At 64.4% G+C, this 53175-nt stretch carries 48 protein-coding genes and 5 pseudogenes; 26 read left to right on the top strand and 27 right to left on the bottom strand.

All coding sequences use genetic code 11. The features are described 5' to 3' along the window. Together F6X42_RS31385 and F6X42_RS31380 are read left to right on the top strand one after the other, a co-directional pair. Positions 1 to 306, top strand: a 306-nt coding sequence (locus F6X42_RS31385; RefSeq protein ID WP_187637914.1) for a tyrosine-type recombinase/integrase, incomplete at its 5' end; no start/stop codon positions are given. A gap of 23 nt (positions 307 to 329) precedes the next feature. Next, positions 330 to 509: pseudogene (locus F6X42_RS31380) on the top strand (transposase zinc-binding domain-containing protein); the annotation flags it as partial. 81 nt (positions 510 to 590) lie between these two features. On the opposite strand, the gene F6X42_RS31375 reads toward F6X42_RS31380, so the two are convergent. Genes F6X42_RS31375 through F6X42_RS31360 form a run of 4 tightly spaced genes read right to left on the bottom strand, consistent with a single transcriptional unit; the run spans position 591 to position 3720 of the window. After that, positions 591 to 1625, bottom strand: coding sequence for a tyrosine-type recombinase/integrase (locus tag F6X42_RS31375; protein WP_246530307.1), 1035 nt, complete (start codon positions 1623 to 1625; stop codon positions 591 to 593). Then, the gene (locus tag F6X42_RS31370) at positions 1576 to 2484 is read right to left on the bottom strand and encodes a tyrosine-type recombinase/integrase (RefSeq protein WP_187637913.1); all 909 of its coding nucleotides are present in this window, start codon (positions 2482 to 2484) and stop codon (positions 1576 to 1578) included. The genes F6X42_RS31375 and F6X42_RS31370 overlap by 50 nt, the downstream gene beginning before the upstream one ends. Beyond that, the gene (locus F6X42_RS31365) at positions 2481 to 3530 is read right to left on the bottom strand and encodes a site-specific integrase (protein WP_187637912.1); all 1050 of its coding nucleotides are present in this window, start codon (positions 3528 to 3530) and stop codon (positions 2481 to 2483) included. The genes F6X42_RS31370 and F6X42_RS31365 overlap by 4 nt, the downstream gene beginning before the upstream one ends. After that, a complete protein-coding gene (locus F6X42_RS31360) occupies positions 3463 to 3720 on the bottom strand; it encodes a hypothetical protein (RefSeq protein ID WP_187637911.1) in 258 nt (85 codons plus the stop codon). The genes F6X42_RS31365 and F6X42_RS31360 overlap by 68 nt, the downstream gene beginning before the upstream one ends. A 182-nt stretch (positions 3721 to 3902) precedes the next feature. On the opposite strand from F6X42_RS31360, the pseudogene F6X42_RS31355 reads away from it, so the two are divergent. Beyond that, positions 3903 to 4910: pseudogene (locus F6X42_RS31355) on the top strand (IS91 family transposase); the annotation flags it as partial. Positions 4911 to 5652: 742 nt separating this feature from the next. On the opposite strand, the gene sodB reads toward F6X42_RS31355, so the two are convergent. Beyond that, positions 5653 to 6231 carry a superoxide dismutase [Fe] gene (gene sodB / locus F6X42_RS31350; protein WP_187637910.1) on the bottom strand — a complete coding sequence of 193 codons (579 nt, stop codon included), beginning with the start codon at positions 6229 to 6231 and terminating at the stop codon, positions 5653 to 5655. Positions 6232 to 6446: 215 nt separating this feature from the next. Beyond that, positions 6447 to 7826, bottom strand: a complete 1380-nt coding sequence (gene xseA, locus F6X42_RS31345) for an exodeoxyribonuclease VII large subunit (protein ID WP_187637909.1) — start codon at positions 7824 to 7826, stop codon at positions 6447 to 6449. Between the two features lie 549 nt (positions 7827 to 8375). On the opposite strand from xseA, the gene lpxK reads away from it, so the two are divergent. The 5 genes from lpxK (at position 8376) to F6X42_RS31320 (ending at position 12462) form a co-directional block, all read left to right on the top strand. Further along, a complete protein-coding gene (lpxK, locus tag F6X42_RS31340) occupies positions 8376 to 9392 on the top strand; it encodes a tetraacyldisaccharide 4'-kinase (RefSeq protein WP_187637908.1) in 1017 nt (338 codons plus the stop codon). Further along, the gene (locus F6X42_RS31335; protein ID WP_007180583.1) at positions 9373 to 9576 is read left to right on the top strand and encodes a Trm112 family protein; all 204 of its coding nucleotides are present in this window, start codon (positions 9373 to 9375) and stop codon (positions 9574 to 9576) included. The genes lpxK and F6X42_RS31335 overlap by 20 nt, the downstream gene beginning before the upstream one ends. Positions 9577 to 9776: 200 nt before the next feature. After that, a complete protein-coding gene (gene kdsB, locus F6X42_RS31330; protein WP_187637907.1) occupies positions 9777 to 10571 on the top strand; it encodes a 3-deoxy-manno-octulosonate cytidylyltransferase in 795 nt (264 codons plus the stop codon). Between the two features lie 211 nt (positions 10572 to 10782). Continuing rightward, positions 10783 to 11448 carry an adenylate kinase gene (gene adk / locus F6X42_RS31325; RefSeq protein ID WP_187637906.1) on the top strand — a complete coding sequence of 222 codons (666 nt, stop codon included), beginning with the start codon at positions 10783 to 10785 and terminating at the stop codon, positions 11446 to 11448. A 255-nt stretch (positions 11449 to 11703) separates the two neighbouring features. Further along, positions 11704 to 12462, top strand: a complete 759-nt coding sequence (locus tag F6X42_RS31320; protein ID WP_187637905.1) for a 3-hydroxyacyl-CoA dehydrogenase — start codon at positions 11704 to 11706, stop codon at positions 12460 to 12462. Positions 12463 to 12587: 125 nt separating this feature from the next. Here F6X42_RS31320 and F6X42_RS31315 read toward each other — a convergent pair whose 3' ends face one another. Then, positions 12588 to 13430 (bottom strand): SirB1 family protein, encoded by an 843-nt coding sequence (locus F6X42_RS31315; RefSeq protein ID WP_187637915.1) that lies wholly within the window; start codon positions 13428 to 13430, stop codon positions 12588 to 12590. A 5-nt stretch (positions 13431 to 13435) separates the two neighbouring features. Then, the gene (gene murJ, locus F6X42_RS31310; protein ID WP_187637904.1) at positions 13436 to 14986 is read right to left on the bottom strand and encodes a murein biosynthesis integral membrane protein MurJ; all 1551 of its coding nucleotides are present in this window, start codon (positions 14984 to 14986) and stop codon (positions 13436 to 13438) included. A 510-nt stretch (positions 14987 to 15496) separates the two neighbouring features. Between murJ and rpsT the strand changes: the two genes are divergently transcribed. Then, positions 15497 to 15775, top strand: coding sequence for a 30S ribosomal protein S20 (gene rpsT / locus F6X42_RS31305; RefSeq protein ID WP_187637903.1), 279 nt, complete (start codon positions 15497 to 15499; stop codon positions 15773 to 15775). 153 nt (positions 15776 to 15928) lie between these two features. Here rpsT and F6X42_RS31300 read toward each other — a convergent pair whose 3' ends face one another. Next, the gene (locus F6X42_RS31300; protein WP_187637902.1) at positions 15929 to 16276 is read right to left on the bottom strand and encodes a DUF3579 domain-containing protein; all 348 of its coding nucleotides are present in this window, start codon (positions 16274 to 16276) and stop codon (positions 15929 to 15931) included. 518 nt (positions 16277 to 16794) lie between these two features. Here F6X42_RS31300 and argF point away from each other — a divergent pair. Beyond that, the gene (gene argF / locus F6X42_RS31295) at positions 16795 to 17724 is read left to right on the top strand and encodes an ornithine carbamoyltransferase (RefSeq protein WP_187637901.1); all 930 of its coding nucleotides are present in this window, start codon (positions 16795 to 16797) and stop codon (positions 17722 to 17724) included. Positions 17725 to 17859: 135 nt separating this feature from the next. On the opposite strand, the gene murB is transcribed toward argF, so the two are convergent. After that, on the bottom strand, positions 17860 to 18942 hold the full coding sequence (gene murB / locus F6X42_RS31290; protein WP_187637900.1) for a UDP-N-acetylmuramate dehydrogenase: 1083 nt from the start codon (positions 18940 to 18942) through the stop codon (positions 17860 to 17862). Positions 18943 to 19183: 241 nt separating this feature from the next. Between murB and F6X42_RS31285 the strand changes: the two genes are divergently transcribed. Beyond that, entirely contained in the window at positions 19184 to 19669 is a 486-nt protein-coding gene (locus F6X42_RS31285; RefSeq protein ID WP_187637899.1) for a YajQ family cyclic di-GMP-binding protein, read from the top strand. An 86-nt stretch (positions 19670 to 19755) separates the two neighbouring features. Here F6X42_RS31285 and plsY read toward each other — a convergent pair whose 3' ends face one another. Together plsY and ybaK are read right to left on the bottom strand one after the other, a co-directional pair. After that, complete coding sequence (gene plsY, locus F6X42_RS31280) at positions 19756 to 20391, bottom strand: glycerol-3-phosphate 1-O-acyltransferase PlsY (protein WP_187637898.1); 636 nt, start codon at positions 20389 to 20391, stop codon at positions 19756 to 19758. 142 nt (positions 20392 to 20533) lie between these two features. Continuing rightward, a complete protein-coding gene (gene ybaK / locus F6X42_RS31275) occupies positions 20534 to 21025 on the bottom strand; it encodes a Cys-tRNA(Pro) deacylase (protein ID WP_187637897.1) in 492 nt (163 codons plus the stop codon). 152 nt (positions 21026 to 21177) lie between these two features. Here ybaK and F6X42_RS31270 point away from each other — a divergent pair, with 152 nt between their 5' ends. Then, positions 21178 to 22740: a class I adenylate-forming enzyme family protein gene (locus F6X42_RS31270; protein WP_187637896.1), complete on the top strand. Its 1563-nt coding sequence runs from the start codon at positions 21178 to 21180 to the stop codon at positions 22738 to 22740. A gap of 35 nt (positions 22741 to 22775) precedes the next feature. On the opposite strand, the gene xerD is transcribed toward F6X42_RS31270, so the two are convergent. The 3 genes from xerD to queG are packed head-to-tail and all read right to left on the bottom strand — an operon-like array spanning position 22776 to position 25514. Then, complete coding sequence (xerD, locus tag F6X42_RS31265; protein ID WP_187637895.1) at positions 22776 to 23732, bottom strand: site-specific tyrosine recombinase XerD; 957 nt, start codon at positions 23730 to 23732, stop codon at positions 22776 to 22778. Then, entirely contained in the window at positions 23729 to 24199 is a 471-nt protein-coding gene (locus tag F6X42_RS31260) for a methylated-DNA--[protein]-cysteine S-methyltransferase (RefSeq protein ID WP_187637894.1), read from the bottom strand. Before F6X42_RS31260 ends, xerD begins: the two co-directional genes overlap by 4 nt. A gap of 52 nt (positions 24200 to 24251) precedes the next feature. Continuing rightward, positions 24252 to 25514 (bottom strand): tRNA epoxyqueuosine(34) reductase QueG, encoded by a 1263-nt coding sequence (gene queG, locus F6X42_RS31255; protein ID WP_187637893.1) that lies wholly within the window; start codon positions 25512 to 25514, stop codon positions 24252 to 24254. 17 nt (positions 25515 to 25531) lie between these two features. On the opposite strand from queG, the gene tsaE reads away from it, so the two are divergent. Further along, entirely contained in the window at positions 25532 to 26128 is a 597-nt protein-coding gene (gene tsaE / locus F6X42_RS31250) for a tRNA (adenosine(37)-N6)-threonylcarbamoyltransferase complex ATPase subunit type 1 TsaE (protein WP_187637892.1), read from the top strand. Further along, complete coding sequence (locus F6X42_RS31245) at positions 26122 to 27708, top strand: N-acetylmuramoyl-L-alanine amidase (RefSeq protein WP_246530306.1); 1587 nt, start codon at positions 26122 to 26124, stop codon at positions 27706 to 27708. The genes tsaE and F6X42_RS31245 overlap by 7 nt, the downstream gene beginning before the upstream one ends. Before the next feature lie 10 nt (positions 27709 to 27718). Here the strand turns inward: F6X42_RS31245 and F6X42_RS31240 are convergent, their stop codons facing one another. Then, a complete protein-coding gene (locus F6X42_RS31240) occupies positions 27719 to 28600 on the bottom strand; it encodes an EamA family transporter (RefSeq protein WP_187637890.1) in 882 nt (293 codons plus the stop codon). Positions 28601 to 28765: 165 nt separating this feature from the next. Here F6X42_RS31240 and F6X42_RS31235 point away from each other — a divergent pair, with 165 nt between their 5' ends. Continuing rightward, entirely contained in the window at positions 28766 to 29641 is an 876-nt protein-coding gene (locus tag F6X42_RS31235) for a pirin family protein (RefSeq protein WP_187637889.1), read from the top strand. Between the two features lie 89 nt (positions 29642 to 29730). Beyond that, complete coding sequence (gene trxA, locus F6X42_RS31230; protein ID WP_187637888.1) at positions 29731 to 30579, top strand: thioredoxin; 849 nt, start codon at positions 29731 to 29733, stop codon at positions 30577 to 30579. Positions 30580 to 30659: 80 nt separating this feature from the next. Here the strand turns inward: trxA and tcdA are convergent, their stop codons facing one another. After that, a complete protein-coding gene (gene tcdA / locus F6X42_RS31225) occupies positions 30660 to 31517 on the bottom strand; it encodes a tRNA cyclic N6-threonylcarbamoyladenosine(37) synthase TcdA (protein ID WP_187637887.1) in 858 nt (285 codons plus the stop codon). 248 nt (positions 31518 to 31765) lie between these two features. On the opposite strand from tcdA, the gene pdxH reads away from it, so the two are divergent. Together pdxH and F6X42_RS31215 are read left to right on the top strand one after the other, a co-directional pair. Next, entirely contained in the window at positions 31766 to 32407 is a 642-nt protein-coding gene (gene pdxH, locus F6X42_RS31220; protein WP_187637886.1) for a pyridoxamine 5'-phosphate oxidase, read from the top strand. 138 nt (positions 32408 to 32545) lie between these two features. Beyond that, complete coding sequence (locus F6X42_RS31215; RefSeq protein ID WP_187637885.1) at positions 32546 to 33760, top strand: class I SAM-dependent methyltransferase; 1215 nt, start codon at positions 32546 to 32548, stop codon at positions 33758 to 33760. Positions 33761 to 34110: 350 nt separating this feature from the next. On the opposite strand, the gene msrA is transcribed toward F6X42_RS31215, so the two are convergent. Beyond that, positions 34111 to 34650, bottom strand: a complete 540-nt coding sequence (msrA, locus tag F6X42_RS31210) for a peptide-methionine (S)-S-oxide reductase MsrA (RefSeq protein WP_187637884.1) — start codon at positions 34648 to 34650, stop codon at positions 34111 to 34113. A 480-nt stretch (positions 34651 to 35130) separates the two neighbouring features. On the opposite strand from msrA, the gene F6X42_RS31205 reads away from it, so the two are divergent. Then, complete coding sequence (locus tag F6X42_RS31205; protein ID WP_187637883.1) at positions 35131 to 35640, top strand: flavin reductase family protein; 510 nt, start codon at positions 35131 to 35133, stop codon at positions 35638 to 35640. A gap of 88 nt (positions 35641 to 35728) precedes the next feature. Here the strand turns inward: F6X42_RS31205 and F6X42_RS31200 are convergent, their stop codons facing one another. Next, positions 35729 to 36244: an Lrp/AsnC family transcriptional regulator gene (locus tag F6X42_RS31200; protein WP_187637882.1), complete on the bottom strand. Its 516-nt coding sequence runs from the start codon at positions 36242 to 36244 to the stop codon at positions 35729 to 35731. 130 nt (positions 36245 to 36374) lie between these two features. On the opposite strand from F6X42_RS31200, the gene kynB reads away from it, so the two are divergent. The 3 genes from kynB to kynA are packed head-to-tail and all read left to right on the top strand — an operon-like array spanning position 36375 to position 39275. Further along, positions 36375 to 37013, top strand: coding sequence for an arylformamidase (gene kynB / locus F6X42_RS31195; RefSeq protein WP_187637881.1), 639 nt, complete (start codon positions 36375 to 36377; stop codon positions 37011 to 37013). A 53-nt stretch (positions 37014 to 37066) separates the two neighbouring features. Beyond that, positions 37067 to 38317, top strand: a complete 1251-nt coding sequence (gene kynU / locus F6X42_RS31190; RefSeq protein WP_187637880.1) for a kynureninase — start codon at positions 37067 to 37069, stop codon at positions 38315 to 38317. 10 nt (positions 38318 to 38327) lie between these two features. Continuing rightward, complete coding sequence (gene kynA / locus F6X42_RS31185) at positions 38328 to 39275, top strand: tryptophan 2,3-dioxygenase (RefSeq protein WP_187637879.1); 948 nt, start codon at positions 38328 to 38330, stop codon at positions 39273 to 39275. A gap of 16 nt (positions 39276 to 39291) precedes the next feature. On the opposite strand, the gene F6X42_RS31180 is transcribed toward kynA, so the two are convergent. From F6X42_RS31180 to F6X42_RS31150, 7 genes and pseudogenes are all read right to left on the bottom strand, one after another. Further along, a complete protein-coding gene (locus F6X42_RS31180; protein WP_187637878.1) occupies positions 39292 to 40029 on the bottom strand; it encodes an SDR family oxidoreductase in 738 nt (245 codons plus the stop codon). Continuing rightward, complete coding sequence (locus tag F6X42_RS31175; protein WP_187637877.1) at positions 40026 to 41570, bottom strand: FGGY-family carbohydrate kinase; 1545 nt, start codon at positions 41568 to 41570, stop codon at positions 40026 to 40028. The genes F6X42_RS31180 and F6X42_RS31175 overlap by 4 nt, the downstream gene beginning before the upstream one ends. A gap of 31 nt (positions 41571 to 41601) precedes the next feature. Beyond that, positions 41602 to 42690 carry an alcohol dehydrogenase catalytic domain-containing protein gene (locus F6X42_RS31170; RefSeq protein ID WP_187637876.1) on the bottom strand — a complete coding sequence of 363 codons (1089 nt, stop codon included), beginning with the start codon at positions 42688 to 42690 and terminating at the stop codon, positions 41602 to 41604. A gap of 40 nt (positions 42691 to 42730) precedes the next feature. After that, the gene (locus F6X42_RS31165; protein WP_187637875.1) at positions 42731 to 43738 is read right to left on the bottom strand and encodes an ABC transporter permease; all 1008 of its coding nucleotides are present in this window, start codon (positions 43736 to 43738) and stop codon (positions 42731 to 42733) included. Further along, positions 43725 to 45440, bottom strand: a complete 1716-nt coding sequence (locus F6X42_RS31160) for a sugar ABC transporter ATP-binding protein (RefSeq protein WP_512699645.1) — start codon at positions 45438 to 45440, stop codon at positions 43725 to 43727. Before F6X42_RS31160 ends, F6X42_RS31165 begins: the two co-directional genes overlap by 14 nt. A gap of 14 nt (positions 45441 to 45454) precedes the next feature. Further along, positions 45455 to 46090: pseudogene (locus F6X42_RS31155) on the bottom strand (substrate-binding domain-containing protein); the annotation flags it as partial. Positions 46091 to 46371: 281 nt separating this feature from the next. After that, on the bottom strand, positions 46372 to 47349 hold the full coding sequence (locus tag F6X42_RS31150) for an AraC family transcriptional regulator (RefSeq protein ID WP_187637872.1): 978 nt from the start codon (positions 47347 to 47349) through the stop codon (positions 46372 to 46374). A gap of 377 nt (positions 47350 to 47726) precedes the next feature. On the opposite strand from F6X42_RS31150, the gene dalD reads away from it, so the two are divergent. The 3 genes from dalD to F6X42_RS31135 all read left to right on the top strand — a co-directional run bounded on the left by dalD (position 47727) and on the right by F6X42_RS31135 (position 51734). Further along, positions 47727 to 49148, top strand: coding sequence for a D-arabinitol 4-dehydrogenase (gene dalD, locus F6X42_RS31145; protein ID WP_187637871.1), 1422 nt, complete (start codon positions 47727 to 47729; stop codon positions 49146 to 49148). A 67-nt stretch (positions 49149 to 49215) separates the two neighbouring features. Further along, a complete protein-coding gene (gene xylB / locus F6X42_RS31140) occupies positions 49216 to 50697 on the top strand; it encodes a xylulokinase (protein WP_187637870.1) in 1482 nt (493 codons plus the stop codon). Positions 50698 to 50786: 89 nt separating this feature from the next. Continuing rightward, positions 50787 to 51734 carry a sugar-binding transcriptional regulator gene (locus F6X42_RS31135; RefSeq protein ID WP_187637869.1) on the top strand — a complete coding sequence of 316 codons (948 nt, stop codon included), beginning with the start codon at positions 50787 to 50789 and terminating at the stop codon, positions 51732 to 51734. A 196-nt stretch (positions 51735 to 51930) separates the two neighbouring features. Here F6X42_RS31135 and F6X42_RS31130 read toward each other — a convergent pair. After that, positions 51931 to 52360 (bottom strand): annotated as a pseudogene (locus tag F6X42_RS31130) (IS5/IS1182 family transposase); the annotation flags it as partial. 150 nt (positions 52361 to 52510) lie between these two features. On the opposite strand from F6X42_RS31130, the pseudogene F6X42_RS31125 reads away from it, so the two are divergent. Further along, positions 52511 to 53175: pseudogene (locus F6X42_RS31125) on the top strand (glycoside hydrolase family 19 protein); the annotation flags it as partial.

Genomic DNA, 53175 nt, shown 5'->3' with positions numbered 1-53175 from the left:
CAGGGCTGCATGCTCGATGGCGGGTGGCTCTTTCCGGGCCTCGATCCGATCGACCCGCTCAGCACGCGGCAACTGACCCGCGCCATCCATGCGGCCGCCGAGACCGCAAACATCGACAAGCGCGTATCCATGCACACGCTGAGGCATTCCTTTGCCACGCACCTGCTGGAACAGAAGGAGGATATCCGCGTGATCCAGGTGCTCCTTGGGCACAGGCAGATCGAGACCACCACGCTCTATACCCAGGTTGCCACTGACCTCCTGCGCAAGGTGGTCAGTCCGCTGGACCGCCTGCCCGCCGGCTAGCCCGGCCGCACGCGGAGCACCCCGTGCTGGAGGTCGCGGATATCTTCCGCGCCTGCGGGCCGGCGTGGCGGCGCACGGTAGCGCTGAGCCTGGGGCAGTTGAAGGTCATGTCGGCCATCGAACAGTGCCGCAGTGCGGCACTGGGGGGGCATGTGCTGCGCTGCGCCGGCTGCGACCGGATCGAGGTTGCCTACAACTCCTGCCTTATGGGAAGTTCTGTCTAACGGGGAGAGGATGCCCCGGAGCTAGCGCGAAGCGGACTCCCCACCCCCATTGACTCTCCATTAAAGCTTGGCCCTGAGCATGGCGATTACCTTATCGGATGGCCGAAACGAACCCCTGCGCAGATGCGGTGGGACGATCGCGTTGAGGGCTTCGAGCTTCTCAGTTGGATCAGCGCGAGTGTAGATTTCAGTGGTCGCCAGATCGCTATGCCCGAGCCATAAGGACACTTTCCGAATATCCTGAGTGCTTCGTAGTACTATCATTGCGCAGGTGTGCCTCAACACGTGTGGTGATACCTGCTTCTTCGATAGCGAGGGACACGTATGACGAGCTGTCTCAGCGTGGCATTTAAGGATATACGCGAAACCCCAGCGACTCATTGCTTCACCGCGAGCATTGACGAACAATTCCGGTACTGCAACGGTTCCCCGTACCACCATCCAGGCACGCAATGCATTAGCGGTCGTTTTCCACAGGGGCAACGCGCGCTCGCGCCGACCCTTGCCGTGAACACGGATGCTCATCGACGGGAACACAACATCGGCGGCTTGCAAACCCGTCAGTTCCGATACACGCAGTCCAGCGCAGATGGCCAGATGCAGCATCGCCCGGTCCCGGATCCCCTCGCGCGTTGACGGATCGGGCGCATCGAGCAGGGCCCGAACCTTTTCCTCGCCCAGATACGGCACTAACCGGGAATCAGTTTTCTTGTAGGGAATGCCCAGGATTCGTCGCGCCTGTTCGAGGATCGCGGGCTCGCGATACTCAAGGAAGTGGAAGAATGACCTGATTGCAGCCAGCCGGACATTGCGAGTCCCAGGCGAGTTCTGGCGCGTATCTTCCAGATACTCCAGGAAGTCGCTGATCAGTCTCGCATCGAGCTGCTCCAGCGCTAGCGACGACGGCGTCATCCTGAGTCGCCCGGCGGCGAACTCGAACAGGAGCTGAAAGGTGCAAGCATAGGAGTCGCAGGTGTGTTGGCTGGCGCCTCTCTCATGAGCAAGGTTTGACGAAGAAATGCCACAATGTGCGGTGCGATCGGGATCATTTCTGTTCTCCAGTGAGAAACCCCTCTGCGGCGACAGCAATGTCATGCAGAAGCTCGGGAGTAGCCTCCAGATACCAATAGGTGGCGTTGATGTTGACGTGACCCATGTAGGTCGCAAGGGCCAACATGTGCCGCCCAACGCGGTCCCGGCCTTCCGGGCTCACCTCCAGTGCCCTGACGGCGAACGTGTGCCTGAGCTCATGCAGGCGGGGACGGTGGCCGTTGTGGGTGGTGCCGATGCCGGCAATCTTCAACAGCTTCTGGAACATCCAGTAAGCGACCGTATATCTGAGTGGTCGACCATCGTCATCAACGAACACATGGTCGTCACCCGGACGGGCCTGCAGCCGCAGGGTCAAGTACCCCTGCAAACCCTCCGCCGCCGTCTCGTGAAGTGGAACCAGACGGGTCTTCTGGAATTTGCTCTTTCGAATGAGTAATCCTTCGGGGGTAATGTCGGCACGCCGCAGGTTCAGGGCCTCAGAGATCCGCATGCCCGTGGCTGATAGCAGGGCGATTAATGTCGCATACATTTGTGGTTGCAACATATCGCGAGGACCCGATTGCAAGGCTGCGTTGACCAGGCGCTTGATGTCGGCGCGCGAGTAGATGAACGGGACACGGCGTGTCTTTCGGTAGCCAAAGTACCGGGCGGGCGGCAGCTCATGGTTTTGATCTTCGGTACGCAGATACCGGGCGAACCGACACACGGTCTTTAGCCTCGCGTCACGCTGGGCCACCGACGCAGCCTCGGCGGCCCAGTCGATTGCAGTTTGCGCGCGCACGTGCGTTTCACCGCGCTTGCCGGCAAAGCACGCGAAGCTGTGCAACAGATAGTCTGCGTTCAATAGTTTGAAGCCGGCCGCACGCCGCGCGGCAAGATAGGACTCCACGGCCGGCATCATTTCGTCACCTCCGGCCATGGCTGCGCGACTTGCCTGAGCAGCGCGACGTCGACCTTGGCGTAATAGGCCGTGGTGTCGATGCCGCGATGCCTCAGGACCTGGCCAATCTGGTCGAGGGGAAGCCCATGACGTAACATCTCGGTCGCCGCTGTGTGGCGCAGCAGATGGGCGCCTTTGGCGGGCGAACTCACCCCGGCACGTTTTAGTGCGCGCTTCACTACCGACGATATGCAATCGCCTGAGATAAACGGCTTGAAGGGGGCGATGTTTCGAACAAAGACGTGGTCGCTGCAGGCAACTCGAGGTCGCGACTCGATGTACCGCAGAAGTGCTTCACCGGCATCCTGCGGCAGCGGTAGACGAACTTCATAGCGCCCCTTTCCCGAGACGCGCAGTGTCCCGGTTTCCCATTCGATATCGCTCATGCGAAGGTTCGCCAGGTCACCAGCGCGGACCCCGAGTCGTACCAGCAACAGGACAATCGCGCGATCGCGAAGGCGCCCGTGTAAATTGCCATCGCATGCGGCAATCAGACGGTCAACTTCGTCAGCGCTCAGACACCGTGGCAGTGTCGCCAGGCGCCAGTGCGCCAACGCCGGAACCGCTTGATCGAGTCCGGCTCGACATAAACCCTGAACACCGAGATAACGGAGGAAGGCCCGCGCGCTGGTGACCAGCTTTTCTGCGGTACCGATGCCACAGTTGCAGGCACTGTTCAACAGGAACGTGCGCATGTGCTTTGCGTCCCACTGGGTCGCATTGCTACCAAGCACCTCCACCATCACTGCGGCATCACGACAGTAGAGCCGAATGGTCGACGCTTTCGCGCCTCGGTGCGTGTGCAACCATCGCCGGAAACCGCTCACGATTGCCGGCTCTCGAATCTCGGCAATCGAGGGCTTGTTGTCCTGGCAGACGCCGATCTCAATCAGGTATTCGCGAAAGCGCTTGGCACCGAAATACAGATGGTGGTTGGCTTTACCTCCTTTTGCTTCCGGAGGTAGGCAGATGACGATAGAAGATTTCTGGAGTCTGTGGATCCGCATCGGCCAGGGTGCCGCCGTGCGCCAGCATGAAGCGGCCCAGATGGTCGGCGGCTCGCAGATAACGTACGGCGCTGGCCGCGGAGTATCCGTCCCGTTCGAGCGCATCAGCAAAGTCATCAATGAAGGCTCCGCTGGGCCCCGAGCGCAGGCGTTCCAGGGTTTTGGGTGCTACCAGGTAGGTGTCTAGCATCACGTCCTCCTATGAGGGTTGCCGGGGAAGGCCAGACGACCATAGCAAAGAAGAACCGAGATTTTATGGGGAGTTGACCGGCGACCAACCAGACACCAAAACCGACGCGGCCAGCCGCATTCGTGTCGAATCTGATCTGCAACTCCCCGTTAGACAGAACTTCCCATAAGGCAGGTAACGGAGTGCACTCCGTTACCTGCCGCAACCGTCATTGCCCGAAGTGCCAGGGCAGTGCTGCGCATCGCTGGCTCCAGGCACGCCAGGCCGATCTGCTTCCGGTCGGGTACTACCATGTCGTCTTCACGCTGCCCGCGCCCATCAGTGCCATCGCCTGGTACAACAAGGCCGTCATCTACGGGCTGCTGTTCGATATCGCCGCCGAAACGCTATGCACCATTGCCGCTGATCCGAAGCACCTCGGCGCCCAGATCGGCGCGACGCTCGTGCTGCACACCTGGGGCTCGGCACTCACGCATCATCCGCACGTACACGGTATCGTCCCCGGCGGTGGGCTGTCGCCCGATGGTCAGCGGTGGATCGCATGCCGGCCCGGCTTCTTCCTGCCGGTACGTGTGCTCTCGCGCCTGTTCCGCAGGCGCTTCCTCGAAGCGCTCACGGACGCGCACCGGCATGGCCACCTGCAGTTCTTCGGCCAGTACGCTGAACTTGCCGACCCAGCTGTCTTTGACGTGTGGCTTGCGCCGCTGCGTGCCTGCGAATGGGTCGTCTACGCAAAGCGTCCCTTTGCAGGACCCGAAGCAGTGCTCGCGTACCTGTCGCGCTATACGCACCGCGTCGCGATCTCCAGCCAGCGCCTGCTTGCATTCGATGAACGCGGCGTGACCTTCCGCTGGAAGGACTACCGTGCGAAGGGGCACACCCGCTACAAGACCATGACCCTCGAAGCCGGCGAGTTCATGCGCCGCTTCATGCTTCATGTGTTGCCCGGCGGGTTCCATCGCATCCGTCACTACGGGCTGCTCGCCAACCCGGTGCGCCGCACCAGTCTCGCGAAGGTCCGCGAACTGCTGCACGTCGCGGCGGAGGTCAACACATCACCCGAAGAGACTCTCGTTGAAACTCGGCCGGCCTTCATCTGCCGGCACTGCGGCGCGCCGATGATCGTCATCGATATCCTTGCGCGCACTGCACCGATTCGCGCACCACCCACGCGCCGGGGCGAGATATGAGCGCCACTGTTCCAGGACGAACAACCCGACCCTCGGCTTTGCGGCAACGCGGCCCACGAGCAGACCTTTGCGTCTGTCGCTTCGCACAGGCCCTTGCACGTCCGTTCCGCCATCACGACGGCGCCACTGCACCGCTTCGGCACAGCATCAGCCCTCAGCCAGCATCCCGCCTGACCACGCATCCCGCAACACCGCTCGCCATCCCGGGCAATCAATCGCCATAGCCCCGAAGACTCCCATTGCATCAGAGCACTCCGCGGTTTCCTCCCTTCAGGTTTATTCAACGCCTGCCTGCACGCGCCGGCGCGCACCCCGAGTCCACGGACATGGGCAGGCATCGAACAAACCTCAAGAACGAACAAACCTCAAGAACGAACAAACCTCAAGAACGAACAAACCTCAAGAACTGCGGCCGGCTGGCTGCCGTGACGCCGATTGGACGCGGCGGATCCTATACGCCGGCGACGGCGTCGGTCTTTACACTCTGAGCGCAAGCGGGTTGTGCTTGAGCCAGCTATTCAAATTGTCGTCGGCCTGCCTGATATTGGGGCGGATGGTGTTGCTACAACATTTATGGACCGGGCACCGAGCGTCAACGGATGGTTTTGCCCAGAAAGCAGAAAGCCCTCATGTCAGAGGGCTTTCATTTTTACTACCGTTTCCAAACTTTATTGCGGCACCTGGTTCGGATTTTCCAATCTTTATTGCACTTTCCAAACTATATTGTCACGCTACAGCAATCTCAAGCGAAGTTCTTCGCTGCGAAGTCCCAGTTGACGATGTTCCAGTACGCTTCGACGAACTTCGGGCGCGCATTGCGATAGTCGATGTAGTAAGCGTGCTCCCACACGTCGATCGTCAGCAGTGCCTTGGCGTCGGTGGTGAGCGGCGTGGCGGCGTTGCTCGTCGACACGAGATCGAGCGAACCATCAGCCTTCTTCACGAGCCATGCCCAGCCAGAGCCGAACGTGCCGACAGCGGTCTTTGCAAACTCTTCCTTGAACTTGTCGAACGAACCCCACTTCGCATTGATCGCGTCAGCCAGCGCGCCGGTCGGTGCGCCGCCACCTTGCGGCGACAGGCTGTTCCAGAAGAACGTGTGATTCCACACCTGAGCCGAATTGTTGAAGATACCGCCCGACGACTTCTTGACGATCTCTTCCAGCGACAGTTTCTCGAATTCCGTGCCCTTGATCAGATTGTTCAGGTTGGTCACATAGGTCTGATGGTGCTTGCCGTAGTGAAACTCGAGCGTCTCTTCCGACATGTGCGGAGCGAGCGCGTTTTTCGCGAACGGCAGCGGCGGGAGCGTATGTTCCATGGTGCTTTCCTTCTCTGTATCTGTTGTGGGGAGTCTGCGGATGACGCTATCGAGCACTCGATTGTAGGCGAGTTGGAATAACCCCGCAAACCAACGGCCTTTGCGTCCGGCATGGCGAATTTGCCGTGAGCAAGGCCCTCGTGAAAGGCGCGCATTGCGCGTGCCCGGGTCGTCGGAACAGAGAAAACGCGCGCCACCCGCCCGTCGGCGAAACGTTAGAAACCGTCGGTCAGACGCGCTTGCACGTCGGCGAGCGCGACATCGGCCGAGCCTTCGGCGAGATGCATCGTCAAACGACGTCCGGGTTTAAGCGACGAAGGCGTGCGAATCGCGCGACCGCTTTGCGCATCGAGCACGGCTGCATAACCGCGCTCGAGTGTGCGCTGCGGACTCAGCACTTCGAGTCGCGCGCTGAGCAAGTCGATGCGCGCGACCTGACGTTCATGCTGGCGCGATAGCGCCGCATTCAGACGCTGCGCCAGCGCATTGACGCGGGTGCGCTCGGCCGCGAGATCCGGACGCCAGCGTTGCCAGCGCATCTGCAGCAGCGAAAATCGCGCACGAGCGTCGCGCACCGGCCGCGCGCCCGCCGACGCGAGCCGCACGCGCAACTGCTGCAGATGAGTGCGCTGCCGCGCGAGCCGCTCGGCCGGCGAAACGAGCCGGCGCGCCAGCCAGTCGAGCTGCTGTGCGCGCCGCTCCATCATGCGGCCGAACGCGCGCGCGAGTGTCGCGTGCCGATGATCGAGTTCGCGCAGCAGTATGACGCGCTGCGGGCTCACGAGCTCGGCGGCACCGGTCGGCGTGGGCGCGCGTACGTCGGCGGCGAAATCGGCAATCGTAAAATCGGTCTCGTGACCGACGCCGCTCACCACGGGAATGACGCTTTCCGCAATCGCGCGCGCGAGCACTTCTTCGTTAAACGCCCACAGGTCTTCGATCGAGCCGCCACCGCGACACACGATCAGCACGTCGACCTCGCGACGCGCGCCGGCCGCATCGACCATCGCCGCGAGCTTCGCGCCGACGCCCGCGCCCTGCACCGGCGCCGGATACACGATCACCGGAATGTGCGGCGCGCGGCGCGACAGCGTCGTCAGCACGTCGCGCAATGCGGCGGCCTGCAACGACGTGACGATGCCGATCGCGCGCGGATGCGTCGGCAGCGCGCGCTTGCGCTCCGCGGCGAACAGCCCCTCGGCCTCGAGTTGCGCCTTCAACCGTAGAAACGCTTCGTACAGACGCCCCTGCCCAGTGCGGCGCACCGCTTCGATATTCAGCTGCAGTTCGCCGCGCGGTTCGTACATCGTGACGAGGGCTCGCACCTCGATGCGATCGCCTTCGCGTGGCATGAATTCGGCATACTGCGCGCGACCGCGGAACATCACGCAGCGCATCTGCGCCTGCGCGTCTTTGATCGAGAAATACCAGTGGCCGCTCGCGGCGCGGGTGAAGTTCGACACTTCACCCGCGACCCAAACGAGCGGAAACGAGCGTTCGAGCATCGTGCCTATCGCGCGATTGAGCGCGGAGACGGGAACGACGACCTCACCGCCTGGTGGGGCCGCCGAAGCAAAAGGATTTTCTGGAGTCATGCGAGGAATAAATAGCGCTGGCCGGACAGACGATAGACCGAGCGACGAGCGCCGTCCAGCCGGAATCGCAGGATTGTTAAAAGTGTCCACATGGCGGGACTCGCCTGACGAATTCCGCCAGAACGGCTGCCAACGTCAATAATTTCCTTGGCAGACCCTTGATTTATATGAAATTTACATTTCAATGGCGAGCGAGCACCGCGATCCAAAGCAAATGGAACGGCCCTTCCGGGCAATCGGATGGCAGGTTCTCCACAAAGTTATCCACAGACTGTGGGCAAGCGCACATAGGGTGGACCCGCGTGCGTCAGGCCCCACGCGACTTGCCGGGCGGGACGCCCGCGCGCTAGAGTGGCGGGTTCGACGGCATGCCGATCGCGCAGCGCAGCGGACAGCTTGCCGGCCGGAGGCCGTCATGCGCGAGCCCTATCGTCGCGCCAGGTGCACCTCATTTTTTCGACCGTATTCGCATTCGATTGCCCGGAGAACCGCGTTGATGTTGACCCTGCGTAGTGCGTACGGCGCGCAGTCCGTGCCCGCAACCCGCCCATGAGCGAACTCAGCGACCGACTCGAAGCGCGCCTCACGCGCGAATGGCAGCAACGTGGACCGCTCGCCTGGGCGCTGACGCCGCTCGCCGGCGTGTTCGGCGCAATCGCGGCCGCGCGCCGCGCCGCGTTTTCTCTCGGCTGGCTCAAGTCGGTGCGCGTTGGCGTGCCGGTGGTGGTCGTCGGCAACGTGACGGTCGGCGGCACCGGCAAGACGCCGACCGTCATCGCGCTCGTCGAAGCTTTGCGCGCCGCGGGCTTCACGCCTGGCATCGTGTCGCGCGGCTACGGCGCGCGCGTGAGCACGCCGATCCAGGTCACGCCCGGTTCGTCGGCACGCGTCGGCGGGGACGAGCCCTTGTTGATCGCGCGCCGCACCGGCGCACCCGTGTGGGTCTGTCCCGATCGCGTCGTCGCCGCCCAGGCGCTGTGCGCCGCGCACCGCGATGTCGACGTGATCGTCAGCGACGACGGCCTGCAGCACTATCGGCTCGCGCGCGACGTTGAACTCGTCGTGTTCGATCACCGGCTCGGCGGCAACGGTTTCCTGCTGCCGGCCGGGCCGCTGCGCGAGCCGCTGTCGCGCCGCCGCGACGCGACGCTGATCAACGATCCGTACGCGCGCACGCTGCCCGGGTGGCCCAACACGTTCGCACTGCAGCTCGCGCCCGCCGACGCGTGGCATCTCGACAATCCCGCGCTGCGCCGTCCGCTCGCGCAATTCGCCGGTCAGCGCGTGCTGGCCGCCGCCGGCATCGGCGCTCCGGAGCGCTTTTTCGCGACGTTGCGCGCGGCGGGCCTCGCGCCCACGACACGCGCGCTGCCCGATCACTACGCGTTCGAGCGCAATCCTTTCACCGACATCGACGCCGACGCGATCCTGATTACGGAAAAGGATGCGGTAAAATTCGGGGCCTGGCACGATGCGCGCATCTGGGTAGTCCCGGTCGAAGCCGCGCTCGATCATCGCCTCACTGCATTAGTTGTGGAGAAAGTCCGTGGACGCTCGCCTGCTTGAAATCCTCGTCTGCCCGATCTGCAAGGGCCCGCTCAGCTACGACCGCGCCGCGCAGGAACTGATCTGCAACGCGGACAAGCTCGCCTACCCGATCCGCGATGGCATTCCGGTGATGCTCGTCGACGAAGCGCGGCAGACCGTCGAAGGCACGCCGGTCGATCTGAATCCCGGCTCGGTCGCCTGACCCGCAGCGCCGCTGCAGTGCGAGGCGTCGCGTCGTCTCGCTCACGCGAGGGCCAAGGCAAGCTTCAATGCCAGTGTCCGCCCCGCATCTGCTCCGCAATCGATCCGCAGCCGTTTTCCCGCTCCGGCTTATGTCCGACCTGCGTGCCCGTCGAGCGCGCAGCTTCTTCCTGCGGTTGATCGCCGCCCGTCCTTGATCCGATGACCCACACCGCCCTTCATCCGTTTATTGCCGTCGTGCCGGCCCGCCTGGCGTCGACGCGTCTGCCCAACAAGCCGCTCGCGGACATCGGCGGCAAGCCGATGGTCGTGCGCGTCGCGGAGCGCGCGCGCGAATCGGGCGCGCAGCAGGTGCTGGTCGCGTCGGACGCGCAGGAAGTGCTCGACGCGGCGCACGATCACGGCTTCGAAGCGGTGCTCACGCGCGCCGATCATCCGTCGGGCACCGACCGTCTCGCGGAAGTGGCGACCCGCTTCGGCTGGAGCGACGACACGATCGTCGTTAACGTGCAGGGCGACGAGCCGCTGATCGACCCGGCGCTCGTGCGCGGCGTCGCCGCGCATCTGGCGACGGCGAGCGACTGCGCTATCGCGACGGCCGCGCATCCGATCACCGATCCCGCCGAAATTTTCAATCCGAACGTCGTCAAGGTCGTGCCCGACGCGCGAGGCGTCGCGCTGTATTTCTCGCGCGCGCCGATCCCGTGGGCGCGCGACGCGTGGCAAGCGCACTGGCCCAACGTCGCGTCGATGCCCACGCCGCCCGCGCCTGCCATCGTTTACCGGCACATCGGCTTGTACGCGTATCGCGCGAAATTCCTACGCACGTACCCGAGTCTCGCGATCTCGCCGATCGAGCAGGTCGAAGCGCTCGAACAGCTGCGCGCGATGTGGCATGGCGAGCGCATCGCGGTACTCGTCACGCATGACGTGCCGTTACCCGGCGTCGATACACCCGCCGATCTCGCGCGCGTACGGGCTTTATTCGGGTCTTGAGCGCGGGAAGCCGTGGCATAATCGAACGGTTATGCGCGCCTCCCAGCGCAGGCGATACGCGGGTTGTCCCGGTCGCGCCGTTCGGGTCTTGCAGCGCCGTCGCATTCGACGTGCAGCGCGAGGTAGCCAACGGTAGCCGATGCGGAACCTGCGAGAATCGCCGGGAAGCATGTCGCGTCAACCAAGAATTCACATAGATCTGGAGATATTCATGCGTTTGATCCTGTTGGGTGCACCGGGTGCCGGCAAAGGCACTCAGGCCAACTTCATCAAGGAAAAGTTCGGCATCCCGCAAATTTCCACCGGCGACATGCTGCGCGCGGCCGTCAAGGCTGGCACGCCGCTCGGCCTCGAAGCAAAGCGCTTCATGGACGCCGGTGAGCTCGTCACCGACGAACTGATCATCAACCTCGTGAAGGAACGTCTGCAGCAGCCGGACTGTGCGAACGGCTATCTGTTCGACGGCTTCCCGCGCACGATCCCGCAAGCCGAAGCAATGAAGCAGGCCGGCGTCGCGATCGACTACGTGCTCGAAATCGACGTGCCGTTCGACGAGATCATCGTGCGCATGAGCGGCCGCCGCTCGCACCCCGCGTCGGGCCGCACGTATCACGTGACGTTCAATCCGCCGAAGGTCGAGGGCATCGACGACGTCACCGGCGAGCCGCTGATTCAGCGCGACGACGACAAAGAAGAAACGGTCAAGAAGCGTCTGTCAGTGTACGAATCGCAAACCAAGCCGCTGATCGACTACTACAACGGCTGGGCGAAAAACGGCGATACGTCGAGCTCCGTGAAGGCCCCGCAATATCGCCGCATTTCGGGCCTTGGCAGCGTCGACGAAATTCGCGCCCGCGCGTTCGACGCGCTGAAGTAAGCCGGATCGGTCTGGAGCTGTGGCACTGTTTGCGTTTGACGAAAGACCCGCCCACATCGGCGGGTTTTTTATTGGGGGCGAGAAAGTCTCAGGCGGCAAGCGGTGCGGATCGTTCCGGATGGTTACTTAGCTTTCCATAGCGCTGGCATGCCGCCGCCCGCGTCGCTTTCCGCATCGCACGACGACCGCTAAGATCGATCGTCGAATCATGCTTCGATCGGGCCAGCACTGAACAACCGTAGCAAAGGAGAAGACATGGAGATTCGTGACAATGTGTTCCTGATCACCGGCGGTGCATCGGGCCTCGGCGCCGCCACCGCGCGCCTGCTCGTCGAGAACGGTGGCAAGGTCGTGCTCGCCGATCTGAATCTTGACACCGGAGAGGCGCTCGCGAAGGAACTCGGCGGCGTATTCGTCAAGTGCGACGTGAGCCGCGAACAGGACGCGCAACAGGCCGTCGAAGCCGCGACGAAGCTCGGCACGCTGCGCGGTCTCGTCAACTGCGCGGGCGTCGCGCCGGCCGTGAAGACCGTCGGCAAGGATGGCCCCCATTCGCTCGATCTGTTCACGCGCACGATCTCGATCAACCTGATCGGCACGTTCAACATGATCCGGCTCGCCGCGGTGCAGATGGCGAAGAACGAGCCGAACGCCAACGGCGAGCGAGGCGTGATCATTAACACGGCATCGGTCGCCGCGTTCGACGGCCAGATCGGCCAGGCGGCCTACTCCGCGTCGAAGGGCGGCGTGGTCGCCATGACGCTGCCGATCGCGCGCGACCTGTCGCGCAACGCGATCCGCGTGATGACGATCGCCCCCGGCATCTTCGAAACGCCGATGCTGCTCGGCATGCCGCAGGAAGTGCAGGATGCGCTCGGCGCGATGGTGCCGTTCCCACCGCGCCTCGGCAAACCGGCCGAATACGCGATGCTTGCCAAGCAGATCTTCGACAATCCGATGCTGAACGGCGAGGTGATCCGACTCGACGGCGCGATCCGTATGCAGCCGAAGTGACGATCGCGTAGCGATCGATCTGCTCGCCGATGCGCGGCCAGGCCCCGCATCCGGTGAAAAAAACGCCTGTGCATGTGTGACATGTGCAGGCGTTTGCGCTTTATGCAGCGTGGAAATGCGCGTCGCTACTCGCCGCCATCGTGCCGCGTGCGCTGCCGCAATTCATGCAGCTGCGACTCGACCACGGTGGCATCTTCCGCATCGGGGCGATCGCCAAGATAGCTTTCGAGATCCTCGAGCGCTGGCCGCAGATAATCGAGCCGCGCATACGCGAAGCCGCGATCGCGCACTTCCTCGATGTTGTCCGGCAGTAAAATGACGAGCCGTTGCTGCACCGCGAGCAGACGCTGCCAGCGCTCGGTCTGCAGATAGATCGCCTTCAGGTTGCGCAACATCCGCGCGACGATCTCGCGACGCGTAGCCGGTTGCAACAGGATTCGCAGCGCGCGCCCGACCGAATCCCCAGCCGACGCGACGTACGGCTCGAGCATCTCGACCATTTGGGCTTCGGACAGCGAATGACCGGTGGTCGGATCGAGCATCACGTCACCATCGGGCGTTGTCACGCGCAGCAGGAAGTGGCCTGGAAACGACACCCCGCGCACCGGCACGCCGAATTGCTCGGCCATCTCCAGATAGAGCACCGCGAGCGAAATCGGAATACCACGGCGACGTTTGAGTACGACGTGCAGATGACTGTTGTCGGGGTCGTAGTAATCGTTCAGATTGCTCGCGAAACCGAGTTCGCGGAAAAAGAACCGATTAAGGATACCGACCTTCTGACGGATGTCGGCATCGTCGGGCATGCGACGCCGTAGCCGCAGCACCAGTTCGTCGATCTCGGCGAGCACCGACTGCAGATCGAGGTCGGGATAGGCATCCTGCGCGATCGAGAGCGCCGTCTCGGTCAGCGGCAGACTCTCGTCTTCGGCGACGAGCGTACTGAAATAATCGAGAACCCGCGACATGGTGATCACTTCACTCGCCTTTTGAAATACGCGTGCTTGAAGCCCATCAGCAAAAGCATACCGAAATATAGCGCGGCGAACAGCACGAGGCACGCACCCAGCAACACGATGCGGCTGACCGGCTGGTTACGCATGCCAATCCAGTCGAAGCTGATCGCGAACCAGCGCATCACGCCGGCGAGCACGAGGCATGCGCCGAGCAACTGCACGAAAAACTTGAGCCAGCCATGCGACGGCATATAGATGCCGCGTTTGCGCAGACCAATGAATAGCAGCAACGCGTTGACGCAAGCGCCGAGCCCGACGCTCAGCGTGAGACCCGCATGCGCGAACACCGGCACGAACGCGTAGTTGCTGAGCTGAGTGACGACCAGCACGCCGATGCCGATCTTCACCGGTGTCTTGATATCCTGCTTCGCGTAGAAGCCCGGCGCGAGAATCTTGATCAGGATCAGGCCGACCAGGCCTACGCCGTAGGCGGCCAGCGCGCGGCTCACCATCACGACCGCGTTGCCGTCGAACTTGCCGTAGTTGAACAGCACGGCCGTCAACGGCTGCGCGAAAAAGAACAGCGCGATCGCGCTCGGCGCGGCGAGCAGAAACGTGACGCGCAGCCCCCAGTCGAGCAGCGACGAGTACTCGTGGGAATCGGCATCGACGTGCGCCTTCGATAGGCTCGGCAGCAGGATCGTGCCGAGCGCGACGCCGAGCAGCGCGGTCGGAAACTCCATCAGCCGGTCGGCGTAGTTGATCCACGAGACCGCGCCAAGGCCGATGTGCGACGCGATGTTGGTGTTGATGATCAGGCTGATCTGCGCGACCGACACCGCGAACATCGCCGGCACCATCTTCGCGAGCACGCGCTTTACGCCGCGATGCGCGAGCGCGCGCAGCGGGTTCAGGCCGATGCGCGGCACCATGTCGATCTTCTTGAGGCCCGGCAACTGGACGACGAATTGCAGTACGCCGCCGACGATCACTGCCCAGGCGAGCGCATAGACCGGCGTTTGCAGGCGCGGCGCGAGGAATACCGCGGAGACGATGAACGCGACGTTAAGCAGCACCGGCGCGAACGCGGGCAGCGAAAAGTTCTTGTACGTATTCAGCACGCCCGACGCCAGCGACGTCAGCGAGATGAAAATGATGTACGGGAACATGATGCGCGTCATCGCAACCGCGAGCTGGTACGCGTGCCCCTCATGCGCGAGACCCGACGCGACGACGAACACGACGCCCGACGCGCCGATCACGCCTATCACTGACAGCACGGCAAGCGCCCACGCGAGCACGGTCGAGGTCGCGTCGACGAGCGCCTTGGTGGCGTCGTGGCCTTGCTGGTTCTTGAACTCGGCGAGGATCGGAACGAAGGCCTGCGAGAACGCGCCTTCGGCGGAAATGCGGCGCAGCAGGTTCGGAATGCGAAAGGCGACGTAAAAAGCGTCGGTGTATTGACTGGCGCCGAACGCACGGGCGATCAACGTTTCACGGGCCAGTCCGGTCACGCGCGACAGCAGCGTGAAGCCGCTGACCGTCAGCAGGGCTCGGAATAGATTCATGGGGCGCTTATTATACGGGTCCCGCCAATGCGGGCGACGAGCCGGAACGCGATTCGGACCGATTTGCCACGCGGACGTTCGCCGCCATCGACTGGGAAGCGCAATTATTTGTGCTTTTTACGGTATTCCGGGCGCCACCGGCAGCTTCGATCGGCGCCCTCGTACGAGCGGACCAGCGCATAAGCGCCAACATGACGCTGGACCGCTCACTGTGGCGCCCTCGCGCGTTTTCCGTTGCCACGTGCCTGATTTCGTTGCTATAATCGTCGGTTTCGAAGCTTGCTCAATTTTCAAACGGTCTTCGGAAGGGATTGTCAGGTTGGCGCAGCGCCGCCTGTCAATGCAACCGGATGCCGCGAAACACGGGCCCGCCTTCGCGTAGTTCGATCGATTTTTTCGACACTTTTGCGCCCTTGGGCAATCGCTTCCAAGGGTTCGGATCGAGAAGCAGCACCTCGCCTCATCATCGAAGGCCAGGTACTGGAAACAGGAACAGGATAAGGAACCGTCATGGCTAACTCCGCACAAGCACGCAAGCGCGCCCGCCAGGCCGCGAAGGCAAACTCGCACAACTCGGCACTGCGCTCGAAGTTCCGCACGGCTATCAAGGCTGTCCGCAAGGCAATCGAGGCAGGCGACCACGCTAAGGCCGCCGAAATCTTCAAGGCATCGTCGAAGACCATCGACATCATCGCCGACAAGAACATCGTTCACAAGAACAAGGCAGCTCGCAACAAGAGCCGCCTCGCCGCAGCCCTCAAGGGTCTGCAAGCGCCCGCAGTGCAGTAATTCCGGTCGGCCCGCTTCGGCGGGCTACCTCCTGTTTCCGCTGCAAGAAGCCCGCTTTGGCGGGCTTTTTTGTTTCGATGGACCACCAGCCACAAAAAAACCCGCTACTTGCGGGTTTTTGTTTTTTGCTTTTGCCGATCCGATCGGCTTGTGTCAGATCACGTGCCGTTTGGCTTGCGGCGCAGGCGCCTGCTCGAGTTCCAGCTCGCACGCCTCGGTGACGAGCAGGTCGTTGTCTTTCGCGAAGTTCATAACGAAATCGAAGGCCATCGGTTCGATGTCGCGCAGCCGAGAATCGAGAATCACGCATTTGAGGTCGCCGATCATGGTCGGCCGTACGTACAGCGAGTACTGCATATAGGCGTTCGGCCCCTTCCTCACGCCGGGTCCGAACGACGACATGACGCCCGCGAGCCGCTCCGACCAGTCGCTCGGCCGAAACTTTTTTCCGGCCGACGTAATACCCTGAATGAAATATTCGATTGGAGCTGCTTCGGCCATGTAGGAATACCTGTGTGACTGCCCAGCGGAATGACGGCCAACCGGCGAGGCCAGTTGTACGCCAGAATTCACCGCGAGCGGCATACACGGCAAGCGCTTGCAGCCACTTGCTACGTGCGTGGAATCTGGCGCTAACGCGACAACGACGAACCGCACCACGAGAACCGCTGCGGCAAACCGGCTGAACCGCTCTGGCGTCTGTCGTGACGGCCACGCCGTGACAGGCTTTCTGCGCCGCGCGAACCGCGTTTCCTCATGCGAAACGCCCGCCTGCTGGGCCTTGGGATAACCTGCAGATTATAGCGCAGCGAGGCCTTTTCCGCACCGCACACAAGCCGCACACAAGCGCCCTCCGATAATCCCGCGAAGCCTGTCACGACGCTTTCGGACAGCTTGCGCCGCCTTTCCGGCCGACTCGTCAAACGAGGCGAAATCCTTTATGCTGCATTGACTTACCACCCAAATCGACGGCGGCGCAGTCCGGCACCCCTGCCGGGTCAGACCGCCGTATTCGTTTCATGACCGCCAAGAAAATTCGCCACTACCTGCAGTTCAAGGATTTCTCGCTGGAAGACTACGAGTACGTGCTGGAACGCGCGCGCATCCTGAAACGCAAATTCAAGAACTACGAGACTTATCACCCGCTGCATGACCGCACGCTGGCGATGATCTTCGAAAAGAATTCGACGCGCACGCGCCTGTCGTTCGAAGCCGGCATCTTCCAGCTCGGCGGTCACGCGGTGTTCATGAGCACGCGCGACACGCAGCTCGGCCGCGGCGAGCCGATCGAAGACGCTGCCCAGGTTATCTCGCGCATGGTCGACATCATCATGATCCGCACGTTCGGCCAAGACATCATCCAGCGCTTCGCCGAAAACTCGCGCGTGCCGGTGATCAACGGGCTCACGAACGAATACCACCCGTGCCAGGTGCTCGCGGACGTCTTCACGTACTTCGAACATCGCGGTCCGATCCGCGACAAAACGGTCGCGTGGGTCGGCGACGCCAACAATATGCTGTACACGTGGATCGAAGCCGCGCAGATTCTCGGCTTCAAGCTGCGCCTGTCCACGCCGCCCGGTTACAAGCTCGACCGCGCGCTCGTCTCGGCGGAAAGCGCGCCGTTCTACGAGGAATTCGACGACCCGAACGAAGCCTGCGCGGGCGCCGATCTCGTCACCACCGACGTCTGGACCAGCATGGGCTTCGAGGCCGAGAACGAAGCGCGCAAGAAGGCTTTCGCGGACTGGTGTGTCGACGCCGACATGATGGCGCGAGCGAATCCCGACGCGCTCTTCATGCACTGCCTGCCCGCGCATCGCGGCGAGGAAGTCAGCGCGGAAGTGATCGACGGACCCCAGAGCGTCGTGTGGGATGAGGCGGAGAACCGTCTGCACGTGCAGAAGGCGTTGATGGAATACCTGCTGCTCGGCAAGCTCAATCACTGAGCGAGCCGCTCGCCCAGACACCTGCGGGAACCGCGGTACAAAAAAGGCGCCGGGAGGAAACTTCCGGCGCCTTTTTGCATTCGTCGTCGGTGAAGCTTCGCGCGCAAATTCAGCGCGAAACGAGTGAACTGCCGCTCACAGGCAAACCGGCTCCGCCTCCAGTTCCACGCCGAATCGCTCGGACACGTCGCGCTGGATCGCCCGCGCCAGCGCCAGCAGTTCCGAGCCGCTTGCGCCACCGCGATTCACCAGCACCAGCGCCTGCCGCTCATGCACGGCCGCCGCGCCCATCGCGCGGCCCTTCCAACCGCATCGGTCGATCAGCCAGCCCGCTGCCAGCTTCACACGGCCGTCCGCTTGCGTATACGACACGATTTCCGGCTCGCGGCGCTTGAGCGCCTCGAACTGCGCGGCGTCGATCACCGGATTCTTGAAGAAGCTCCCCGCGTTGCCCAGTTCGCGCGGATCGGGCAGCTTGGCGCGCCGCACGGCGACGACCGCATCGAAAATGGCCTGCGCGGTCGGCTGCATCGCCGCATCATCGGCTTCCCCGGCGGCGGCCGCATGACCGCGCGCCGCCAGCTCGCGCGCAAGATCCGCGTAGCCCGCGCGCGGCTGCCACGCCTTCGGCAACCGGAACGTCACCGACGCGATCACGAAGCGCTCGCGCCCTTCCCGCTTGAAAAAGCTGTCGCGATACCCGAACTGGCACGCATCGGCGTCGAGCTCGACCGCCTCGCCGGTCGCGAGCTCGATCGCCCGCAGCGACGCGAAGCGTTCGCACAATTCGAGCCCGTATGCACCGATGTTCTGGATCGGCGCCGCGCCAACCGTCCCAGCAATCAGCGCGAGGTTCTCGAGGCCGGGCATGCGCTGCGCCAACGTCCACGCGACGAACTCGTGCCACGGCTCGCCGCCGGCCGCCTCGACATACCACGCGTGCTGATCCTCGCGCACCACGCGGCGGCCGCGCAGCGCCACCAGAAGTACGAGCCCGGCGAAGTCGCCGGTCAGCACGACGTTGCTGCCGCCGCCGAGCACGAGGCGCGGCAGGCCCGCGACGCGCGGATCGCGCACCGCGGCGAGCAACTGCTCCTCACGCTCGATCAGGCACGCGAACTGCGCGCGCACGTCGAAGCCGAACGTATTGTGGGCCTTCAGCGGATAGCCGGAAATGAGGGACGCGACAGTGGAAGCGGCAAGAGCGGATCGGGACATCGGAGTGGCAACAGGGCAACGACGGGAAGCAACGAGAAGCAACGAAAACGACCAATGACGCGTACGACGACTGCAACGACGCCGCCCGACGCCGGATCGCCCGCCGTCACGACGCAGCGCGGCGGCCTTGGGCAAAAGAGAGCGGCGTCGGTAAAATGACGTCCGGTCCGTGATTATAGCGAGTGCCCCGCGCGCAGCCGACCGGCCGCGTCGCGCACTGCCGCACTATTGGGAGAAAGCAATGCCATCGTTTGACGTCGTCTGCGAAGCGAACATGATCGAAGTCAAGAACGCGATCGAACAGTCCAACAAGGAAATTTCCACGCGTTTCGACTTCAAGGGGTCCGACGCGCGCGTCGAACACAAGGAAAACGACATCACCGCGTACGCCGACGACGACTTCAAGCTCGGTCAGGTGAAGGACGTGCTGCTGTCGAAAATGGCCAAGCGCAACGTCGACGTGCGCTTCCTCGACTACGGCAAGATCGAGAAGATCGGCGGCGACAAGGTCAAGCAGGTCATCAAGATCAAGAAGGGCGTGTCGGGCGATCTGTCGAAGAAAATCGTGCGTCTCGTGAAGGACAGCAAGATCAAGGTGCAGGCGAGCATTCAGGGCGATGCGGTGCGCATCACCGGTGCGAAGCGGGACGATCTGCAAAGCGTGATCGCGATGCTGCGCAAGGACGTGACCGACACGCCGCTCGACTTCAACAACTTCCGCGACTAGGCGGCACGGCGCGCGAGGCTTGCAACGCGCCTTGCGCGCACTCGACAACGCTTCACATCGAGCCGGGCGATGCGGCTCAGCCCACTTCAGAGATCGTTGCCCGCCGCCGGACTCGCGACCTTCTTCTTGTCGCCGATACGGCTCTCCTGCCCCCGCATCAGCTTCGCGATATTGCCGCGATGCCGCCACACGAGCAGCAGGCTCATCACCAGAACCGCGAGCGCCACGATGCGCGGTCCGAACAGGAATACATAGAAGAGCGGCGCGAACAGCGCCGAGCACAGCGCCGCCAGCGACGAGTAGCGGGTAAAAAACGCGACGATCAGCCAGGTCAGCAAGGTTGCGACGCCGAGCGTCGGATTGATCGCGAGCAAAACGCCCGCCGCGGTCGCGACGCCCTTGCCGCCCTTGAAGCGAAAGAAGATCGGATACAGGTGGCCGAGGAACACCGCGAGCGACGCAATCGCGATCGAGCGCTCGTCGAGCCCGTAACGCGCGCCGAAATGCACGACCAGCCACACCGGCAGCCAGCCCTTGAACGCGTCGCCGATCAGCGTCAGAATCGCGGCCTTCCTGCTGCCGCTGCGCAGCACGTTGGTGGCGCCCGGGTTGCCCGAGCCGTACGAGCGCGGGTCGTCGAGACCCATCGCGGCGCTCACGATCACGGCAAACGACAGCGAACCGATCAGATAGGCAACGACAGCGACGATCAGGATTTGCATCTGGGACTCTTATAAGGATCGCGGTCTGACATTCGATACCCCAACCGCAACAGGGCATGCCCGTCGAAACAGGGCGGCGCACATTCTACCGAACGTGCCAGCGCGAAAAACATTCAGGCAAACGTCAACTCGCGCATCCGCGTCAGTCCACGCTCGCGCACTGCACCGGTTTTGCTGCTAGCAGATTGGTGAGCACCTTTGGCTCGATGCTAACGAGAAAGCCGCGCCGTCCGCCGTTCAACCAGATCCGGTCCATCTCGAGAATGGTCGACTCGACATACACCGGCATCTGCTTGCGCGTACCGAACGGCGACGTGCCGCCGATCAGATAACCCGAATGCCGGCTCGCAACCTCGGGCTTGCACGGCTCGACGCGCTTCGCGCCGATCTGCCGCGCGAGATTTTTCGTGCTGACGGTACGATCGCCGTGCATCAGCACGATCAACGGCTTCGCGTGCTCGTCTTCCATCACCAGCGTCTTCACGACGTGACGCTCGTCGACGCCGAGCTGGCGCGACGATTCCGCGGTGCCGCCATGCTCGACGTAGTCGTAAGGATGCTCGCCGAACGTCACGCCATGCCGGCGCAGCAGCTGCGTGGCGGGGGTTTCGGACACGTGTCTGGATTTGCTCATCGGCGCATTGTAATGGCGAGTGGGCACCACGGGTATTTGCCGGAAGGCCAATTGTGCGGGTTCGACGTTTGTGGCACGATCGTTCGAAAATATGCCGGCGTGGTGCGAGATACTGCACACAGGGCAAGCGAATTGGTAAAGAGGAGACAGCGTTGAAGCAGGCTTCATCCATCCGTTCCACGATCGACATCCCCGCGCTGCTCGCCGCCTTGCCCCCTCGCATCAGCGACATTCCGGCGCTCGCCGCCGCGCGCGATCCGCGGCATGTCGCGCTGATCGAAGATGCGCGCCGCCTGACCAGTGCGCAACTGCTGCAGGCCGTCGATGCCGCCGCCGCGCTGTTGCGCGGCTGGGGCGTGCGCGGCGGCGATCGCGTGATGATCGTCGCGGAGAACAGCATCACGCAAATCGTGCTGCTGTTCGCGACCGCGAAGCTCGATGCGTGGGCGCTGGTGTCGAACGCTCGTCTGTCGGCCGCCGAACTCGATTCGATCCGCGCGCATGCGCAACCGCGCGTCGTCGCATATGCGGTCGAAAGCTCGCCCGATGCGCGCCAGCATGCGCAGCGTCATCAAACGACACCGGCACCCACGCTATCGCCGGACATCGGCGCATGGTCGTATGCGGCGGACGTCAGCGTACAAGCCGAACCGCTCGAAGCCGCCAGCGACCGCCAATGCGCGGCACTGATCTACACGACCGGCACCACCGGCGCGCCGAAAGGCGTGATGCTGTCGCATCGCAACCTGCTGTACATCGCGGCCGTGTCGAGCCGGCTGCGTAAGGTCGGGCCCGACGACGTCGTCTATGCGGTGCTGCCGATCTCGCACGTGTATGGCTTCGCGTCAGTGTGCCTCGGCAGCCTGCATGCGGGCGCGACGCTGCGGCTTGCGCCGCGCTTCGTGCCCGAAGCGGTGCGCCGCGCCCTCGCCAGCGAGCGCGTGTCGATCTTCCAGGGCGTGCCGGCGATGCACGCGAAGCTGCTCGAACATCTGCACACGCACGACCACGCGTGGTCCGCACCGCGGTTGCGCTTCGCGTACTCGGGCGGCTCGCCGCTCGACGCCGCGCTGAAGGCGCAGGCCGAAGCGGTGTACGGTCTGCCGCTGCACAACGGCTACGGGATGACCGAAAGCAGCCCGACCGTGTCGCACACCATGCTCGACGCGCCGCGCGCCGATTGCTCGGTCGGCGAGGTCATTCCGGGCGTCGAGGTGAAGTTCGTCGGGCTCGACGGCGGCGCAGCCGCGCCGGGCGAGATCGGCGAACTGTGGGTGCGCGGGCCGAACGTAATGCTCGGCTACTACCGCAACCCTGAGCAGACCCGCGCGAGCGTCACCGAGGACGGCTGGCTGAAGACCGGCGACCTTGCGCGGCAGGACGCGGACGGCGCATTGCATATCGTCGGGCGCAGCAAGGAGCTGATCATCCGCTCGGGCTTCAACGTGTATCCGGCCGAGGTCGAGCACGTGCTGAACGCGCATCCGCAGGTCGTGCAGTCGGCGGTGATCGGGCGCGCGGTCGAGGGCAACGAGGAGGTGATCGCGTTCGTCGAGCTGACTGCCGGCGCGACGGTCACGTTCGCGGAATTGATGACCTGGTGCGGCGAGCGGCTCGCGCCATACAAGCGGCCGGTCGAGCTGAAGGTGCTCGCGGCGTTGCCGGCCGCGTCGACCGGGAAGATTCTGAAGCACAGGTTGCGCGAATTGTTGTGAAGCGCGGCGGCCACCCCGCTCGCTTCACGTCGTGCTCACCCGCGCGGATGATGCTGCGCATGCAGCGATTTCAGCCGCTCTCGCGCGACGTGCGTATAGATCTGCGTCGTCGAAATATCGGTGTGACCGAGCAGCAATTGCACGACGCGTAGATCCGCGCCGTGATTGAGCAGATGGGTCGCGAACGCGTGCCGCAGCGTGTGCGGCGACAACGGCGCATGGACGCCCGCAGCCTGCGCGTGTCGCTTGATGATGTTCCAGAACTGCTGGCGCGTCATGCCTTCCGCGCGTGCCGTCACGAATAGCGCATCGGCCGCGCGCGGGCCGAGCAGCGCCGGGCGTGCCTCGCGCAGATAGCGCTCGATCCACGCGTGCGCCTCTTCGCCGAACGGAACTAGCCGCTCCTTCGAGCCCTTGCCAGTGACGCGCACGACGCCTTCGTTGAGTCCCACCTCGACGGTTTTCAGCGTGACCAGTTCGGTCACGCGCAAGCCGCTCGCGTACATCAACTCGAGCATCGTGCGATCGCGCAAGCCGAGCGGCGTGTCGATGTCGGGTGCGCCGAGCAACGCTTCGACCTGGACCTCGCTCAACGTCGAAGGAAATCGCGGCGGCTGCTTCGCCGAGCGGATACGCAAGGTCGGATCGGCGGCCGCGCGATGCTCGCGCACCGCCCATGCGTAATAGCGGCGAAACACCGACAGCCGGCGGTTCGCCGAAGTCGCCTTGTCCTTTTGCCGCGCCGCGCTGTACGCGTTCAGGTCGGCTTCGCTCGCGGTGTCGAGCGAAGCGTTGCGCGCGTGCGCGAGCCATTCGCAGAAGAGCCGCAAGTCGCGGCGATACGCGTCGAGCGTGTTGCGCGACAGGCCATGCTCGAGCCACAGCGCGTCGCAGAAGGCGTCGATCGATGCGGAGCTGGTCAGCAGCAGCGGTGATGCGACGGCTGTGTCTTCGACGTGTATAGCGGTATCGGTGGTGGTGCTCGTGCTCATGCGTACGGCACACCTTCATGCGCGAGCAGCCAGCGCTTCACGTTGCGGAAGAAGCCGTCGCCGCCATCATGCGCGAAGCCGCCGATGCCGCTCGAACTCACCACGCGGTGACACGGAATCACGATCGGAAAGAAATTGGCGCCGCACGCCTGGCCGACCGCGCGCGGCACGCTGCCGAGCTGCTTCGCGAGTTGTCCGTAAGTCAGCACGACGCCGGGCGGGATGTCGCTGATCGCCTGCCACACGCGCCGCTGGAACGCGGTGCCGCACTCGGCAAGCGGCAGTTCGAACTTCGCTGACGCGTGCTCGAAATAACGCTCGATCTGTTCGGCCACCTCGCGTGCGAGCGGCGTGTCGGGCGCGACGTTGCGCGTCGAGTCGGGCAGATAGACGATCTCGCGCACGGCTTCGCCTTCGAGCCGGATGCCGATCTTGCCGAACGGCGCATCGATCACTGCGTTGAACATGATTGCCTGCTCCTCTAGCGTGCCAGATTGCCGACACCGAATTGCCACGACTTTACGCCGCTTCGAGCGCCCACTCCACATGCTCGCGTACGAGCGCGGACGGATCGTCGACCCGCTGCCTCAACGCCCGCACGATCGCGGCGCGCGCATCGGCGTCAAGGCTCGCGGGCGCGGCACGCAACGCGTTGCCCATGCCGACCGCGAGATTGCGCAGCCAGCTCTCATAACCGATGCGGCGAATCGCGCTGCCCTGCATGCGCGTATCGAAATCCTGGGCGCTCCACGAGAACAGTTCGACCAGCGACGCGCGATCGAGCCCATGCCGCACGTCGAAATCGGCGACGGGCGCGGCCTGCGCGAACTTGTTCCATGGACACACGAGTTGGCAGTCATCGCACCCGTACACGCGATTGCCGATCAGCGGCCGCATGTCGAGCGGAATACTGCCCTTCAGCTCGATCGTCAGATACGAGATGCAGCGCCGCGCGTCGACCTTGTATGGCGCGACGATCGCGCCGGTCGGACAGGCGCCGATGCAGCGCGCGCAGCTACCGCAATGCGAGCCCGGCGTTTCGGGCGCGACCTCGGGCGACGTGTCGGCGTCGGTCGGCAGCGGCACATCGACATAGATCTCGCCGAGGAAAAACAGCGAGCCGGCGTCGCGCTGCAGCAGCAATGTGTGCTTGCCGCGCCAGCCGATGCCGGCTTTCTGCGCGAGCTCGACTTCGAGCACCGGCGCCGAGTCGGTGAACACGCGATAGCCGAACGGACCGATCGCCGCCTCGATCCGGTCGGCCAGTTGTTGCAGGCGCTGACGCATCACCTTGTGATAGTCGCGGCCGCGCGCATAGATCGAGACGACCGCCGTCGACGGGTCCGCGAGCCGCGCATGCTCGGCCGCGCGCCAGTCGCCCGCACGGGGTGTCGGGCGTGAGGCGGGTTGCGCTACGTCTTGCGGCATGCTTTCACCCCGCGTCCGCGCGGGCAAATAGGCGATGCGGGCGGTGATCACGCGTCGCGTGCCGGCCACAAGCTCGGCCGGCCGCGCGCGTTTCATGCCATGTTTGGCCATATAATCCATCTCGCCGTGGCAACCCGCTTCGAGCCACGCTGCAAGCGGCGCTTCCGCGGCCGACAGATCGGTATCGCTAATGCCGATCGCCCCGAAACCGAGTTCACGGCCCCACGTCTTGATGTCGAGCGCGAGCGCACCAAGCGCCGCTTCGTCGAAACGGGACGTTGCATCAGAAGCCCGCGCGCCATCATCGGCCGATGCGGGCGTGCGGGAAACAGGGGACTTCGGACTTCGGTTCATCACGCCATTTTACGAGAATGCCCGTCAATTCCGATCACGCGACGCTACCGTCCGCTCCCGTCCTGTTCGAACGCTCTTTCGCGCTCGCCGACGAAGCCGCCACGCAGGCGTTCGGCGCGCGCTTCGCACAGGCGATCGAAAGCGTGCGCGCAGCCTCGCAGCCGGGACCGCGAACCCAGCCGGGCACCGCAAGCGGCCTCGCGTTCCACGGCCTGCAAGTGCAACTCGTCGGCGATCTCGGCGCCGGCAAAACCACGCTCGTGCGCGCGACCTTGCGCGGGCTCGGTCACAGCGGCCGCGTGCGCAGTCCGACTTACACGCTCGTCGAACCGTATCTGCTCGAGCGACCCGCTGGGGAACTCGCGCTCTATCACTTCGATCTGTACAGATTCACCGATCCGGCCGAATGGGCCGACGCGGGCTTTCGCGAATATTTCGATAGTGGCGCGGTCTGCCTCGTCGAATGGCCGCAACGCGCGGGCCCGCTGCTCGGCGTGCCGGATCTCGTCTTCTCGCTCGGGCTCGCCGGCAACCCAGACGCAAACGCAGACGCACGCGTACTCGTCGCACGCGCCTATAGCGAATCAGGAAAGGCATGTCTCGAAAGATGTTAATCAAACCCTTCCACTCGATCGAATCGGCGGCAGGCGCAACGCATAACTGGCGGCGCCGGCAGATCCTGCGCGCCGGCGCATCGACGCTCGTGCTCGGCCTCGTCGCGCCGCGTCCGGCGTTGGCGAGCTCGGTGCTCGGCGTGCGCGTGTGGCCCGCGCGCGACTACACGCGCGTGACGATCGAATCCGATCAGCCGCTGCAGAACACGCAGCAACTGCTGCAGGGACCGGACCGGCTCGTCGTCGATCTGAACGGCCTCGACCTCGATCAGGCGCTGAAGGAACTGGTCTCGAAGATCACACCAAACGATCCGCAGATTTCGTCGGTGCGGGTCGGGCAGTATCAGCCGCACGTGGTGCGCATGGTGTTCGACCTGAAGGGCTCGGTGAAGCCGCAGGTGTTTGCGCTGCCGCCGGTCGGCGCGTACAAGTACCGGCTCGTGTTCGACCTGTATCCGGCTGTCGCGCCCGATCCGTTGATGGACCTGCTCGCGCAGACCGAGCGCAAGCAGCAGGCGCTCAACGAAGAAAACAGCGCGCCGCCCGCGACGCTCGCCGGCCCCGGCACGGCGCCGCCCGCCGACAACAGCGAGGCGTTCTTCGAGCGTTACGCGCAGAACGGCGGCGCCGGTAGCGGGGCCGCGGGCGTGCCGCATCCGCCCACGCATGGCACGACGGCGCCGTCAGCGCCGGTCATTGCCGGCAGACAGGCAACGCCCTCCGCGCCCTCCGCGCCACTCGCGCCGCCCGCCGCGATCGCCCGCAACAAGGGTGGCAACGGCGCCGCGCACGGCCTCGACAACGATAACCTCGCCAATAGCGACGACACCTACGCGTTCACCACGCCCAAGCCGGGCCGCGGCAACACCGTGCGACTGCTCACCGTCGCGATCGATCCGGGTCATGGCGGCGAGGACCCGGGCGCGATCGGCGGCGGCGGCACCTACGAGAAGCACGTCGCGCTCGACATCGCGAAGAAGCTGCGCGCGAAGATCGACGCGCAGCCGAACATGCGCGCGATGATGACGCGTGACGCCGACTTCTTCGTGCCGCTGAACGTGCGCGTGCAGAAGGCGCGCCGCGTCGGCGCGGACCTGTTCGTGTCGATCCACGCGGATGCGTTCACGACGCCCGAGGCGAAGGGCTCGTCGGTGTTCGCGCTGTCGGAGCATGGCGCGTCGAGCGCAGCCGCGCGCTGGATGGCGAACAAGGAGAACTCGTCGGATCTGATCGGCGGCATCAACATCAAGTCCGACGACGCCACCGTGAACCGCACGCTGTTCGACATGTCGACCACCGCGCAGATTCGCGACTCGATGCGCTATGGCAACTTCGTGCTCAAAGAGATCGGCGACATCAACAAGCTGCACAAGGGCTCGGTCGAGCAGGCCGGCTTCGCGGTGCTGAAGGCGCCGGACATCCCGTCGATCCTCGTCGAGACCGCGTTCATCAGCAATCCGGACGAAGAGCGCCACCTGAACGACGACGCGTACCGCGAAAAGATGGCCAACGCGATTCTGACCGGCATCAAGCGCTATTTCGCGGCGAATCCGCCGCTCGCGAAGAGCCGCATGACGTGATCACCGTTGCTCAGCGCGCCGGCATCACGCGTTGCACGAGCCAGCCGCCGAACACGTTGACCGCGAGCCCCGCCATCACGAGCAACGCACCCGCGACCTGCGTCGCGGAAAGCTGCTCGCCGAGCAGCAGCGACGCCGACGCGAGTCCGACGATCGGCACCAGCAGCGAGAACGGCGCGACCTGGCTCGCCGGATAGCGCGACAGCAGGCGGCTCCACAAGCCATAGCCGATCAACGTCGCGATCAACGCCAGGTAGACGATCGCGAAAATCGACAGCGCGCTGATGCCGCTCAGCGCGGCGGCGATCTCGCGCGGCCCTTCGAACACGAACGACGCCGCGAAAAACGGCAGCGGCGGAATCAGGCTGCCCCACACGACCAGTCCGACCAGATCGATCTTGCCGACCTTCTTGGTGACGATGTTGCCGAGCGCCCACATGCACGCGGCACCCAGCGTCAGCACGAAACCGGCGAGCGACATCGTGTGGCCGCCCCGCAGGCCGATCACCGCGAGGCCCGCCGCGGCGATCAGCAGACCCGCGACGTTCGGCAAACGCAAGCGCTCGTGCAGAAACAGCGCCGCGAAGATCAGCGTAAAAAACGCCTGCGCCTGCAGCACCAGCGACGCGAGCCCCGCCGGCATGCCGACGTACATCGCCGAGAACAGGAACGCGAATTGCCCGAACGAGATCGTCGCGCCGTAGGCGAACAGCCACCGCCACGGCAGCTGCGGCCGCTTGACGAAAAACACGGCCGGCACCGCGGCGAGCGAAAAGCGCAGCGCGCCGAGCAGCATCGGCGGCACGCCATGCAGGCCGACCTTGATCACGACGAAATTGACGCCCCACGCGATCACGACGACCAGCGCGAGCAGCAAGTCCCTGGGCGACATCCGGGTCTCCAATGTGATGGTCCGATCCGGCAGTGTAGCGGAGGCGGCGACGCCGGTTCATTGCGCCCGCCGATGACCCGCGTGTGCCCTTGCCGTCGGCCGCACGCGACGCGCAGTAGAATCGTCCACTCGAGCCTCTCCTTCCACTTTCCCGTCGAGCCTGCCATGACTTCGTCGATCAAAGCCGTCCTCAAACCGCATCTGCGCGACATCGGCAACCTGACCGTGCGCCGCGTGCTGCCGGCGATGGCGGCACGCCTCGTCGGCCCGTTCATCTTCTTCGACCACATGGGCCCCGCAACCCTGGAACCCGGCACCGGCCTCGACGTGCGCCCTCACCCGCACATCGGTCTCGCGACCGTCACCTATCTGTTCGACGGCGCGATCATGCATCGCGACAGCCTCGGCTCCGAACAAAAAATCGTCCCAGGCGACGTCAACTGGATGACGGCCGGGCGCGGCATCGTCCATTCGGAGCGCACGCCGCCGGAAGACCGCGCGCGCGGCCAGAAGATTCACGGCATCCAGACCTGGGTCGCGCTGCCGCTCGCCGATGAAGACACCGAGCCGTCGTTCGCGCATCACGCGGCGGCGACCTTGCCGGTCGTCGAGCGCAACGGCGTGACGCTGCGCGTGATCGCGGGCACCGCGTTCGGCGCGGTGGCGCCGGTCGCGACGTTCTCGGGCACGCTGTACGTCGCCGCCGACTTCACGCCGGGCAGCGCGTTCGCGCTCGAACCGGAGCACGAAGAGCGCGGCGTGTACCTGGTGGAAGGCGATCTGGAGATCGACGGCACGCCGCTCGAGGCGGGCGCGATGGCCGTGCTCGCGCTCGACGAAACCGTCACGCTCGCGAGCACGCACGGCGCGCGCGCGATGCTGCTCGGCGGCGAGAAGCTCCACGGCGAGCGCTTCATCGAGTGGAATTTCGTCGCGAGCTCGCGCGAGAAGATCGAAGCCGCGAAGCTCGCATGGACCAATCAGGAAATGGGCCAGGTGCCCGGCGAAACCGACTGGATTCCGCTGCCGCAGCACAAGTAACGGCGCCGGACCCGCGCAACAGGGTACGCATTGAATTCGTGCGATTCGGCCCCACGTGGCTACAAACCGTTTCTATCGACGAGGACGCAATGGACACCTCTCTGGCCACTTTCGAACAGGACGTCATCAAGGCGTCGATGCTGGCCCCCGTGCTGGTCGATTTCTGGGCGCCGTGGTGCGGCCCCTGCAAGAGTCTCGGCCCGATGCTCGAAAAGCTCGAAGCCGAAGCCGCCGGCAAATGGAAGCTCGTGAAGGTCAACGTGGACGAGAATCACGAACTGGCCGCGCACTTTCAGGTGCGCAGCATTCCGCACGTGATCGCGTTCGCCGACGGCCAGGCGGTCGATCAGTTCATCGGCGTGCTGCCGGAAGGACAACTGCGCGAGTTCCTCGACCGGCTCGTGCCGCAGGGCGCGCCGGCCGCGCGCATCGAAGCGCAGACTGCGCTCGCCGAAGGCCGCCGCGACGACGCCTACGATCTGCTGCAAGCGGCGCTCGCGTACGACCCGGGCTTCGACGACGCGCGCATGGACCGCATCGAGTTGCTGCTCGAAGACAACCGCATCGACGAGGCCCGCAACGAAGTCGATCTGCTGTCGCCGAAAACCACGCAAGGCATCGACGCGCGTTTCAACGCGATCAAGACGCGGCTCGACGCGGTGGACGCCGCCGCGGATCTGCCGCCCACCGGGGCGCTCGAAGCGCGCGTCGCGGGCAATCCCGACGATCTCGAAGCGCGCTTCGATCTCGCGAATGCGTTTATCGCGCGACGCAAATACGCGCAGGCGCTCGAACATCTGCTCGCGATCGTGCAGCGCGACCGCGCGTTCCGCGACGATATCGGCCGCAAGACGATGTTGTCGGTGTTCGATCTGGCCGCGCATCAGCCGGAACTGGTAGCGCAGTGGCGGCGCAAGCTGAGCGCGTCGTTGTATTGATCGTTTGTCGTGCCTTGCCTGATGGCAGCCTCGGCCAGAGCGGATCAAACCGCTGCCCAGGCTGCCACCCAGGCTGCCACCTAAGCCGCCGCCTTCTTCGCCAACTCCCGCAATACAAACGCCGCAGCCGCAAAACCAAAGCTCGCGGTCACGCACACGCTCGACCCGAACCCCGCGCAGTTCAAGCCGACCGGCCCCGTGTGCCCGGGCGACGTGCTCACGTGCTCGGCTTCTGTGTCGATATCGCACACGGCCGCTTCCGGATAGATCAGCGGCTCGTCGGAATACACGGCGCTCACCCTGAACTTCGCCTTCGGACCGCGCGGAAAGCCATGCTGTTTGCGCAACTGCCCGCGCACCTTCGACAGCAGCGGGTCCTGGATCGTCAGCGCGAGATCGTCGATGCGGATACGTGTCGGGTCGAGCTGACCACCCGCGCCGCCGACCGTGATCAGCGGCTGCTGGCGCTCGACGCACCACGCGATCAGCGCGGTCTTCGTGCGCACGCTGTCGATCGCGTCGATCACATAGTCGAAGCCGCCGCCGAGCGTCGCCGCGAAATTGTCCGGCTCGACGAAGTCTTCGATCAGCCGCACGTCGCAGTATGGATTGATCGCCGCGATGCGCTCGGCCATCGCCTCGACTTTCGGTTTTCCGTAGTTGCCGTCGAGCGCGTGAATCTGCCGGTTCGTGTTGCTTTCGGCGACGTTGTCGAGATCGATCAGCGTCAGCATGCCGAGCGCACTGCGCGCAAGCGCCTCCGCGACCCACGATCCCACCCCGCCGATGCCGATCACCGCGACGTGCGCGCCCTCGAACGCGGCGAGCGCAGGCGCGCCATATAGACGTGCGATACCGCCGAAACGGCGCGCGCGGTCGGCGGTTTCGTTGGCGTCGAGGCTGGTAGTAAGATCGGATTGCGCGGTGGGGCTGGACATGATGGCAGGGCTCGAAAACACAGGCTGAACGGAGCAGGTGGCGGCGCTTTGGCAAATGGCTTTGGCAAATTGGAGCGCAGCCCGTATTTTGCCTGAACACGTGAAAGCAGCCGCGCAGGACCGGGCAGCGACGCAACGTTGCAGGCTTGCGCGGGCGCAATTTGCGCCTCGCGCCACGTTGATCCGCTCGCGCGCAAAAACCTGACGCCTTAGCTATACTTGGCCCACTGTAGCGTTCACATAAGAACATGATCTCACTCGCCGAGCTTCGAAAAAACTACTCGCTGGGCTCACTGGACGTTGCCGACGTCGACCACGATCCGTTCCGTCAATTCGACACGTGGTTCCAGCAGGCAATCGACGCCAAGCTACCCGAGCCGAATGCAATGACGCTGGCCACGGTCGACACGCGCGGCCGCCCATCGGCACGCATCGTGCTCATCAAGGGTGTGGACGCGCGCGGTTTCGTGTTCTTTACCAATTACCAGAGCCGCAAGGGGCGCGAACTGAGCGCGAACCCCTACGCGAGCCTGCTGTTTCACTGGATCGAACTCGAGCGCCAGGTACGCATCGAAGGCCGCGTCGTCAAAACGAGCGAGGCAGAAAGTGACACGTATTTCGCGTCGCGTCCGCTTGGCTCGCGCATTGGCGCATGGGCATCGAACCAGAGTCAGGTGATTGAAAGCCGTTCGCAGCTCGAAGTACGCGAACGCGAAATCAGCCTGCAATACGGCGACAGTCCTCCGCGTCCGTCGCATTGGGGCGGCTATCGTCTGGTGCCCGACGCGGTCGAATTCTGGCAGGGACGGCCGTCGCGGCTGCACGATCGTCTGCTTTACACGCGCGCGGAAGAAAGCGCCAACTGGCAAATCACGCGCCTGTCGCCCTGAGCGGACGAATCACGCCGGCGGCGGCGCCAACGTAGCGTCGCGCGTCGGCCGGATTGCGTTGCGCGGCCGACGGAATGCGCCGCGCCCTGTCGCGATCCACACAGCTTTGCTTTAAATCAACGAACACGGAGAGATCGCATGTTCTGGGAGAAAAAGCTGGCACAGTGGGTTGAAGATGTCAAAGCCACAGCTAACCTGCCCGCACGCCTCGTGCTGTGGGACGGTCAGCAACACGACTTCGGGCAGTTCGCCGCGCCCCAGGTCACGCTACACGTGAAGAGCGCGACCGCGCTGCCCTATCTGCTCGAGCCGAGCCTCGACAATCTCGGCGAAGCCTATGTCAAAGGCAAGATCGACATCGAGGGCAAGCTGTCGGACATCATCAATATCGGCTATCAGCTCGCGCGCAGCACCGTGACGAGCGCCGGCAAGCTCGCGCGCGTGCGGCGCTACTTCAATCACTCGAAGACGTCGGACAAAAAAGCCGTCCAGTATCACTACGACGTCTCGAACGAGTTCTACAGGCTGTGGCTCGACGAGAACATGGTCTACTCGTGCGCGTACTTCGAGACCGGCACCGAAGACCTCGCGACCGCGCAACTGAAGAAAATCGATCACATTCTGACCAAAATCCAGCTGCAGCCGGGGCAGAGTCTGCTCGACATCGGCTGCGGCTGGGGCGCGCTCGTGCTGCGTGCCGCGCAGAAGTTCGGCGCGAAGTGCGTGGGGGTCACGCTGTCGCAGAACCAGTTCGATCTCGCCACCGCGCGCGTGAAGGCGGCGGGCCTCGAGAACCAGATCGAAATCCGCCTGCAGGACTATCGCGACATCAAGGGGCAGTTCGACCGCATCACGAGCGTCGGCATGTTCGAGCACGTCGGCCGCAAGAAGCTGCCCGGCTATTTCCAGAAGATGCACGATCTGCTCGCCGACGAAGGCATCGCGATGAACCACGGCATCACGTCGAGCGACGCCGATAGCGGCGAGACCGCGCTCGGCGGCGGCGAGTTCATCGACCGCTTCGTGTTCCCCGACGGCGAGCTGCCGCATATCAGCCTCGCGCTCGAATCGATGCAACGCGGTGGGCTCGAACCGGTTGACGTCGAAAGCTTGCGCCGTCACTACGCGCACACGCTCGACATCTGGGCCGAGAATTTCGAAGCGCATGCGGACGAAGCCCGCAAGCTCGTCGACGACGAAAAATTCCGCATCTGGCGCGTGTATCTGGCGGGCTGCGCGTATGCGTTCGAAAACGACGACGTGTCGATCTTCCAGGTGGTGTGCCGCAAAGCCGGCCGCAGCGCGAAAACCTTGCCGTGGTCGCGCCGCTACATGTACGAAAAACCGCTGTGATCCGGCTGTGATCCGGTCGCGCCGCGGCGGCGTGCATCAGCGCGCGCCGTGGCGCGATTCTGACGAATAGCAGGCCGGACATTGATGGACCAGAGCGGGACGAGTGACGTTGACAAGCCGTTGAACGGCAAACAAGGCGGAAGGATCGGCGCCGCTCAACTGCGTGAAACTGGCCGAAGAGATCGTCGAAGCCTGCGTGCGGCTCACGCGGGGACGCGAGGATGACGGCGATGTAGGCGTTGGCGCCGATGACGCACGGTCGGAAGCGCAGGAATCGCATTGATGAGCGGCAGCCAGCGGGCGGCCTTGCGCCTCCGCCCGCTGCCGATTCCAATCCCGGCGCTGCGCCTTCAACCCGCCTTGATCCGGTGCGCGAACTTCTGGCGGAATTTCGCGACCTTCGGCGCCACCACGAACGAGCAGTAGCCCTGATTCGGGTGCTGCGCGAAATAGTTCTGATGATAGGCCTCGGCGGGCCAGTAGTTGTCGCCGAGCGACAGCACGTCGGTCACGATCTGGCCGTCGTAGATGCGCTGTTCGTCGATCTCGCGAATCGCCTGCAGCGCGGCTTCATGCTGCGCGTCGGAATGCGTAAAGATCACCGAGCGGTATTGCGTGCCGACGTCGTTGCCCTGCCGGTTCACCTGGGTCGGATCGTGGATCGCGAAGAAGATGTCGAGAATCTCGCGATAGCTGATCTTCGCCGGATCGAAGTCGACCTTGACCACTTCCGCATGACCGGTGTCGCCGTCACAGACCTGCTCGTAGCTCGGCTGGCGCGTGTGGCCGCCCGCATAACCCGACTCCACCGCATTGACGCCCTCGACGCCCAGATACACCGCTTCGAGGCACCAGAAACATCCACCGCCGAGCGTTGCCGTCTCGTTCATAAGCTTCACCCCAGAATCAGATTCACACAATGATCGGCAGCCGGCCTGCATAGCGCCGCCGGTCTGCCACCGCATCCGAATATATGGCCGAAAACACGTCCTGAAAGGCACGAGTCAGGCACCCGTCGCGCCATGCCCGCAAGTCCGGCCGTGCAGATATCGAGTATAGAAACGCCAGCACGCGACGTGTGAATAACCGTGCGTCTCACGCAAGCGCCGCGCCCACGCATCGATCCAGCGCGATCGGCAATGTCCGGGTGCAGCCCGTCGAGGAGATCGTCGAAGCCGACGCCCCGCTGCCCCGCACGCATCGCCGTGCGGCGCGTGCGGCGATTGCAGTTAAAATTGGCGGAAATCAACGACTTTCACCATGACTTTCGAAACATCCGCTTCCCGCCGCGCGGGTCTCCACCTTGATGCGCGCCTTCATTCGCGCTGTGGCCCGTCTTTCACACGGCGCGCGCCGGGGACCTCGCCCCGATGAAGCGCGCGAGCCCACCCAACTTCGACCAGTCCGCCTTCAGGCAGGCGCTCAGCCAGTTCGCGACCGGCGTCACCGTGATCACGACGCGCGCCGCGTCCGGCCAGTTGATCGGCATCACGGCCAGTTCGTTCAACTCGGTGTCCCTCTCTCCGCCGCTCGTGCTGTGGAGTCTCGCGACACGCTCGGCGTCGATGCCGGTGTTCCGCACCAACAGTCACTACGTGGTCAATGTGCTGGCCGCGACGCAACTCGATCTGTGCAAGCGCTTCGCGACCGTCAAGGGCGACCGCTTCGAGGGCGTCTCGCACGCGGCGGGCGACAGCGGCATGCCGGTGCTCGACGGCGCGCTTGCGTGGTTCGAATGTCATAACCGCAGCCGCTACGAGGAAGGCGACCACGTGATTTTCGTCGGCGAAGTGGAGCGCTGCGGCGTGCATGAAAATGCTGCGCAAATGCTGCCGCTCGTGTTCCAGAGCGGCCAGTTCCACGGCCTGAAGCCGCTTTGAGCGGCGCGGCGCTGCGGTTGCGTCGGTAGCGTCCGCAACGGCAGTCAGTCAGGCGCGGCGCACGCGGCGCGCCCCATCCCCGTCACGCTCAGCGCTCGCTATGCGCGGCCCCGTGGCCGCCGTTCTTCTTCACGAGCGACACCGGCACGCCTGAATCTTCCTTCAGCGTCTCGAGCACGATGTTCGAGCGGATGTCCAACACGCCCGGCGCCTTGTACAGGCGATTGAGCACGAAATCCGAATAGTGTTTGAGGTTGTGCGCGAGCACGCGCAGCAGATAGTGCGTTTCGCCGGTCACGACGAACGCGCTGACCACTTCGGGCCAGTCGCGCAACGCTTCGGCGAAGCGCTCGTGCCAGTTCTGCTGCTCGTTGCGCATCGATACCTGCACGAACGCTTCGAGCTCGAACCCCAATACTTCGCGGTTCAGGCACGCGCGGTAGTGTTCGACGACGCCCTGCTCCTCCAGCAGACGCAGTCGTCGCAGACAGGCCGATGGCGAAAGCGAGATGCGCTCCGCCAGGTCGAGATTGCTGATCCGTCCTTCCTGCTGAAGCACCGTCAAGATACGGCAATCGGTGGCGTCGAGCGAGATCGCGTTCATATTCGGTCTCCCTTTTCCGTTTAACTCAAATTATGTTCCAAGACACGGCTGGTAAGGAGCTTTTTTCGCAATCACATTTCTCGACTTGACCTCTATCATTTAGGGATAGTCACCTCCGGTCGAAACCGTCATGCGAGCACTTTGGGACATCACTCCTGCCGTCGATACCGCCACGCCCGTCTGGCCAGGCGACACCGCGGTCGGCATCGAGCGCGTCTGGCGCATGGAGGCTGGCTCGCCGGTCAATGTCGCGCGTCTGACGATCTCGCCGCACACCGGCGCGCATACCGATGCGCCGCTGCACTATGACGCCGACGGCGCCGCGATCGGCGACGTGCCGCTCGACGCGTATCTCGGTTTATGCCGGGTGATTCACTGTATCGGCGCATCGCCTGTTGTGACGCCACAACACCTGACCGGCTCGCTCGACGCGCTGCCGCCGCGAGTCTTACTGCGCACTTACAGAAAAGCGCCGGCGCGCGAGTGGGATAGCGCGTTCTGCGCGGTCGCGCCCGAGACCGTCGACCTGCTCGCCGCGCGCGGCGTGATGCTGCTCGGCATCGACACGCCGTCGCTCGATCCGCAGGAATCGAAGACGATGGACGCGCATCACCGCATTCGCGCGCATCGGATGGCAATTCTCGAGGGCATCGTGCTCGACGCGGTCGAACCGGGCGACTACGAGTTGATCGCGCTGCCGCTGAAGCTGACCACGCTCGACGCGAGCCCGGTGCGCGCGGTGCTGCGCGCGCTGCCCGCCACGCGCTGACGGACGCCGCCCGGCGGGCTACCCACCCGACAACCCAATCGATCGAATCCACCATGAACCATCGTGACGAAGCCGTGGCACTCGACAGCGCCGACCCGCTCGCAGCGCTGCGCGACCAGTTCGCGCTGTCGCCGACGACCCTCTATCTCGACGGCAACTCGCTCGGCGTGCCGCCGGCCGCCGCCGCGCAGCGCGCGCAGACCGTGATCGCCGCCGAATGGGGCGAAGGGCTGATACGCAGCTGGAACACCGCGGGCTGGTTCGCGCTGCCGCGCCGACTCGGCAACAAGCTCGCGCCGTTGATCGGTGCGGCCGAGGACGAAGTCGTGATCACCGACACGATCTCGATCAACCTGTTCAAGCTGCTGTCGGCCGCGGTGCGGCTCGCCGATGCGCGCGATCCGAAGCGTCGCGTGATCGTGTCCGAGCGCTCGAACTTCCCGAGCGATCTGTATATCGCGCAGGGCCTGATCGAGCAGCTCGATCGCGGCTACGAGCTGCGCCTCGTCGACGATCCGTCCGGGCTGCCCGACGCGATCGGCGAGGACACCGCGATCGTGATGATCACGCACGTGAACTACCGCACCGGCTACATGCACGACATGGCCGCGCTGACGAAGCTGATCCACGACAAGGGCGCGCTCGCGCTGTGGGATCTCGCGCATTCTGCGGGCGCGGTGCCGGTGGATCTGAACGGTGTGAACGCCGACTACGCGGTCGGCTGCACATACAAGTATCTGAACGGCGGGCCGGGTTCGCCCGCGTTCGTGTGGGTGGCGAGGCGCCACCAGAACGAATTCACGCAACCGCTATCGGGCTGGTGGGGGCATCGCGCGCCGTTCGAGATGAACCCGACGTATCAGCCCGACAACGGCGTGGGCCGCTTCCTGTGCGGCACGCAGCCGCTGGTGTCGATGGCGCTCGTCGAATGTGGGCTCGACGTGTTCCTGCAAACGAACATGCAGGCGGTCCGCGAGAAGTCGCTCGCGCTGACCGATCTGTTCATCGAACTGGTCGAGACGCGTTGCAGCGAATTTCCACTGAAGCTCGTGACGCCGCGCGAGCATGCGCAGCGCGGCTCGCATGCGAGCTTCGAACATCCGCACGGCTACGAGGTGATGCAGGCGCTGATCGCGCACGGCGTGATCGGCGATTATCGCGAGCCGCACGTGCTGCGCTTCGGCTTCACGCCGCTTTACACGCGCTTCGTCGACGTGTGGGACGCCGTCGAAACGTTGCGCGACGTGCTCGCCCGCGACGCATGGCGGGCTCCCGAATTCGCCCAGCGCGGCGCCGTTACCTGAGGATTGCAGCATGAACGATCACATGCACACGCCGGGCTTGCCAGAAGAACCGCTCACACAAGGTTGCCCGTTCGGGCACGCACAGACGGCTTCGGCGCCGGCCGCGAGCGGCTCGACGGCTTGCCCGGGCACGACCGACAGCGGCTGGCACGACGCGCAGCTCGACTTCGCGGAGTCGATGAGCTACGGCGACTATCTGTCGCTCGGCACGGTGCTCGACGCGCAGCATCCGTTGTCGCCGGATCATAACGAGATGCTGTTCATCATCCAGCATCAGACCAGCGAACTGTGGATGAAGCTCGCGCTTTACGAGTTGCGCGCGGCGCTCGCGGCCGTGCATCGCGACGAGTTGCCGCCCGCGTTCAAGATGCTCGCGCGCGTGTCGCGAATCATGGAGCAGCTGGTGCAGGCATGGAGCGTACTCGCGACGATGACGCCATCCGAATACACGGCGATGCGGCCTTACCTCGGTAGCTCGTCGGGCTTCCAGTCGTACCAGTACCGGCAGATCGAATTCCTGCTCGGCAACAAGAACGAGCAGATGCTCAAGCCGCACGCGCATCGCGCCGACGTGTATGCGCAAGTGAAGGCATCGCTCGAAGCGCCGTCGTTCTACGACGAAGTCGTGCGGCTGCTCGCGCGGCGCGGCTTCGCGATTTCGCCCGCGCGGCTCGAGCGCGACTGGACCAAGCCGACTGAACACGATGCATCGGTCGAAGCGGCGTGGCTCGACGTGTATCGCAATCCGTCCGAGCACTGGGAGCTGTATGAGATGGCCGAAGAACTCGTCGATCTCGAGGATGCGTTCCGCCAATGGCGATTCCGCCATGTGACGACCGTCGAGCGCATCATCGGCTTCAAACAGGGCACCGGCGGCACCAGCGGCGCGCCGTATCTGCGCAAGATGCTCGACGTCGTGTTGTTCCCCGAGCTGTGGCACGTGCGCACCATGCTCTGATTTTTCATTTCGCCCGTCAACGCGCGGTGTAGCCGCCATCGATTGGCAGACACACGCCGCTGATCATCGACGCCGCGTCGCTCAACAGAAACAGAATCGGCGCGGCGACTTCGGCGGATTCGGCGAAGCGCCTGAGCGGAATCGCCTGTAACGCGGGATCGCGCTTGACGGGATCGCTCCAGGCCAGCACCGCCATCGGCGTCAGCGTGACCGTCGGGTTCACGCTGTTCACGCGAATCCCGTGCGGCCCCAACTCGATGCACAACGCGCGCGTGAGCGCATCGAGCGCGGCCTTCGACGCCGAGTAGCTCAGATGATCGTCGAGCGCGACGAGTGCAGCCTGGCTCGACACGTTGACGATGCTACCCGTGCGCCCCGCGTCGAGCATGCCACGCGCGACGTGCTTCGCGACCAGCACCGCGCCGCGCGCATTCACCGCCATCACGCGATCGAAGCTCGCGGCCGTCGTATCCAGCGCGCGTTCGAGCAACGCGGTGCCCGCGCAATTCACGAGACCGTCGAACGGTTCGAGCGATGCCAATGCTGCGTCGATCGCGGCTTCGTCGGCGACGTCGAGCCTCAACGGCTCGCAGCCGGTTTGCTCGGCGAGCCGCGCAAGCTCGTTGCCGTTGCGCGCGGCCGCGACGACCGACGCGCCGCTCGCGCGCAGCGCCTCGACCGTCGCGCGGCCGATGCCGCTGGAGGCGCCCGTCACCAGGATCGAGCGGCCGGAGAAATCGAAAGTGGCGTTCATGATGATTGCAAGCGATGCATGACCGGCTTCAGCGCCGGATAGAGATCCACGTACACGCCGAAGCGCTGCTCGTACAACCCCATGCGCCGTGCGTCGGGCTGAGCGCGCTCGATCAGCGTGATCCAACCGCGTTGCGCCGCTTCGGGCGACACGAGGCCGACACCGAGCGCGGCGAGCAACGCCGCGCCCATTGCGGCTTCGACGTCCTGCTCGATCGTGTAGACCGGATAGCCGGTGACGTCGGCGACGATCTGCATCCACAGGTCCGAATGCGCGGCGCCGCCAACCACGATCAGCTTGTCGTCGAGCGATTGCGCGCCTTTGCGCCCCGCCTCGATGTTGTGCTTCAGCGCGAACGACACGCCTTCGAGCACCGCGCGATACAGATGCGCGCGCGTATGAAAGAGCGACAGTCCGACGAACGCGCCACTCGCTTTCGCATCCCACACCGGACTGCGCTCGCCCATCAGATACGGCAGGAACAGCACGCCGTCGGCGCCGGCCGGCACCTGCGCGGCCGCTTCTTCGAGCAGCCGATGCGGATCGCCATGCGGCGTCGCGCGCGCGGCCTCGATCTCCGCGTGACAGAACTGCTCGCGATACCAGCTGACCGACGCGCCCGCGGTAATCGCGCCGCCGAATACGTAAATGTCGTGCCGCCCGTTGAAAACGTGCGGCATGCTGATCAAACCGTGCCGTGCGTCGACACGCTGATTGATGTAGCCCCAGCACATGCTGGTGCCGATCATCGCAACATGCTGCCCGGCGCGCGTGACGCCGGCCGCGAATGTCGCCACCGCCGCATCGACGCCGCCCGCGACGATCGCGGTGCCCGCTGCCAGTCCGAGCTGCGCGGTCCATTGCGACAACAGCCCACCCACCACCTCGGACGATTCGACCAGCCGCTCCGGCATCATCGTCGCTGGAATGCCCAGCATGTCGAGCGCTTCGTCCGACCAGTCGCGCCGCGCGATATCGTAGACGCCGCCGATATTGCCGGCCGAACTATGATCGACGGCGACCTCCCCGGTCAGCATGTAGATCACGTACGCGTTCGGCGGCAAAAAATAGCGCGTATGCGCCCACACGTCCGGCTGGTTCTCGCGCAGCCACAGCATCTTGGTGTAACCGTAGTAGCTGTCCACTCCGTTGCCGGTGATCGTATGGAGCCGCTCGACGTCGAGGTTCTCGCGCACCCAGTCGACCTGCGCGGTCGCGCGCCGGTCCATCCAGATCAGGCACGGCGCGAGCGGCCGCATGTCGTTGTCGACCGGAATGCCCGAGCCGCCGTACAGACTGCTCACGCACAGCGCCTTGATCGCGCGCGGCGCGATGCCGGCCGCCTTCGCCTCGCTGACGCACGCGGCCACGCATTCGACCACGGCCTTCAGCCACACCGCGGGCCACTGCTCGGCCCACAACGGCTTCGGCGTATCGGGCTGATACGCCGACGCATGCTGCGCGACGATCGCGCCGTGCTCGTCGACCAGCAGCGCCTTCGTGCTTTGCGTGCCGATATCGACGCCGATGACGTAGTTCATAGGGTCTCCGTTGAAAAGCCACGCCCGCGATTCACGCGCGCGGCTTCATCAGCACCTTGATCGAATCGAGCGAATTCGCGATCCCGATCGCTTCATCCCATTCTTCCAACGAAAAGCCGTGTGTGACGATGCCCTTCGACGTGACGAGTCCGCGCGCAAGCAGATCGATTGCGATCGGATAGCAATAGGGCCCAAGATGCGCGCCGCGCACGTCGAGTTCCTTGCGATCGCCGATCACTGACCAGTCGAGCGTCGTATCCGCGCCGAACACGGAGAATTCGACGAAGCGCCCGAGCTTGCGGATCAGGTCCATCCCCTGATTCACGCCGATCGGCGCGCCCGTCGTTTCAATATAGACGTCGCAGCCGTAGCCGTCCGTCAGTGAATGGATGATCGCGAGCGCGTCCTGTTGCTTCGGATTGATCGTCACGTCGGCGCCGTATTCGCGCGCGAGTGCGAGCCGTTCTTCGACGAGATCGATCACGACGAGCTTCTTCGGCGTCTTCAGATGCGCGACCTGCGTCATCATCAGACCCAGCGGCCCCGCGCCCGCGATCACGACGACGTCGTCGAGTTGCAGATCGCCGCGATTGACGGTGTGAATCGCGCACGCGAGCGGTTCGATGATCGCGGCGTCTTCGAGCGAGATGCCGTCTGGAATCTTGTGGACGATCGCGGTCGGCGGAATGCGCATGTACTCGGCCATGCCGCCGTCCGCGACTTCGCGTTGAAAGCCGAAGATGTTGTGCACTTCGCACATCCAGTACTGGCCGGATTTGCAGTAGCGGCACTTGCCGCACGGCACGATCTGCTCGGCGATCACGCGATCGCCCTTCTGCACGCCGAAATGCCCGGCCGCGCCTTCGCCCAGTTCCTCGACATAGCCGAAGAACTCGTGACCCGGAATCACCGGTGCCTTGACCCACGGGCTGGGGCCGCCCCAGAACATCTTCGCGCCCGAATGGCATTTGCAGTCGCTCGCGCAGATACCGCACGCGGCGATGCGAATCACGAGTTCATGCGCGCGGGCGCGCGGCTTCTGTACCTGTTCGACGCGATAGTCTTTCGGTGCATGACAGACGATGGCGGTCATGTTCTGCTGGTCGAATTGAGTCGTCATTGCATGGTCCTGCGATAAGAGGGAGGTGAGGAAGGGAGCGTTACTTTCTGCGGTCGCGGCTGATGTAGATCGCGAGCAGAATGATTCCGCCCTTGATCACGTTCTGCACGTACGGATTCACACCGACCATGTTCAGGCCGTTATTCAGGACCCCGAGTAACAGCGCACCGATCAGCGTGCCGATGATCGAGCCGCGTCCACCGGAGATCGACGTGCCGCCCATCACGACGGCGGCGATCGCGTCGAGTTCGAAGCCGACGCCGGCGTTCGGCTGGCCGCTCATCAGACGCGCGGTCAGCACGATCGCGGCGAACGCGGACGTCACACCGGCGATCGTGTAGACGATCAGCTTCACGCGCGCCACCCGCACGCCGGACAGACGCGTCGCCTGTTCGTTGCCGCCGATCGCATACACGTAGCGGCCAAACGGCATGCGTTCGAGCAGTACCCATGCGATCACATAGATCACCGCCATGATCACGACCGGCGCCTGGATGCCGAGAATCTTGCCGCTGCCGAAGAAGCTGACCCAGTCGGGCAGACCGTCGATCGGATAGCCGCCCGTGTAGATCAGCGCAAGACCGCGCGCGATACCCATGGTCGCGAGCGTGACGATGATCGGCGGCATGCCGGCGAACGCGACGAAAAAGCCGTTGGCCGCGCCGAAGCCGAGACCGACCGCGATGCCGACCGCAAGCGCCGCCACCGCATTCATGCCGGCGACCATCAGCCCGGCCGACAGCGTGCCCGCGAGCGCCATCACCGAGCCGACCGACAGATCGATGCCGCCCGTCAGGATCACACAGGTCATGCCAACCGCGATGATCGCGTTGATCGACACCTGGCGCAGCACGTTCTCGATGTTCGCGCCCGACAGAAAGCTGTCGCTCGCGAACACCATCACGATGCAGACGACCAGCAGGCCGATGAACGGATAGAACAGCGTCGAGCGCTTTAGCGCGGCCCACGTGAAGCGCACCGGCGCGCCCGGCGTGTCGCTGTTGACACTCGATGTTTTCGGCGAAGAGGAAGGATTAGGCATGTTCATGAGAGGCTCCAGCCGAACCGGCGGTCGCATAGGTCATCACGGCATTCGATTCGATCGCGTCGCCTTCGAGCAGCGCTTCGATGCGGCCCTGCCGGAACACGGCGACGCGCTCGCACATGCCGACGATCTCCGGCAACTCGGACGAGATCATGATGATCGAGTAGCCGCGCGCGGTCAGTTCGCGCATCAGCAGATAGATTTCCGCCTTCGCGCCGACGTCGATGCCGCGCGTCGGTTCGTCGAAGATCAGGATGTTCGTGTGGTGATTGAGCCAGCGCGCGATCACGACCTTCTGCTGATTGCCGCCCGACAGCGTCGCGACTTCGGTGTGCATCGTGGGCGCCTTCACGCCGACGCGCTTCATGATGTCCGCGGTCGCGCGCGCTTCGCTGCGCTGGTCGATAAAGAAACGCAGCGACTGGTACTTGCCGAGGTTGTTGATCGAAATGTTCTGCTTGATCGAGAACTCGGTAATGAGCCCTTCCGTCTTGCGGCTTTCGGGCAGAATGCCGACGCCCGCGCGCAGCGCATCGGCGGGATCGGCGAGCTTCGCGGCCGCGCCGTTCACGCGAATGTCCTTCACGTATGCGCGCTCCGCGCCAATCACCGCGAGCGCGGTCTCGGTGCGCCCCGAACCGACGAGTCCCGCGAAGCCCAGAATCTCGCCTTCGCGCAGCGTGAAGCTCAACTCGGGGCTGTCCTTGAACAGCTGCAAGCGCACGACGTCGAGCACGACCTTCGCGTCGGCGCGCGGCGTCGGCTTCGGCGGAAAGCTGCTTTCGATCCGGCGTCCCACCATCATCTGCACGAGCCGGCCCACGTCGGATTGCGCGACCTCGGTCGTGCCGACGTACTGGCCGTCGCGCAGCACCGTGATGCGGTCGCACACCTCGAAAATCTCTTCGAGGTGGTGCGAGATAAAGATCATCGCGACGCCCTGCTGCTTCAGCTCGCGCATGATCGTGAACAGGTGCGCGGCTTCGGCGGGCGTCAGCGTCGCGGTCGGCTCGTCGAGAATCAGCACGCGCGCATCGAGCGACAAGGCCTTGCCAATTTCGACGAACTGCTGCTGCGCGACCGATAGTTGCCTGATCGGCACCGCCAGATCGATCGCGACAACAAGCCGCTGAAAAATCGCGGCCGCTGCGCGCCGCATCCTGCCGCGTTCGAGCAGGCCGAAGCCGTTCTTCATTTCGCGGCCGAGAAACATGTTCTCCACCGCGTTCAGATACGGAATCAGGCTGAACTCCTGAAACACGATACCGACGCCCGCGGCTACCGCGTCGTGATAGTTCGCGAAGTGGCGTTGCTCGCCGTCGAGCGTGATCGTGCCTGCGTCCGGCTGATAGATGCCGCACAGAATTTTCATCAGCGTCGACTTGCCCGCGCCGTTCTCGCCGAGCAGCGCGTGAATCTCGCCGCGCGCGATCTCGAGGTGAATGCCCTGCAACGCCTTCACACCGGGAAAGCTCTTGCTGATGTTGTCGAGCTTCAGAATCGTGTCCATCGCGTGTTCCCCTACCGCGCGCCGCCGCGCATGAGTCCCATAGGCGGCGGCCTGCGCTTGCGTTACCAGCTGAAACCCTTCGCGTTGCTCTTGTCGATCATCTTCACGTCGACCGGAATCGCTTTGGGCACATTGGCGCCCCACTTCTTCGCGAGCGCGATGCCAAGCGCGATGCGGACCTGGTCGGCCGGGAATTGCGCGGACGTCTCGACGAATTTCGAATTCGGCTTCTGGATCGCGACGATCGCTTCAGGTGCGCCGTCGACGCTCGTCAGCTTGATGTCCTTACCCGACGATTCGATCGCCGACAGCGCGCCCATCGAGCCACCGTCGTTCACGCTGAACACGCCCTTCAGGTTCGGGTGCGCCTGAATCATGTTCTCGGTGACGGACAACGCGGTCGCGCGTTCCTGCTTGCCATTCTGCGTATCGACGAGCTTCACGCCCGGCGCTTTCGCGAGCGCCGCCTTGCAGCCGCGCACGCGTTCGAGAATCGGCACGACCGGAATGCCGTCGAGAATCGCCACTTCGCCGCTGCCGCCGATCGACTTCGCGAGGTAGTCGCAAGCCATCACGCCCGCGTCGTAGTTCTTCGAGCCGACGAACGAATCGACCGGACCGTTCGCGTTCGCATCGACCGCGACCACGACCACGCCCGACTTCTTCGCCGACGTGACCGCCGACTGGATACCGGTCGAGTCGGTCGGATTGACGAGCAGGATATCGATCTTCTTTTGCAGCATGTCTTCGACGTCGCTGACCTGCTTGCTGACGTCGTGATGCGCGTCGGTCACGACGACGGTCGCGCCGGTCGATGCGGCCGCGTCGTTCAGCGCTTTCTGCATCGTCACGAAGTACGGGTTGTTCAGTTCCTGGAACGTCATGCCGATCTTCAGCGGCGCGGCCTGCACGGTCTGCGCGGCCGATACGGCCACGAGCGACAAACCGAATGCGAGCGTGGCGACGCGGCGCGCCAACTTCATTGAAGGATTGAGCGGAAAAGCAGACGGCTTCATGGTTGTCTCCATTTTTTGAAATGAGCACGCCCGTCGCGCTGCGGGCGCGCAGCGCGATCGATGCGTGTTGAAACGCGAGTGGACCGAAACAGCGGACTACCTGGCAGGCACTACGTGACCGGATACGCGACGCCGCTACGTGGCAAGCCCGGCGCGAGCACGATCGCCGGCGCGTTGTCGATGCCCCTGCCATACGCGGCCGCCTGCTCGGAAGCGTCGCGGCTCGCATCGTTCAGTTGCTGATAACGGCGAAACGTCGACGGCGCCATGCCCTTCATCGCGAGAAACTGCCGGTTGAAATTCGACAGGTTGTTGAAGCCCGCCTTGAAGCAGATGTCGGTGACGCTCAGTTCGCCATCGGTCAACAACTGGCACGCGAGATTGATGCGCATACGGTTCACGTACTGCACGAACGGCAGTCCGGTATGGCGGCGGAAATAACGCGAAAACGCGCTGACACTCTGGCCGGCGAGTTGTGCAAGCTCCGACTCGCGCAACTCGTTCGCGAGGTTCTTGCCGATATACGCGAGCACGTGATTGATGCGGGTCGCCGCGAAGCTGGTCGGGTCGGCCTGATAGGCGGGACTCGCGAGCGTGTCGCGATCCGGCGCGTTGATCAGGATCTCGAGCATCGACATGAACAACACGAGGCGGCGCAGCCCCCGCGCCGCGAGCAGTTCGAGAAAGAGCGGCTTGATCTGCGCCGACGTCCGCAGACTGAACGACAGTCCGCGGCGCGCGTCGGCGAGCAGGGCCTCGACCTGACGCCACTCCGGAAAACTCTCGAGACAGTTCGATACGAACGCCTGGCCGAACTGCACGACCAGATTGCGCTGCGCGACGCTCTCGCCTTCCGGTACGTCGCTGACCCAGTTGTGCGGCAGGTTCGGCCCCATCAGCACGAGATTGCCGGGCACGAAGCTGCCGATGTGATCGCCGACGAACATCTTGCCCGTCGTCGCGACGATCAGATGGATCTCGTACTCCGGATGAAAATGCCAGCGCACCGTGCGATACGGATAGCCATGCGACCACACTTTGAACGATTCATCGTGGCGTACGGCCACGATTTCGAGATCAGGTTGCACTGTCTGTCTCCATGAAGCGGCGCGCGGTAGGCGCCGCCGATCTTGATCTTGTAAAGCGAAAAGTAACCGCCAAACGCGTTGGCGACCACTTTAAAAGAAACCGCGGACCGATACTTTTTTGTATTCGGGTTACTCCGGACACGCACGAGGTCAATTTTTGATGCAACGCAATATGCGTGGCGCGGCGGGTTTGCCGACCTCCGGCGCTCGTCGCGGCGGCTGGCGCACCCAGGATGCCGCGTTGCGCCACGAAAACCCACGCCGTCGCCTTGACTTTCGTTTCTCCGGGTACGATCATTCGCTCACATACAGAGCAAATGCTCTGCACGCACAAAACGCGCGCCGCGAGCGCCGCGAACGAGTTTCTGGAGACAAACATGAACAGCGGACAAGGCAGCGGCGCGGCCGCACACGTGATCCTGCACATTGGCGCGGGGTCGTTTCATCGCGCGCACCAGGCGTGGTATCTGCACCGGCTGAACGAAGCGAGCGCGGCCAGCGAGCCGCGCTGGTCGCTAAGCGTCGGCAATATTCGCGGCGACATGAACCCGGTGCTCGAAGCGCTCGCCGCGCAGGGCGGCGTCTACACACTCGAAACGGTCACGCCGCAAGGCGAGCGCGCCTACGAGACGATCCGCTCGATCGAGCGCGTGCTGCCGTGGAGCGAAAGTCTCGACGGACTGATCGAAGCGGGCGCCGATCCGGCCTGCAAGATCATCGCGTTCACCGTGACCGAAGGCGGCTATTACCTCGACGAGAACGACCGGCTCGACACCGCGAATGCCGATCTCGCCGCCGACCTCGCCGGCGGCCACACGACGATCTACGGCGCGCTAGCGGCGATTCTCGACGCGCGCGTGAAGCGCGGCGCGGGGCCCGTCACGCTGCAGACCTGCGACAACCTGCGCAGCAACGGCGAGCGCTTTCATGCGGGCATGAGCGAGTTTCTCGAACGACGCGGCGCGAACGATCTCGCGCAATGGTTCGACGATCACACCTCGTGCCCGTCCTCGATGGTCGATCGCATCACGCCGCGTCCGACGCCCGACGTGCGCGAACGCGTGAAGGCCGCGACCGGCGTCGACGACGCGTGTCCCGTGATGGGCGAGGCGTTCATCCAGTGGGTGATCGAGGACCGCTTCATCGCCGGACGCCCGGCCTGGGAGAACGTCGGCGCGGAACTCGTCGATTCCGTGCAGCCGTACGAGGAAGCGAAGATCCGCATCCTCAACGCAACGCATAGCTGCATCGCGTGGGCGGGCACGCTGGTCGGCCTGAACTACATCCACGAAGGCACGCTCGACGCCGACATTCGCCAGTTCGCGTACGACTACGTGACCGAGGACGTGATCCCGTGCCTCGCACCGAGCCCGCTCGATCTCGAACGCTATCGCGACGTCGTGCTCGAGCGCTTCAGCAACCCGCATATCCTCGACACCAACCAGCGCGTCGCCGCCGATGGCTTCTCGAAGCTGCCCGGCTTCATCGCACCGACGCTCGCCGAATGCTTCGAGCGCGGCGTCACGCCGGCCGCGACCGCGATGCTGCCCGCGTTGTTCTTCCGTTTTCTCGAACGCTGGCACACGGGCAAGCTGCCGTACGCGTATCAGGACGGCGTGATGGACGAGCGCATCGCGCACGCCTTTTTCACGGCGCCCGATCCGCTGCGCGCGTTCGCGGCCGACCGGCTGTTGTGGGGCGGCATGGCACAGACGCCCGAGCTCGAAGCAGCGCTCGCGGGCGCCGTCGCGCGGGTCGACGCATGGCTCGCGAAACGCGGTGCGACGAGCCAGGCTTAATGCGCATGACAGCGCGTGCGATGAACCGCTAAAGTAGCGCATCCCCAACGACGAAGGTTTCGCTCCCATGTACCTAGGCATCGACCTCGGCACGTCCGAAGTGAAAGTTCTGCTGCTCGCCTCCGACGGCCGCGTGATTGGCACCGCAGGCTCGCAGTTCACCGTTTCCCGTCCGCACCAACGCTGGGCCGAGCAGAACCCCGAAGACTGGTGGGTGGGCACGCGCACGGCGCTCGCCGCGTTGCGCGCGCATCATCCCGACGAGTTCGCGCAGATTCGCGGCATCGGCCTGTCGGGGCAGATGCACGGCGCGGTGCTGCTCGATGCGCAGAACCGCGTGCTGCGGCCGGCGATCCTGTGGAACGACATGCGCAGCGACAAGGAATGCGCGGAGCTGACCGGGCGCGCACCCGATCTGCACAGCGTCGCCGGCAATCTGGCGATGCCCGGTTTCACCGCGCCGAAGCTGCTGTGGGTCGCCCGTCACGAGCCGGAGATTTTCGCCAGGACTGCCTGCGTGCTGCTACCGAAGGACTATCTGCGTCTGCAGCTGACAGGCGGCAAGGTGTCCGATCCATCGGATGCGGCCGGCACGCTGTGGCTCGACGTCGCGAAGCGCGATTGGTCCGACTCGCTGCTGGCCGCCTGCAACATGACGCGCGCGCAGATGCCGGCGCTGCGCGAGGGCAGCGCGCCGGCCGGCACGTTGTTGCCGGAACTCGCGCGCGAATTCGGCCTGCGCAACGACGTGATCGTCGCGGCCGGCGGCGGCGACAACGCGACGAGCGCGATCGGCATCGGCGCGACGCAACCGGGCGACGGCTTCGTGTCGTTGGGTACGTCGGGCGTGCTGTGCGTGGTCGGCGACAGTTTCCGGCCGAACCCGGCCTCCGCCGTGCACGCGTTCTGTCATGCGATCCCGGACCGCTGGCATCAGATGAGCGTGGTGCTGTCGGCGGCGAGCTGTTTGCGCTGGGTCTGCAAGCTGACGTCGACCGACGAGCCGACACTGCTCGCCGAAATCGAGGCGCTGCCCGCCGACGCGTTGACCACCGCGCCGCTCTTTTTGCCGTATCTGTCGGGCGAGCGCACGCCGCACAATGACCCGTACGCGCAAGGCGTGTTCTTCGGCATGACTCACGCAACCGACCGCGCGCTGCTCGGCTACGCGGTGCTCGAAGGCGTGACGCTCGCGCTGACCGACGGCCTCGACGCGCTGCGCGCGGCCGGCACCGAGGCGAAGGTGCTGTCGCTGCTCGGCGGCGGCGCGCGCAGCGATTACTGGGCCCAGTTGCTCGCCGATGCGCTCGACACCGTCACCGTCAAGCACGGCGGCGGCGAAACCGGCGCGGCGCTCGGCGCGGCGCGTCTCGGCTGGCTCGCCGCCGGTGGCGATCCGGCCACCGTGCTGACCAAGCCGCCCGTCGAAAAGGAGTTCACGCCGAATCCGCGCCGCCACGCGCAATTGCGCACGCGGCTCGAAGCGTATCGCGCGCTGTATCGCCACGTACGGCCGCTGTTCGATGCCGCGCGCGCACCCCTCGCCTGACAGCGTTAACCGCTGCCGGTCGGCGCGCTGATGCGCGACCGGCGGCTATCATCGGCACAGTTCAAGCAAAACCCGAGCGAAACATCATCGTGCCCAGATCCACAGAAAAACTCGATCTCGCTACGCGCGCCGCGTGGCTTTATTACGTCGCGGGCAATACCCAGAACGAAATCGCCGAGAAGCTGCAGGTGTCGCGACCGGTCGCGCAGCGGCTGGTCGCGTTCGCGGTCGAAAAGAACCTGATCCGCGTGCGCGTCGATCACAAGCTCGCTGATTGCCTGTCGCTCGCCGATCAGTTGTCGAAGCGCTATGGCCTCAGCCTGTGCGAGATCGTGCCGATCGACGGCGATACCCCCGAGGAAGTCGACCGCAAGCTCGCGGTGGCCGGCGCGCAGGTGATGGAACGCTATCTGAGCGAGGAAAAGCCGATGGTCGTCGCGGTCAGCAGCGGCCGCACGCTGAAGGCCGCGGTCGATCAGATCGCGCAGCTAGACCGTCCGCAGCATCGGCTGGTATCGATGGTCGGCGCGATCGCGCAGGACGGCTCCTCGAACCGCTATGACGTCGCGCTGCATATTTCGGAAAAGACCGGCGGCAAATATTTTCTGCTGCCCGCGCCGCTGCTCGCCGACAGCGAGGCCGAGCGCGCGCAGTGGTGCAATCACCGTCTCTATCGGATCGTCGAATCTCTGTCGGCGCAGGCCGATGTCGCGTTCGTCGGCATCGGCAACATTGGGATGACCTGTCCGTTGCACGAGGACGGCTTCATCACGGAAGGCGAGGTGAACGAGCTGATGCACAACGGCGCGGTCGCCGAAATGCTCGGCCTGCCGATCGATGCGGCCGGCGCGCACGTCGAATCGCCGACTGGCCGCCGCGTGACGAGCATCGCGCTCGACACGCCGCCGCGCCGGCCGACCATCGGCTTCGCGGGCGGGCTGCGCAAGCGCGAGGCGCTGATCGCGGTGCTCAAGGGGGGGTGGTTGTCGGGGCTCGTGACCGATGAGTTGTGTGCGCGGGCGGCGTTGGAGGCGTGAGCTGCGGTTGCGTGCCGGTCGCGCTCTATCGTGTCAACCTGCCGAAAGCGCCTCTAACGCTTGAAAGTCTGTAGTGCGCGTCCATTACACGCATGACTCTTTCAACGCAAGGCATAAAAAGGTGGCCGCCTGTTTTAATCTGTCCGGCGCGATTACCTAGTCGGTTCTGAATAATTCGCTTTGGTCGGCCCTTGCCTCACGGTTGAAATGCCACAGCGATTGGGCGGTTGAGCAAAGCGATCAGAACAATGGCGCAGAAGAGCCTCAGCTTCGTAAGAATCATCCGCACGTTATGGCCGGCGCCGCACGCACACTGCGTGCCTCGCGTCGCCGAGCGCACCTTTGAGCCAGTTCCGATCGAGCTTGCCGTCCGCCTTCATGTGACCGATGGCCGGCTCGATCTCGCTTCACCTTCGGATCATCGCGCGCAGACCCCGTGCTTCCACGTCGCAGTCCCGGGTGATAAAGCTTCACGCCATTGACGGCGACGCCCTTGTAGCTGCGATCAACAACGGCCACTTCCGGCTTCACGTCGTTCGGATCGCCGCCTGCTCCAGCGCCTCGGCCAGTGCATGGCCATCGTACGGATTGCCGGGTATCGAGTGCGCCCCCGTCACGAGCCCTTGTGCATCGTCGTAATCGACACGGGCCACCGGCAGCGCGGCAGATTGTCATTTGACAATTGTTTGCATAAATTCAGAGCGTGCCGCATTGATGCTGGCTCTCGATCCGTCATAAGGTGGTGCGACCTCATCTACACGGAGTGCACCCAATCCATGACGAGCAAGTCGGTACCGCATCACCCGCAAACGCCACCACCGGCCAGCCTCAGGCAACTGGCATTTGCCTTTCCCTTTCTGCGCAAGGCGCAAGGCAATGCCCGAACGTCAGTCCGATTCACCGATGAGCACGAGATTTACCGGCTGCTCGCCTTGAACGAGCCGTCCGGTTCGTACCTCGTCAGCCGCAAGGGCATGTGGCACGGTGGGATTCACATCACGGAGGCCGGCGCGGGGCAGGCGCTCGATCTCGACGCGGGACTACGCTGCATCGCAAATGGCGTGCTGGTCGCCTATCGCGCCGACAGCGACTGTCCGATCAGCGAAGTGAGCGTGGACGGCAGCAACGTGCCGCTTCGGGCTCCCTACAGTACGGGCTTTGCTCTCGTGCGGCATGAGATGGAGTTTCCGCGCGGCACGAAGCTGACGTTCTACACCCTGTACATGCATCTGATGTCCAACGCCGACTACGATGGCAACTTCCCGAAGCGGCAGAAACCGGCGTACTGGTCGCGGCGGTGGCGGGTGACGCAGTACGCGCAGGACAAGCCTCTGCGGGGTCGTGCTGGTCAGCTCGCGGACCCGTCGCAGGTCGGTTTGCATGTACGCAAGACGCCTAACGGCTCCGTTCTTGGCATCCTGCCGCAGGGTGCGAGCGTCAG

The organism is Paraburkholderia podalyriae (assembly GCF_014397785.1).
In the GTDB taxonomy this organism is placed as follows: domain Bacteria; phylum Pseudomonadota; class Gammaproteobacteria; order Burkholderiales; family Burkholderiaceae; genus Paraburkholderia; species Paraburkholderia podalyriae.
Note: the sequence above shows the minus strand (reverse complement) of the source record. Positions and strands in the feature narration are given on the sequence as shown.

Excerpts from the sequence above, each read along its gene's own strand:
- F6X42_RS31375 (WP_246530307.1), bottom strand. The coding sequence starts at position 1,625 with ATGACATTGCTGTCGCCGCAGAGGGGTTTCTCACTGGAGAACAGAAAT.
- F6X42_RS31370 (WP_187637913.1), bottom strand. The coding sequence starts at position 2,484 with ATGATGCCGGCCGTGGAGTCCTATCTTGCCGCGCGGCGTGCGGCCGGC.
- F6X42_RS31365 (WP_187637912.1), bottom strand. The coding sequence starts at position 3,530 with ATGCGGATCCACAGACTCCAGAAATCTTCTATCGTCATCTGCCTACCT.
- F6X42_RS31360 (WP_187637911.1), bottom strand. The coding sequence starts at position 3,720 with ATGCTAGACACCTACCTGGTAGCACCCAAAACCCTGGAACGCCTGCGC.
- sodB (WP_187637910.1), bottom strand. The coding sequence starts at position 6,231 with ATGGAACATACGCTCCCGCCGCTGCCGTTCGCGAAAAACGCGCTCGCT.
- xseA (WP_187637909.1), bottom strand. The coding sequence starts at position 7,826 with ATGACTCCAGAAAATCCTTTTGCTTCGGCGGCCCCACCAGGCGGTGAG.
- lpxK (WP_187637908.1), top strand. The coding sequence starts at position 8,376 with ATGAGCGAACTCAGCGACCGACTCGAAGCGCGCCTCACGCGCGAATGG.
- kdsB (WP_187637907.1), top strand. The coding sequence starts at position 9,777 with ATGACCCACACCGCCCTTCATCCGTTTATTGCCGTCGTGCCGGCCCGC.
- adk (WP_187637906.1), top strand. The coding sequence starts at position 10,783 with ATGCGTTTGATCCTGTTGGGTGCACCGGGTGCCGGCAAAGGCACTCAG.
- F6X42_RS31320 (WP_187637905.1), top strand. The coding sequence starts at position 11,704 with ATGGAGATTCGTGACAATGTGTTCCTGATCACCGGCGGTGCATCGGGC.
- F6X42_RS31315 (WP_187637915.1), bottom strand. The coding sequence starts at position 13,430 with ATGTCGCGGGTTCTCGATTATTTCAGTACGCTCGTCGCCGAAGACGAG.
- murJ (WP_187637904.1), bottom strand. The coding sequence starts at position 14,986 with ATGAATCTATTCCGAGCCCTGCTGACGGTCAGCGGCTTCACGCTGCTG.
- rpsT (WP_187637903.1), top strand. The coding sequence starts at position 15,497 with ATGGCTAACTCCGCACAAGCACGCAAGCGCGCCCGCCAGGCCGCGAAG.
- F6X42_RS31300 (WP_187637902.1), bottom strand. The coding sequence starts at position 16,276 with ATGGCCGAAGCAGCTCCAATCGAATATTTCATTCAGGGTATTACGTCG.
- argF (WP_187637901.1), top strand. The coding sequence starts at position 16,795 with ATGACCGCCAAGAAAATTCGCCACTACCTGCAGTTCAAGGATTTCTCG.
- murB (WP_187637900.1), bottom strand. The coding sequence starts at position 18,942 with ATGTCCCGATCCGCTCTTGCCGCTTCCACTGTCGCGTCCCTCATTTCC.
- F6X42_RS31285 (WP_187637899.1), top strand. The coding sequence starts at position 19,184 with ATGCCATCGTTTGACGTCGTCTGCGAAGCGAACATGATCGAAGTCAAG.
- plsY (WP_187637898.1), bottom strand. The coding sequence starts at position 20,391 with ATGCAAATCCTGATCGTCGCTGTCGTTGCCTATCTGATCGGTTCGCTG.
- ybaK (WP_187637897.1), bottom strand. The coding sequence starts at position 21,025 with ATGAGCAAATCCAGACACGTGTCCGAAACCCCCGCCACGCAGCTGCTG.
- xerD (WP_187637895.1), bottom strand. The coding sequence starts at position 23,732 with ATGAGCACGAGCACCACCACCGATACCGCTATACACGTCGAAGACACA.
- F6X42_RS31260 (WP_187637894.1), bottom strand. The coding sequence starts at position 24,199 with ATGTTCAACGCAGTGATCGATGCGCCGTTCGGCAAGATCGGCATCCGG.
- queG (WP_187637893.1), bottom strand. The coding sequence starts at position 25,514 with ATGAACCGAAGTCCGAAGTCCCCTGTTTCCCGCACGCCCGCATCGGCC.
- tsaE (WP_187637892.1), top strand. The coding sequence starts at position 25,532 with ATGCCCGTCAATTCCGATCACGCGACGCTACCGTCCGCTCCCGTCCTG.
- F6X42_RS31245 (WP_246530306.1), top strand. The coding sequence starts at position 26,122 with ATGTTAATCAAACCCTTCCACTCGATCGAATCGGCGGCAGGCGCAACG.
- F6X42_RS31240 (WP_187637890.1), bottom strand. The coding sequence starts at position 28,600 with ATGTCGCCCAGGGACTTGCTGCTCGCGCTGGTCGTCGTGATCGCGTGG.
- F6X42_RS31235 (WP_187637889.1), top strand. The coding sequence starts at position 28,766 with ATGACTTCGTCGATCAAAGCCGTCCTCAAACCGCATCTGCGCGACATC.
- trxA (WP_187637888.1), top strand. The coding sequence starts at position 29,731 with ATGGACACCTCTCTGGCCACTTTCGAACAGGACGTCATCAAGGCGTCG.
- tcdA (WP_187637887.1), bottom strand. The coding sequence starts at position 31,517 with ATGTCCAGCCCCACCGCGCAATCCGATCTTACTACCAGCCTCGACGCC.
- pdxH (WP_187637886.1), top strand. The coding sequence starts at position 31,766 with ATGATCTCACTCGCCGAGCTTCGAAAAAACTACTCGCTGGGCTCACTG.
- F6X42_RS31215 (WP_187637885.1), top strand. The coding sequence starts at position 32,546 with ATGTTCTGGGAGAAAAAGCTGGCACAGTGGGTTGAAGATGTCAAAGCC.
- msrA (WP_187637884.1), bottom strand. The coding sequence starts at position 34,650 with ATGAACGAGACGGCAACGCTCGGCGGTGGATGTTTCTGGTGCCTCGAA.
- F6X42_RS31205 (WP_187637883.1), top strand. The coding sequence starts at position 35,131 with ATGAAGCGCGCGAGCCCACCCAACTTCGACCAGTCCGCCTTCAGGCAG.
- F6X42_RS31200 (WP_187637882.1), bottom strand. The coding sequence starts at position 36,244 with ATGAACGCGATCTCGCTCGACGCCACCGATTGCCGTATCTTGACGGTG.
- kynB (WP_187637881.1), top strand. The coding sequence starts at position 36,375 with ATGCGAGCACTTTGGGACATCACTCCTGCCGTCGATACCGCCACGCCC.
- kynU (WP_187637880.1), top strand. The coding sequence starts at position 37,067 with ATGAACCATCGTGACGAAGCCGTGGCACTCGACAGCGCCGACCCGCTC.
- kynA (WP_187637879.1), top strand. The coding sequence starts at position 38,328 with ATGAACGATCACATGCACACGCCGGGCTTGCCAGAAGAACCGCTCACA.
- F6X42_RS31180 (WP_187637878.1), bottom strand. The coding sequence starts at position 40,029 with ATGAACGCCACTTTCGATTTCTCCGGCCGCTCGATCCTGGTGACGGGC.
- F6X42_RS31175 (WP_187637877.1), bottom strand. The coding sequence starts at position 41,570 with ATGAACTACGTCATCGGCGTCGATATCGGCACGCAAAGCACGAAGGCG.
- F6X42_RS31170 (WP_187637876.1), bottom strand. The coding sequence starts at position 42,690 with ATGACGACTCAATTCGACCAGCAGAACATGACCGCCATCGTCTGTCAT.
- F6X42_RS31165 (WP_187637875.1), bottom strand. The coding sequence starts at position 43,738 with ATGAACATGCCTAATCCTTCCTCTTCGCCGAAAACATCGAGTGTCAAC.
- dalD (WP_187637871.1), top strand. The coding sequence starts at position 47,727 with ATGAACAGCGGACAAGGCAGCGGCGCGGCCGCACACGTGATCCTGCAC.
- xylB (WP_187637870.1), top strand. The coding sequence starts at position 49,216 with ATGTACCTAGGCATCGACCTCGGCACGTCCGAAGTGAAAGTTCTGCTG.